Source organism: Phyllobacterium calauticae, from assembly GCF_019991125.1.
In the GTDB taxonomy this organism is placed as follows: Bacteria; Pseudomonadota; Alphaproteobacteria; order Rhizobiales; family Rhizobiaceae; genus Phyllobacterium; species Phyllobacterium calauticae.
Genome location: NZ_JAGENB010000002.1, coordinates 632,211 through 687,056 on the forward strand (window position 1 = coordinate 632,211; position 54,846 = coordinate 687,056).

The following is a 54,846-nucleotide window of genomic DNA, read 5'->3' on the forward strand; positions in this document are numbered from 1 at the left end:
ACGGGCGATGGTCGCCTTCATCGGCTGGTTGAAAATGCCGACACGGCAATTGCCGTCCAGCGTCATGCCTGCGGTCTCATCGGGCGTTGAACCGTCGAGCGTGCAGGTGAATTTCGTGCCTTTGTACTTGCCGGCAACGATCTCGCCGGGACCAACCCACTGGCCTTCGACGGTCTGAAAGAACTCGGCGTCCTTGTCTTTGTCCTTGGCTTGTGCGGAAAACGCGAAGAGCGCGCATGCGAACAAAGATATGGTAGCGGCAGCTGCGCGTGTTTTCATTCGGGTTACTCAACACAAATCATTGAAATGACGATGACCGATCATCGGTTGGAATGGTTAACGGATGGTTGCCATTCCTGCCGAAATTGCAACCCCGTCCACAGGATTATTGTTTTTTCCCGCCGCCGATACGGGCAAGATCCCCAATAAAATCGCCGATCCCCGGGCGTTTTTCCGCATTGAACGGAAAGGGCCGGACCAGATCCATTGCGGAAATGCCGATACGCGCGGTCATCAGGCCGTTGATGACGCCTTCGCCCAGCCGCGCCGAGAGCTTTGCCGCGAGCCCGTGGCCGACAAGCTGCTGGACGATGCTGTCGCCCATGGCCACGGTGCCGGTGACGGCGAGATGGGCGATCACGTTGCGGGTCAGCTTGAGGAAGCCCAGCGTGCCGGGGCGTCCGCCATAGAGTTCCGACAGGCGGCGGATCAGCCGGGCCGACTCGAAAATCACATAGCCGATATCAACAAGCGCGCGCGGACTGACGGCGGTGACAACCGAAACGCGCTTTGCAGCGGCAAGAATGAGTTCGCGCGCCTGCCGGTCGAGCGGGCGCAGCAATTCGGTTTCCGTCAGGCGGATGAGATCGCGTCCGTCGATGACGTCATCGCGCAGATCATGCAGCAGGGCACGGCCCTTGGCGGTCGCCGGCATGGTTTCAGCTATGGTGACGAGCCGCGCAACTGCCGTCTTGGCCTGCCGTGCGTCATTGTCGGCCGCCGCCTTGGCCGCTTCATCGCGCAGCGATTGTACGGACGCGAGGCGGCGCAGGGCAAGGGTTTCGCGGATGACGATGGCCAGAAGCGAGAGAGCGGCGACGATGCCGACGGCAAGCGCCGCCCAGCCAAGCCAGGGCGCACGCTCGAACAGGGTGCGAATGAGATTGTCGGCCCATAGCCCGACGGCGAGCGATACCAATACGCCGAGGGAGCCGGTCAGCACGGATGCAAAGGAGAAACGTTTCTTGCGCGGCAGGGCCGGTGGCGGGGTCAAGGCATCCAGTTCATCTGCCGTTGCGGCATCGAGGTCGAACACATCAACGGGTGCCGGTGTGATCACCGCGATATCCCTGATTGCGGTGGGCCTGCGGGCTTCGGCTGGTTTGTGCGTCGTTTCCGTCCCGGTGCGCGCGGTTGCCTCCGGCGGGGCCATGCGGAAGGCTGCAGGTTTGCGTGGGGTGCTGTCGGTCATGCGAGGCGATCTCCGATCAGGAACTGAAGCGCGCGATCAAGCCGGATATGTGGCAGCGACAGTGTAAACCCTTCTGCGGTCTTTTCGAGTACCGGCGGACGGAAACGGACGAAGCGAATGGCCGGATCTTCAGAAGCCGATTCCGGTCCTTCGAAAATTGAATCCGGTCTTTCCGGTAAGTCACCGGGAAATATGGCTGTTTCCGTCTTGCCGTCGAAGTGTTCGCCGTCGATCGTTTCGCCCTTCAGCGGTGTTCCGACGATGACGGGGAGGATTTCCTTGCCCTGGGTGACGGTTGCCTCGCGCGTGGTGCGCACCGCCGCCATGGCCAGCACGTCGACATTCGCGCCGGAAAAGTCGGCACGGCCGACGGCCCGGTCCACCAGGCGGCGGACGATGGCCTGCAGCCGGTCATGGCTTTCATGGTGCAGATGATCGGCCTTGGTTGCGGCAATGAGAATGCGGCCGATGCGCCGCTGGACAAGCCCGGTGAGGAAATTGGTGCTGCCGGGACGAAAGCAGGAGAGGATTTCCGTCAGGGCACGCTCGAGATCGGCAATAGCGGACGATCCCGCATTCATCGCCTGCATGGCATCGACCAGTACGATCTGCCGGTCGAGCCGGGCAATGTGCTCGCGGAAAAACGGTTTGACCACATGGGTCTTGTAGGCCTCGTAGCGGCGCTCCATCATGGCGGCCAGCGAGCCGGGGCGGAACTTGCCGGATTTGAGATTGGGCAGGGGTGCGAAGGTGAGGGCGGGTGAGCCGTCAAGATCGCCGGGCATCAGAAAACGGCCGGGCGGCAATGTCGAGAGCGCCCGTTCGTCGGCCTTTCCCGCTTTGAGGTAGCCGGTGAAACTGCGAGCAAGCCGCTGCGCCGTTACTTCGTCGGCCTGCGCATCGGCATCAATGGCATCTGCCACGGCAAGCCACTCGCTTGCCAGCTCGCGGCGGCTTTCAAGGCGCGCCAGATCGAAGGAGTCGCTGGAGAATTCGGCAAAGGACTTGTTGAGGAGCGGCAGGTCGAGCAGCCATTCGCCGGGATAGTCGACAATATCGAGGGAAAGCTTGCCGCCGGAAAACATGCGGTTCCACATCGACGCGGATTCGTATTCGATGGTCAGCCGCAGCTCCGAAATGGCTCGGGTGGAATCCGGCCAGATACGGTCCTCGATGAGCGCCTTGAGGTGGTCCTCATACTGGAAGCGCGGCACGGCGTCGTCCGGCTGCTCCTCCAGATAGGCCTTGGCGATCCGGCCGGATTTCTGCGCTTCGAACATCGGCAGCCTGCCGCCGTGGATGAGATTGTGCACCAGCGCAGTGATGAAAACGGTCTTGCCCGCCCGGGAAAGGCCGGTCACACCAAGCCGGAGCGAGGGCGAAACCAGCCCCGCGGTCCGATCCGCCAGGGTATCGAGGGCGATCTTTGCCTCGTCGGTCAGTGTTGTCAGTGTTCCCAAGTCAATCGTCCTGCACTTTCGCCCGTTCTCGGCCCGGATATAGGGGTGACACGTCTAATGACAAGACGTTGGCTTTTTTCAGAGGTGCTCGGAAGGCGACAGGAACGTGCTCAGCGTCCCGGTTCCATGGCGGATTTCCGCCAGGGGAACGGCAAAATCAATGACGGCGAGCCCCGCCGTGGGAAAACCGGCTGCGAAGGTGGGGTGAGCGGGCGGATCGCCGCGCCCGGCAAGGGCAATGGCCACATCCTCCATCATCGGATTATGGCCGACCAGCATGACGGAATGCGCATTTTCATGCTCAAGACCCGCCATGCGGATGGCTGTCAGATAGTTGTCGGCGCTGCCGGAATAGAGTTTTTCCAGGTCTTCCAGAATGAGGGGCGGTTGCAGGGCGATATGTTCGAGTGTCTGCCTCGCCCGAACGGCGGTCGAGCAGAGGACGATGTCCGGCCGCAGCCCGAACCGTTTCATCTCTTCGCCGAGAACGGTTGCCGATTGAATTCCGACAGAATCCAAAGTCCGGTCAAAGTCTTTTTGCCCGGGAGATGGCCAGACTGCTTTGGCATGGCGGAGTAAATAGACCTGGCTCATCTCTAAACTCCACAGTGTTTTGGTTCTTTTAGGACACAATGAATGGATAAACCTCTGCGGCAAATGACGCAATTCTCAAATAATTGTGCAAAACCGGCCTGTCCTATTTATGGGCGGCCTGCATTTCTGCGAGGCAATGGTTAAACGGCGCCAGCGGATACAGGCGGCCAAAACCGGGATTTTGCCGTATTTTCGGCTGGAATATCGCATTTTATGTCGAGATGGCCCGCATTTGGCGGATTGTTTGCCGATTATTTAAGCAAAACCGCCTTGTTCGAATCCCTCAACAGCCTGTCGTTTTGCAGTTGTGCGGCTTTGTGACACGACCTATATAGGCCTCCTCGCGTCTCATAGGTGCAGGGTGATTCAAAGATGAATAAACTTATCGATCTTGACTATAAGCCCACGGATGACGAGCCTTTCATGAGTGATCGGCAGAAATCCTATTTTCGTGAAAAACTAATCAACTGGAAGAACGACATTCTGCGGGAGGCGCGTGAAACGCTTGAGATCCTGCAGCAGGAAAATGCGAACCTGCCAGATATCGCTGATCGTGCATCGTCCGAAACGGACCGTGCGATCGAGTTGCGGGCGCGTGACCGGCAGCGCAAACTGATCTCAAAGATCGATGCAGCCTTGCAGCGCATTGATGATGGAACATACGGGTTTTGCGAGGAGACCGGTGATCCGATCAGCTTGAAGCGTCTGGATGCACGGCCGATAGCTACACTTTCCATCGAGGCGCAGGAACGTCACGAACGACGCGAGAAAGTCTACCGCGACGATTGATGCGACCTTGATGAAACCAATAGAAAAGCCCGGATCGTTCCGGGCTTTTTTATTGGAGAAGTCTCTCTGAAGGCTAACGCTTTTCCGGCCTGGACAGATCGCCGAGCAGGCGCTCCATTTCATCCTCGATACTGCCGGTCTCCTTGCGCACTTCTTCATCGGGCGTGATGTGGAGTTCGCCTTCGAGATCCGACTCGAACGCATCGCCGAAATCAAGGTCCGCCAGATTGATGTCCGGTTCCTTCGCCTTGGCCGGCCCGAGAATTTCCAGCGACGATTCTTCGTGGATGGACCTTACGCCTTCACTCTGCACGGCGAACGGGAACGCCGCCGCCGTGGTGGTTCTGGTTTCCAAAGGCGTCTTGGTTTCCGGATGTGTCTCATCAAAATGCGGCAGGGCATCGATGTGCGGTTCACTGCGCTGGCTTGCACCAAAGGACGGCGAGGCCGTCCGCTGCCAGCCATTGTCCCTATGCGGCGCCTCGATATGGGGTGTCCCGGCAGGCTGCTGCGCGGCGGCGGGTGGCGATACGGCATCGGGCGCACTGGCGATCGGAGGAATGGGCGCCATGGGTGGAACGGGCGGCAGCGGCGTTGCTGCCGTGATGGGGCGCTGTGGTTCGGGCTGCACCGTTTCGCGTTGCGGAGCCGCCGCTTGAACCGGAGCGGCCGGACGAACCGGCGCGGGCGGTGTTGCAGGTTGCACCGGCGCTGCGGGCCGGCTGACCGGAGTGACGGGCGGTGAAACGCGCGCCGGAGCCACGGGCTGCGGGCGGGGTGCCTCAACCGGCCGCGCCTCGGCTTTCGGCTCGGCATCCGCCGGAGCGATGGTGGCCGCGGGTTCGACGCGGGACTGCGGCTTGGCAAACTGACGGATATTCTGCTCGATCACCAAATCGCTGGGACCGCCGATCAGGATCAGGTGTTCTACGTCGTCGCGCCGCACCAGAACCAGGCGGCGGCGATTATCGACAGCGGCGGCATCGGTCACCGACAGGCGGACCTGACGGTTGCGCCCGCCGGCAACGAAGGTTCCGCCGGTGACGCGCCGCAGAACGGCAAAGACGAGCAGCAGAAGGACAATGACCAGTGCGAAAAGAAGGATGAACCCGACAATCGGGGCAGCGGTTTCGCCGACGACAGCGACCAGCCAATTATGCATGACGAACTCTCCTTTACATTCTCCGGGCCAAAAGGCACGTCCCCCGACATGGAACCCGGAGCAATAATCTGTGTGACACTAGTGCGAGCCTTTGCCTGCTGCAACCCTGACGCATCGTCTGGCCTGTGGCTATCGGCTGGTCCTGCCGATCTTGTGCCGCAATTGCCGTGCGAAACCGTGGAATAATGGCTGGTTCTGCACGCTTGGGGTTTATACGGCATCAAAGATATGATCCAAACGATTCGGAACCAGCATTGGTCATACGGACCTCAGCCGGTTCAAAATATTGTGGCCTGCCCGGGCAGCTTCCGCGATGAAAAGAAGGGGTTTGAGACGGATGTCTCAAGAGACGAACAACGATCTTTATCCAGAACCGATCATTGCCAACACAAAGTCGATCAAGGCGGCCTTGCGTCTTGTCATTCTCGGCATTGTGCTGGTCGGCGTTTCCATCCTTTATTTCATCTACCGCGACCAGCTGGGGCAGCAGTTTCTGCTGGGACTGCTCGGCACGCTGGCCATGACCGGCGTGTTCTATCTCTTCGGTTCGGCCATCAATGTCATCCAGTTTACACCGCGCGGCACCAGCGATGAACTGACGCGCGCCTTTGTCGATACGTTTCCCGAGGGCACGGTTGTCACCGATCAGAAGGGCCGTATCGTCTACGCCAACCGCGCCTATGCCCAGTTGACGGGCGTGACCAATTCCAGCGATGTCCGGGCGATAGAGCACATACTTTCCAGTGAAAGCGCCGCTTCCGATCCGATCTACCGGCTGGCCAATGCGGTGCGGGACGGTATTTCCGGCCAGGAGGAGCTGCGCCTGTCGCGGCCGCTCGACCCCGCCCGCGCGCCGATACCGACCTGGTATCGCGTCAAGGCCCGTGCCGTTGCGGGTATTCCCGGTCAGACAGCGCCGGTTTTTGCGTGGCAGATTGCCGATATCTCCGCCGAGCGCGCCGAGCAGGAGCGCTATTTCCAGGATATTCAGGAGGCCATCGATCACCTCGACCATGCCCCGGCGGGCTTTTTCTCCGCCGACCCTGACGGGCGCATCACCTATATCAATGCGACATTGGCCGAATGGCTCGGGATTGACCTGACCAAGTTCACGCCGGGTTCCATGACGGTCCGCGATGTCGTCGCGGGTAACGGCATGGCGCTGATCAATGCGGTGAAGACGGAACCGGGTACCAGCCGCAACACGGTGATCGATCTCGATCTGGCCAAGGCGAACGGCCAGAGCCTCGCCGTGCGCTTCTATCACCGTGTGCAGGCGCAGCGCGACGGCAAGCGCGGCCCGACCCGGACAATCGTGCTCAACCGCGCCGAGGGCGAGGACAATTCCGCCGCCCTGCGCGCCGCCGAAGTGCGGTTCACCCGCTTTTTCAACTCGGCGTCCATGGCGATTGCCGCCGTCGATGCTTCAGGCAAGATCCTGCGCACCAATGCGCGGTTCCTCGGCCTGTTCTCGCCCGTGGTGGACCGCGATGCCATCGACCGGCGCACGCCACTGGAAACCGTCGTGCATGAGCGCGATCGCGAGGCTTTCGACCGGGCGCTGGCCGCTGCCTTTGCCGGCAAGGCGGAGATTTCGCCGGTGGATACGGTCATTCCCGGGCATGAGGAGCGCCATCTGCGCTTCTATATCAGTCCGGTCTTCGATGCTGGCTCGGAAGAGGGGGCAGAGGAGGCTGCCATCGTTTCCGTCGTGGAAACCACGGAGCAGAAGGCGCTGGAAGCCACCATGGCCCAGAGCCAGAAGATGCAGGCCGTCGGCCAGCTCGCGGGCGGCATCGCCCACGACTTCAACAATGTGCTGACGGCAATCATCATGTCGTCCGACCTGCTGCTCACCAATCACCGGGCGTCCGACCCGTCCTTTGCCGACATCATGAACATCAAGCAGAACGCCAACCGCGCGGCATCGCTGGTGCGGCAGCTCCTGGCATTCTCGCGGCGCCAGACCCTGCGTCCGGAAGTGCTTGACCTCACCGATGTCATCGCCGATGTGCGCATGCTGCTGACACGGCTTGCGGGAACGCAGGTCAACCTCAAGATCGAGCATGGCCGCGACCTGTGGCCGGTGCGTGCCGATCTCGGCCAGTTCGAGCAGGTGGTGGTCAATCTGACCGTCAATGCACGCGATGCCATGCCGGAAGGCGGCGATCTGACCATCCGCACCCGCAATATCGGCGAAAGCGAAAGCGCGGCATTGAACTACCGCGATCTCCTGCCAGGCGACTACGTCCTGGTCGAGGTGCAGGACAGCGGCACCGGCATGCCGCCCGAGGTCATCGAAAAGATTTTCGAACCGTTCTTCACCACCAAGGAAGTCGGCAAGGGCACCGGTCTCGGGCTTTCCATGGTCTACGGTATCATCAAGCAGACCGGCGGTTCGATCCATTGCGAGTCCGAACTTGGCAAGGGCACCACATTCCGCATCTTCCTGCCGCGCCATGTGGAGGCTCCGGTCCTCAACGCGGCAGGTGAAGTGATTGCGGTTGAAGCGCCGAAGAAGGAAAAGAAGGTCGAGAAGGCCACCGATCTTTCCGGCTCCGCAACGGTTCTCCTCGTCGAGGACGAGGATGCGGTGCGCATGGGCGGTGTCCGGGCACTGCAATCGCGCGGCTATACGGTGCACGAGGCGTCCAGCGGTGTCGAAGCGCTTGAAGTGATGAAGGAACTGGGCGGCAAGGTCGATATCGTCGTGTCCGACGTGGTGATGCCGGAGATGGACGGCCCGACGCTGCTGCGCGAACTGCGCAAGGAATACGGGGATATCAAGTTCATCTTCGTTTCCGGTTATGCGGAAGACGCCTTTGCCCGCAACCTGCCGGAAGATGCCAAATTCGGCTTCCTGCCAAAACCCTTCTCGCTGAAGCAGCTGGCAACGTCGGTCAAGGAAATGCTGGAAAGCGAATAGAGGACACGCTTGATACTTCGAGCGTTTTCGAAGCATCCTTGCCGTGGATAGGCCAGTATCGGCCCGGAAGCAGCCACGGAAGAATGCCATGTCGAACACTGCCAGATTTGCCGAAATCGCCGCGCTGGCCGGAGATCCCGGCCGCGCCAGCATGCTCACGGGCCTGATGGATGGACGCGCGCTAACCGCGGGCGAACTGGCGCAGCTTGCCGGGATTACGGCCCAGACGGCCAGCAGCCATCTGATGCGCATGACGGAGGCCGGGCTTCTGCAGGTGGAAAAGCAGGGCAGGCACCGCTATCACCGGCTGGCATCACCAGCGGTTGCGCAAATGATCGAAAGCATCATGCAGATTGCAACACCCGGCACGCCCAGCAAGACCGTGCGCACCGGGCCGCGCGATGCCGCATTGCGGGCCGGGCGCACCTGCTACGACCATCTGGCGGGAAAGCTGGGTGTGTCGATCACCGATGCGCTCGTGGGGGCCGGACATCTGGAACTCGGGCTTGATGCGGGTGAACTGACGGATAGCGGCCTGTCGCTTTTCGACAGGCTGGGCATGGATATCGGTGCGATCCATCAGAAGAAGGGGCGCATCCTGTGCCGCCCCTGTCTGGACTGGAGCGAGCGACGCCCGCATCTGGCCGGTGCCATCGGTGCCGCATTGTGCAGCCACTGCTTCGACAAGGGGTGGATCCGGCGCGCCGACGGCACGCGCGCCGTATCCGTGACGCCGAACGGCCAGCGGCATCTGCGTGAAGCCCTCGGCGTCAGCCTGATGTAGATCGGGATTAAGAGGTGCGTGGTTCGACAAGCTCACCATGAGGGAAGTGGTTTGGCTGCAAGGCTACTAGGAAACATTGCAGGATTAGCTCCCTGCAACCTACTCCATCCCTCATGGTGAGCTTGTCGAACCACGCACCCATATGACAGGGCAGCCTTCGATGTGCTGCCCTTAACGCTGTCTAGACGTGTTTGGTGATCCCGCCATCCACGCGAATGTTCTGCCCCGTGATGTAGCCCGCATCGTCCGACAGCAGGAACGCGGTTGTCTTGGCGATCTCGTTCATGGTGCCGACGCGTTTCATCGGGATGCCGCTCTCGGTGCCCGGCTTGTGATCGAGGCTGTCGATAAAGCCGGGAAGCACCGCATTCATGCGGATATTGTCGGCGGCGTAGCGATCCGCGTAGAGTTTTGTATAGGCGCCGACGGCGGCGCGATAGGCGCAGGACACCGGGAAGACGAGGCTGGGCTCGAAAGCGGCGAAGGTGGTGATGTTCACCCAGGCGCCTTTGCCCTGCTTGAGCATATAGGGTGTGACGAGCCGCGCCATGCGCACGACGCTCAGCACCATCAGATCATTGCCAAGCGCCCATTTCTCGTCGGTGATGTCGATGAGGTCACCCTTCGGCGGATGGCCCGTATGGTTGACCACGGCGTCGATGCGCCCATAGGCTTCCGCTGTCTTGGCGACGAGCGTTTCCAGATCCTTGGCTTCTCCAGCCGAACCCTTGATGCCGATTGCACCCAATTCCGCTGCCAGCTCGATGGCGCTGCCGGATGGCGACATCAGGCCGAGCCGGTAGCCTCTGGCGTGCAGCTCGCGCGCTATGCCTGCGCCCATGCCGCGTCCGCCGCCGGTGATGATTGCTACGGGTGATTGTGAGGTCTCAGTCATGCGAAATCCTGTCGATGTCGTTTGGGTGCGGCGGAGCATGTTGGAATAAGACCGGCGGCGCAAACGAATTCCGCCCGGCATATTCGTCAAAATTTTTGAACCGGGATCAGGTTTTGAATCAGAAACTCTCTTGAAATCACTGATATTGTGGTGAAAGATGGCGGCATGATCCGTCGTTCGAATATCATGATGCTTGGTACCGCACTCCTTTTCAGGGGTGGTGGAGAGCTGTTGCGCTGACGTCGACGCGATCTTTCACCAGACCCTGCCACGAGGCGAGCAGGGTCTGACCTTCGCTCTTCTCGAACAAACGGAGAGCAAGATGCAAGACCAACCTTTATCACCACCCCACGATAGCGCATTCTCGATCCGGGCGGCGCGTGCCGCCGATTTTGAACAGATCAACACATTGACCAATTTACCCGGTTTTCGTGCCGGTACTTTACGCCTGCCCTTTCAAAGTGCGGAGCAGACCCGCAAATGGCTCGAAAGTCTGGGCGCGGGGACGACAAGCATCGTTGCCGAGATCGATCAGCAGATCGTTGGCCACGCGGGCCTGCATCGCTCCGATGGCAGGCGGGCCCATACGGCGCATCTCGGGCTCGGCGTGCACGACGATTTCACCGGGCGCGGCATCGGCAAGGCGCTGCTGCTTGCCCTGATCGATGCGGCGGACAACTGGCTCAACATCCGGCGCCTGGAATTGACGGTCCATGCCGACAATGTCAAAGCCATCGGTCTCTACGAAAAATGCGGCTTCGAGCGGGAAGGCGTGCACCGGGATTATGCCTTCAAGAACGGGCGATTTGTCGATGCCCTGGCCATGGCGCGGCTACGGCTGATTTAGCCGTTTGCTTTCCATATTTTGCCGTATTCGATGCTATATTTCGCAACATTTCCAACGGGGACCTGATTCCATGATCAAGAAGTTTGCCATCGGCTGTCTTGCCGCGACGTTTTTGGCCGGTTGCACCACCACCGATCCCTATACCGGCGAGCAAAAAATATCGAATACGGCCGGTGGCGCGGCAATCGGCGCAGCGGTTGGCGCGCTGGGTGGTCTCGCCGTTGGCGGCGGTGGCAAATCCGGCCGCAACGCGGCGCTGATCGGTGCCGGTATCGGCGCGCTGGCCGGCGGTGCCGTTGGCAACTACATGGACCGCCAGGAATCGGAACTTCGGGCCCAGCTGCAGGGCACGGGCGTATCGGTGACCCGTAACGGCGACCAGATCATCCTGAACATGCCGTCGAACATCACGTTTGCTACCGACCAGGATGCGGTGAAGCCGCAGTTCTTTGCAACGCTGAATTCGGTTGCAGTGGTGCTGCGCAAGTTCGACCGGAGCATCATCGATGTCTATGGCCATACGGACAATGTCGGCGGCCAGCAGTACAATCAGCTTCTGTCCGAGCGCCGCGCGCTGTCCGTTTCGAACTACCTGACCCAGCAGGGCATCGACAACCGGCGTTTCTCCGTTCGCGGCTTCGGCATGGACCGGCCGATTGCTTCCAACAATTCGGAAGCCGGCCGGTCGCAGAATCGCCGCGTCGAACTGCAGATTTCGCCGCTTACCTGACCAGTGTCAGGGCGACAGCAATGCGCGCTGCAAGGCGTGCATTGTTTTCCACCAGGGCGATATTCGCCTTCAGGCTTTCGCCCTTGGTGATGTCGAGAATTTCCGAAAGAAGATATGGCGTTACGGCCTTGCCTGTGATGCCATTTTTTGTGGCGCGCGACAGGGCTTCACGGATGTATCCGCCCATGATGTCGGCCGGAATTTCGCTTTCCAGCGGAATCGGGTTGGCGATCAGCATGCCGCCGTTGACGCCGATGGCGCTGCGCGTTGCCTGGAACCTGGCGATGGCTTCCGGCGTGTCGAGACGCAAGGGGGCCTTGAGATGTGACTGGCGCGACCAGAAGGCCGGCAGAACATCCGCTCCATGCACCACAACGGGTACGCCTTTGGTTTCAAGCACTTCCAGCGTCTTTTCAATATCCAGAATCGCCTTGGCGCCCGCCGAGACGACGATCACCGGGGTGCGGCCCAATTCTTCCAGATCGGCCGATATGTCGAAACTGGTCTCCGCGCCCATATGCACGCCGCCGATGCCGCCCGTGGCAAACACCTTGATGCCGGCCATGTGTGCGGCCAGCATGGTGGCGGCAACGGTGGTGCCGCCGGTGCGGCCTTCCGACAGCGCAAACGCCAGATCGGCGCGCGACAGCTTCATGGCGCCCTTGACCTGCGCCAATGCCTCGCGTTCCTCGGCCGAAATGCCGATCTTCAGGCGGCCATCGATGATGGCGATGGTCGCCGGGACTGCGCCACCATCGCGGATGATCGTCTCGACATCGGCGGCCATGCGGCTGTTGTCCGGGTAGGGCATGCCGTGGGTGATGATCGTGCTTTCCAGCGCCACCACCGGCTGCCCGGCGGCAAGTGCTTTCTGCACCTCCGGTGCAATGTCGGTGAACGGGTTGAGGGCTGTTGTGGTCATGGTTCTTTCCTTTGTCGTATCAGGCCGTTCGCTCATGCGAGCGGGATGGCCTCCGGTATGGTCGCGAGGGCCGCGTCGAAAATCCTGGATGTGAAGATCGGCGTTGCCGAATGGGTTTGCAGTGTCAGCGCCGAGGCGGCAAAGCCTTCGCGCACGGCTTCCGCGAGGGGAAGGCCGCGCATCAGCGCCGATATGGTGCCGCCGGCCAGCGCATCACCCGCGCCGGTCACGTCGGCAATACCGGTCAGCGCGGGCGGGAGAAGGGAGAATGCACCGCCGCTGGAATAGACCAGCGCAGCCTGCCCGCCATTGCTGACAACGGCAGTGTGCAGACCCTCTGCCGTCAGGGCGCGGTGCAGATCGGGCAGGCTGGCATCGGTGCCCAGTCCCGTCAGCGCAAAGGCTTCACGCCGGTTGAGGAACAGGCAGGCGAGATCGCCGAGAACCGGCCGCAACCGCACCGCCTTGGCCGGGGAAATCGCCAGCGCATAGAGCGGTTTGCCGCCGGCAAGCTCGGCCAGTTTCTGCAACGCTTCCGACGGCAGATTGGCATCGCCGAAAACCGCATCGGCAGCATCGATGGAATCGCGCACCTTGCGCCGCCGCAACTGCCGGGGCAGGGCAAGTTCATACAGCGCCATGTCGGCAATGGCCGCAACCACATCGCCCTGTTCATCGAGGATCGCCGTATAGCTCGGGGTTGCCCGATCGATGAACACGGCGGAACTGTCCTTGATTCCGGCGGCCTCAAAGGCGGCGCCGATGACATCGCCAACCCGGTCGCCGCCGCGCACCGACAGCATTTCAGCCCGCACACCGCGCCGCACGGCAAGGCGCAAAGCATTGAACACGCCGCCGCCAGGCTCTTCGCGCATGATGCCGGGGTTGGACGCGCCGGGAATGAAGGGAACGCTGCTCTGGCCGCGCCGGTCCATATGGGCGCCGCCGACAGCAAACAGCAGCGGTGTGTAATCCTGAGTCATGGTTGGTGGCTTTTGCTGAACAAAATGATCGGTTGCAAGACACTTGGTCCTTTCCTTCTCTAGATGGCCTGCTGCCCTGACGCAATCGCCGCAACGATTCGAATTTGCTGGCCGCGGTTTTCCCGTTCATGCTGCCCGAACACGAGGAACATGTGGACAAGCGCAGGCAGAGAACTTTCGGAACATTTTAAGAACATTTTTGTGTTATTATTGTTTTTCAATGGCTTGTGCATATTGCCAAATGAGAACAAAACAGATACAAATATCTTCAAAGGCCGGAGCATCCGGGCTTCATGGATAGCACAGGGGTAGTGTAACATGGCTCAAAATTCTTTGCGGTTAGTTGAGGGTAATTCGGTGGATAAAACGAAAGCGCTGGATGCGGCATTGTCACAGATCGAGAGAGCCTTTGGTAAGGGTTCGATCATGCGGCTTGGACGCAATGAGCAGGTTGTGGAAATTGAGACGGTTTCGACCGGGTCGCTTTCCCTGGATATAGCCCTTGGCGTCGGCGGTCTGCCGAAAGGCCGCATTGTCGAAATTTATGGGCCGGAAAGCTCGGGTAAGACAACCTTGGCGCTGCATACGATTGCGGAAGCCCAGAAGAAGGGCGGCATCTGCGCCTTTGTCGACGCGGAACATGCGCTGGACCCGGTCTATGCCCGCAAGCTGGGCGTGGATCTGGAGAATCTTCTGATCTCGCAGCCCGATACCGGCGAGCAGGCGCTGGAGATCACCGATACGCTGGTGCGTTCCGGTGCGATCGATGTTCTGGTGGTCGATTCCGTTGCCGCCTTGACCCCACGTGCGGAAATCGAAGGCGAGATGGGCGATTCTCTTCCCGGCCTGCAGGCCCGCCTGATGAGCCAGGCGCTGCGCAAGCTGACCGCATCCATTTCCCGCTCCAATTGCATGGTCATCTTCATCAACCAGATCCGCATGAAGATCGGCGTGATGTTCGGTTCGCCTGAAACCACGACGGGCGGCAATGCGCTGAAATTCTATGCTTCGGTGCGTCTCGATATCCGCCGCATCGGTGCGCTGAAGGAACGTGATGAGGTGGTCGGCAACCAGACCCGCGTCAAGGTGGTCAAGAACAAGCTTGCGCCCCCCTTCAAGCAGGTCGAATTCGACATTATGTATGGCGAAGGCGTATCCAAGACGGGCGAACTGGTCGATCTCGGCGTCAAGGCGGGTATCGTTGAAAAATCCGGTTCGTGGTTCTCCTACAATTCCCAGCGTCTGGGGCAGGGCCGCGACAACGCAAAGCTCTTCCTCAAGGACAATCCCGAAGTGGCCAATGAGATCGAGCTGGTCCTGCGCCAGAATGCCGGTCTGATTGCCGAGCAGATGCTGGACAAGGGCCCGGACGATGTCGAGGACAATGACGGACCCGAGGCCGCCGAAGGCTGATCTCCCAGGACGGACCGTTCCGGTCTGCAATTCAAACCCGCATCCGGCCGCCGGATGCGGGTTTTTCTTTTAAAATGCTCTCACGCTGTAAGAACGTCCCTCGGGCCGAGGCTGTGCTTCACCGCACGCAGCGCTACCTTCCCACATATTGAGCAGACCTCCCTCATGCTGAGCTTGTCGAAGCACGCACAACCGCTCTGCGTGCTTCGACAAGCTCAGCATGAGGAAGAGTGCACGTATTCGAAGACTGTGCTGTTCATAAGCAAGGCCCATTATCACAGGGATTTTCTGGACAGGCCGCGGTCGCATCGCTACAAGCGTTGCGTTCCGCCCTTTTGTTGCAGAAAGGGGCTATTTCGCTTTGGTTAGAGACAAGTCAGAAGGCAATGCACATGAGTGGCGTCAACGAAATCCGGTCGACATTTCTGAACTATTTCAAGAAGAACGGCCATGAGATCGTGGCGTCGAGCCCGCTTGTGCCGCGCAACGACCCGACGCTGATGTTCACCAATGCCGGCATGGTGCAGTTCAAGAATGTTTTCACCGGTCTGGAGCAGCGGCCTTACAGCCGGGCCACGACATCGCAGAAATGCGTGCGCGCCGGCGGCAAGCACAATGACCTGGACAATGTCGGCTATACCGCACGCCATCACACGTTCTTTGAAATGCTCGGCAATTTCTCCTTCGGCGATTACTTCAAGGAAGAGGCGATCAGCCTAGCCTGGAACCTGATCACCAAGGAATATGGTCTCGACAGGAACAAGCTGCTCGTCACCGTCTATCATACGGACGATGCGGCTGCCGGATTCTGGAAGAAGATTGCCGGTCTGTCCGATGACCGCATCATCCGCATCGCCACCAGCGACAATTTCTGGGCGATGGGCGATACCGGCCCATGCGGCCCTTGTTCGGAAATTTTCTACGACCATGGCGAAGACATCTGGGGCGGCCCTCCCGGCAGCGCCAACGAGGATGGCGACCGCTTCATCGAGATCTGGAACCTCGTCTTCATGCAGTTCGAGCAGATCACCAAGGAGCAGCGCATCGAATTGCCGCGCCCGTCCATCGATACCGGCATGGGGCTGGAACGGTTGGCGGCGGTGCTGCAGGGCGAGCACGACAATTATGATATCGACCTGTTCCGGGCGCTTATCCGCGCGTCGGAAGATGCGACCGGCATCAAGGCGGAAGGAAAATTCCGCGCCAGCCACCGGGTGATCGCCGATCATCTGCGCTCATCGAGCTTCCTCATTGCCGATGGCGTGCTGCCGTCGAATGAAGGCCGCGGCTATGTGCTGCGCCGCATCATGCGCCGCGCCATGCGCCATGCGCAGCTGCTGGGTGCCAAGGAGCCGCTGATGTGGCGCCTGCTGCCGGCACTGATCCGCGAGATGGGGCAGGCCTATCCGGAACTGATCCGCGCTGAATCGCTGATTTCGGAAACGCTGAAGCTTGAGGAAACCCGTTTCCGCAAAACGCTGGACCGCGGCCTTGGCCTGCTGAGCGATGCCACGGAAGGTCTTGGCGAAGGCGATCGGCTCGATGGCGAAACCGCGTTCAAGCTCTATGACACCTTCGGTTTCCCGCTGGATCTCACCCAGGATGCGCTGCGCCAGCGCGGTATCGCTGTCGATACCGATGCTTTTGCGGCGGCCATGGAGCGGCAGAAGGCGGAAGCCCGCGCCCATTGGTCCGGTTCCGGCGACGCAGCGACAGAAACGGTCTGGTTTGCGGTGCGCGACAAGGTCGGCGCCACCGAATTCCTCGGCTACGAGACGGAAAAGGCCGAAGGCGTCATCACCGCGCTGGTGCGGGACGGTGCGCAGGTGGACAGCGCCGGGGAAGGCGAGGCCATTGCCCTCGTGGTCAACCAGACGCCGTTCTATGCCGAGTCCGGCGGCCAGCAGGGCGATACCGGCATCATCTCCGGTGACGGCTTCACCGTTGTTGTCACCGACACGCAGAAGAAGAATGACGGCGTGTTCGTGCATCTGGGCAAGGTGCTCAAGGGCACGGTGAAGCTCGACGTGCCGGTGGAGCTGACGGTCGACAGCAGGCGCCGGACGCGTATCCGCTCCAACCACTCGGCGACGCACCTGCTGCATGAGGCGCTGCGCGAAACCCTTGGCACCCATGTCGCGCAGAAGGGCTCGCTCGTTGCGCCGGATCGCCTGCGTTTCGATTTTTCCCATCCGAAGCCGATTTCGGACAAGGAACTGGCCGTCATCGAAGACCTCGCCAACGAAATCGTCCTGCAGAACGCACCGGTCAGTACCCGCCTGATGGCGGTTGACGATGCCATCGCGGAAGGCGCCATGGCGCTGTTCGGTGAGAAGTATGGCGATGAAGTGCGCGTGGTTTCCATGGGAACGGCGCTGCATGGCGAGAAATCGGGCAAGAGCTATTCGACGGAACTGTGCGGTGGCACGCATGTGCGCGCCACCGGCGATATCGGCCTGATCCGCATTGTCTCGGAAAGCGCCGTGGCGGCGGGCGTGCGCCGCATGGAGGCGCTGACCGGCGAAGCCGCGCGCCGCTACCTCGAAGAACAGGACGACCGGGTCAAGGCGATTGCCGGTGCGTTGAAGTCCACGCCTGCCGACGCGCTGGCGCGCGTGACGGCGCTGTTGGATGAGCGCCGCAAGCTGGAACGCGAGCTTACCGAGGCGCGCAAGCAATTGGCGCTTGGCGGCTCCGGCAATGGCGCCGCGCAGTCCGAAACGGTCAATGGTGTCGGCTTCATCGGCAAGGTGGTCACCGGCGTCAATCCGCGTGACCTGAAGCCGCTGGCCGACGATGCCAAGAAGACCGTCGGCTCCGGCATCGTGACGTTCATTGGCGTGTCGGAAGATGGCAAGGCCAGCGCGGTTGTCGGTGTCACCGACGATCTCGTCGGCACGTTCAGCGCCGTCGACCTGGTCAAGATCGCGTCCGCCGCGCTCGGCGGTGCGGGCGGCGGCGGCCGTCCCGACATGGCGCAGGCCGGCGGTCCCGACGGTTCCAAGGCCGAGGCTGCCGTGGCTGCCGTGCGCGACGCGCTCGCCGGCTGACGCCAAGCATTGTATTTCCGGCCGCAGCGTGATGCGGCCGGAAATGCCCCGCTCATACTAATTGCTAAGTGGGCAAGAGATCGATTTTCCGGTATTTTTACCTGATATTTTACGTGCGCAGGCTGATTGGTTTGCGGTGTTTTTTCTGCATCGCAATTTTGTTTCGCATTTTCAAAAACTGTTTTTAGCTATCCATTTCGAGAACTGACGTGAAGACAATACTGGCTCTTCTGCTCGCCGCGATGCTGCTTGTTTCCTGCCAGACCTCGACGGTCGTCAAGGATGTTCATATGCGCAGCGATACGGCCTTTGGGCCGGATGTCCTGGCTTATTTGGATCTGTTCATGTCGCTGAACGCGCAGCCCTACTATTCGACAACTGTGGGATACGGTTTCAAGACGCTTTATACCGGCCAGGGCAAAAGCCACCTCTCCGAGGCCTGGAGCTATGGCCGGCAGATGCGGTTCGAAAAGGGAGTGAGCAGACGGGCGGCCTGTTTCTTTCGGCCTTGCCTGCCCACACGCGAGGAAACCGGCGTGGTGGCCATGGATGAGGCTGATTTTGTTGCCGCCGCCACGAAGGGGCTCGACTTCGAACTGGCGGGCAAGGCCGGGAAAATTGTCGGCAGGATTCCGGCCCATGCCTTCCGCCGGGTATTGGATCTCAAATCGGGCATGAAACTGCCGCCCGCGGCCGCAAACAGGGCGCCACCGGCAAAAGCGCAGGCGCCTGCCGAAGAGGACGCGAATATTGACGACGACTAGTGCCCCGTAAACCTGCGCTTGCGGCATCGCTTGGCGGCAACAAACAGGAGGCGATTTCGGCGGATGGGCGGCGAGGGACGGGGGAATAAGGAGACCGGTTGATCAGGATACCGGCGAAAGAAACTGCGGGATAGCCGGATGATCGGATGAGGAATCCGGCAAACCGGAGGGCCTGTGAAAAGGGCTGCCGCATAGGGAAACCGCAGGGAGAGGGACCTGCCGGGAAAGCTGCGGAGAAAGGGACCGCCCGGAAAGCCTGGCGATCAAAGAAAAGCCCCGGCGAACCGGGGCTTGTGTTGTTCGATGGCGATGCCGGATCAGGCGGCCCCAGATCAGGCGGCCATGGCCTTGCGCAGGTTCTCGTCGATCTTGTCGAGGAAACCCGTGGTGGACAGCCAAGGCTGGTCCGGACCGATCAGCAGCGCCAGATCCTTGGTCATGTAACCGGATTCAACCGTATCGACGCAGACTTTTTCCAGCGTGTTGGCAAAGCGGTCGAGTTCGGTATTGCCGTCGAGCTTGGCGCGGTGAGCAAGGCCGCGCGTCCAGGCGAAGATCGAGGCGATGGAGTTGGTCGAAGTTTCTTCGCCCTTCTGGTGCTGGCGGTAGTGGCGTGTCACGGTGCCGTGGGCGGCTTCCGCTTCCACCGTCTGGCCATCCGGCGTCATCAGCACGGAGGTCATCAGGCCGAGCGAGCCAAAGCCCTGTGCCACGATGTCGGACTGCACGTCGCCGTCATAGTTCTTGCAGGCCCAGACATAGCCGCCGGACCACTTCAGCGCCGAGGCAACCATGTCATCGATCAGGCGATGCTCATAGGTGATCTTCTTCTCGGCGAACTTGTCCTTGAACTCGGCGTCGAACACGTCCTGGAAAATGTCCTTGAAGCGGCCGTCATAGGCCTTGAGGATGGTGTTCTTGGTCGACAGATAGCAGGGGACGCCGCGGTTATAGGCATAGTTGAGCGAGGCGCGGGCAAAGTCGCGGATGGAATCATCCAGATTGTACATGGCCATGGCAACGCCGGCGCTTGGCGCATCATAGACGTCGTGTTCGATGGTCTTGCCGTCTTCGCCGACAAACTTGATCGACAGCTTGCCCTTGCCGGGGAACCGGAAATCGGTGGCGCGGTACTGATCGCCGAAGGCATGGCGGCCAACGATGATCGGCTGGGTCCAGCCGGGAACCAGACGGGGAACGTTCTTGGCAATGATCGGTTCGCGGAAGATAACGCCGCCGAGAATGTTGCGGATCGTGCCGTTGGGCGACTTCCACATCTTCTTCAGGCCGAATTCCTCAACGCGCTGCTCGTCCGGGGTGATGGTGGCGCACTTGACGCCGACGCCATACTGCTTGATTGCATTGGCCGCATCGATGGTCACCTGATCGTCGGTCGCATCGCGATGTTCGATGCCCAGATCGTAATATTTCAGGTCGATGTCGAGATAGGGATGGATCAGCTTGTCTTTGATGTACTGCCAGATGATGCGGGTCATCTCGTCGCCGTCAAGTTCGACGACCGGGTTTGCAACCTTGATCTTTGCCATGAATAATCAGCCTCTTTATTACTGGTCTGGGAATGCCAGCATCGGTTTTCATTGAGGGTTCGCGCCCCTATAGCACTCGCAAACCAGAACGCAAAGACTGGCTTTAAGTGTTTAATCGCAATCTTGGCGGAATATGAGCCGGGCATAGGCCCGATGCACGATTGCCCGTTGAAAAAACGCGTTGTATGAGGGCGGCATTCACAATGGATTGATCATGGCAGGTACAGACAGACAGCGCACACTCATTGCCGAAGGGCCGGCGATCATCCTGGTCGAGCCGCAATTGCCGGAGAATATCGGCATGGTGGCGCGGGCCATGGCCAATTTCGGGCTGGCGGAACTGCGCCTCGTCAAGCCGCGCGAGGAATTTCCCAACGACAAGGCCCGCTCCGCCGCAAGCCGTGCCGACCACATCATCGATGGGGCGAAGGTCTATGACGATCTGCCGTCGGCTATCGAGGATCTGCATTTCGTCTACGCGACGACGGCGCGGGAACGCGATGCCTTCAAGCAGGTGCGCGGACCCGTCGAGGCGGGCCAGACGCTGCGCCAGCGCTTCAACCGGGGCGAGAAAACCGGGATTCTTTTCGGGCGCGAGCGCTTCGGCCTCAATAATGACGAAGTCAGCCTCGCCGATGAGCTGGTGACATTTCCGGTCAACCCGGCATTTTCGTCGCTGAACATCGCACAGGCGGTTTTGCTCATGTCCTATGAGTGGATGAAGTCAGGGTTGGAGAAGGAAACGGACACGGCCTTCCGCGGTCCCGAACTCGAACCCGCGCCGAAGGAACAGCTGCAGGGCTTTTTCAACCATCTGGAAGACGCCTTGCAGGCGCGCGGCTATTTCCGGCCCATGGCCCGCAAGGAAATCATGGTCAACAATCTGCGCGGTGTGCTGACCCGTGCCGGTTTTTCCGACTCGGAACTGAAGCTGTTGCGCGGTGTCGTTGTCTCGCTGGATTATTTCAGCCCGAAGACGCCGCGCGGCTCGGGCGCGCCCGAAGGGCGCAAGCGGGAAAAGCCGGCGGCCAGGAAAACGGCCGTCAAGCCAGCGGGACGCGAGGATATACCCGGCGATGAATGACACAGCGGACCGGCCGATCATTGCGTTTGACAGCGGCATTGGCGGCTTGACCGTCCTGCGCGAGGCGCGGGTGCTCATCCCGGATCGGCGTTTTGTCTATATTGCCGACGATGCCGGTTTCCCCTATGGCGACTGGGACGAAGAGCCGCTGCGCGCCCGCATTCTCGGCCTGTTCGAGGGTTTCATTGCCAGGTACGATCCGGAGATCGTCATCATTCCCTGCAATACGGCGTCGACGCTGGTGCTGGACGATCTGCGCCGGGCCTTTCCGGCGGTGCCTTTTGTCGGCACTGTTCCCGCCATCAAACCGGCGGCAGAGCGCACCTCGTCCGGCCTCATCACCGTTCTGGCAACGCCGGGCACGGTCAAGCGCGCCTATACGCGCGATCTCATTCAGTCGTTTGCCACGAAATGCCATGTGCGGCTGGTCGGCAGCCAGAACCTGGCGCGCATGGCGGAAGCGCATATACGCGGGGATCATCTTGATGATGCGGCGATAGAGGCGGAAATCGCGCCGTGCTTTGTCGAAATGGATGGCAAGCGTACCGATATCGTCGTTCTGGCCTGCACGCATTATCCGTTTCTGGCCAATGTGTTCCGCCGCCTTGCCCCGTGGCCGGTGGATTGGCTGGATCCGGCCGAAGCAATTGCGCGCCGCGCCTTGTCGCTGCTCAAGCCGAACGGTGCCGGCAGCGAACCGGAGCATGGCGACGACATCGCCGTGTTCACCTCGGGCAATCCCGACTTTTCAACCCGGCGCCTGATGCAGGGTTTCGGGCTCGCCATGGCCTGATCACGGCATTGGACGGCGGGACTGAAATCCCGCCGTCACTGGTTCTAAGCCAATGCTGCTTCTTCGGTTTTCACGGTCTGGCCAAGCTCCTTGCGGATAACGGGGGCAACTTCCGTCCCGTACAGCTCGATAGCCCTCAGCGTGTTCCTGTGCGGCAGGCTGCCGAGATCGATCTGCAGCAGGAAACGGTCATGCTTGAAGTAGCTGTGCTGCAGCATGATCTTGTCGATGACCTCCTGCGGTGAGCCGACCAGGAGCGCACCGCGCGGCGTGCGGCCTGCTTCGAACTGCGCCCGGTTGCTTGGCGGCCAGCCGCGTTCGCGGCCGATCTTGTTCATCACCACCTCATAGGACGGCCAGTAGCCGTCCGCTGCGACCTGCGATGTCTCGGCGACATAACCATGCGAGTTGATGCTGACCTTCAGCGTCTCCGGCGCATGACCGGCCTTTGCCCCGGCTTCACGGTAGAGATCGACCAGTGGTGCAAAGCGATGCGGTTCGCCGCCGATGATGGCTACAGCGAGCGGCAGGCCGAGTGTACCCGCCCGGATGACCGAAGCAGGGGTACCGCCGACGGCAATCCATACGGGCAGCGGGTCCTGCAGCGGGCGCGGATAAACGCCGAGATTGCTGATCGGCGCACGCAGATTGCCTTTCCAGGTCACACGTTCGCTGGCACGCAGTTTCAACAGCAGGTCGAGCTTTTCCGTGAACAGCTCGTCGTAGTCGTTGAGGTCATAGCCGAACAGGGGGAAGGACTCGATGAACGAGCCGCGCCCCGCCATGATTTCCGCACGGCCCGAGGAGATCAGGTCGAGAGTCGCATATTCCTGGAACACGCGAACCGGGTCTTCCGAGCTCAAGACGGTCACGGCGCTGGTCAGCCGGATATTCTTGGTGCGTGCAGCACCCGCCGCCAGAACCACGGCGGGCGTGGAAATGACGAAATCCGGGCGGTGATGCTCGCCGATCCCGAACACATCGAGGCCAACCTGATCCGCCAGTTCCATCTCTTCCAGCAGGTTCTGCATGCGCTGGTGCGCATCGATGGCAACGCCGCTCGTCGGGTCAGGGCTCATGCCCGCAAATGTATAGATGCCGAGTTCCATGATCTTCACCTTCATGTCTTGTGTTGCTGCTTAGGTAAGCACGGCCCGGTTGCTTGTGAAGAACGCACATTGGGGTTGCCGAGGCACCAAAAGGAAACCGCCCCGGATGGGGGCGGTCTGCATAATGTTACGGTGCGTGGTTCGTGCAATCGATATCAGTATCCGACGGTGAAACGCTGCCTGACGTGTTTTGGCGTCCCGGCTTCATCGAGAATGGCGACGGCAAGGTCAGCCACGCTGACGGTGCTGTGGCCTTCGGCGTTGACCACGGGATTGTCCTTGCCAAGCCGGTAGGTGCCGGTGCGTGGGCCAGGCACGAGGGCGAATGGCGGAGAGACAAAGCTCCAGTCCAGACCGTTTTCCGTCTTCAGGTCGTTCAGGGCCTGACGGGCACCGAGGGCGCCTTCACGATATTCGGCAGGAAAATCAGGGCCATCGACAAATTGCTTGCCTTCCTGATTCAACAGGCTGCCAGCGCCGCCGACAACGATCAGGCGCTTGACGCCCGCCTGCTTGGCGGCCTCGGTGATTGCCTTGCTCGCCTTGATATGAATGGCCTGAATATCAGGCTCGCCCCAGCCCGGATTGTAGGCCGAGAGTACGATGTCGTGGCCCTTCAGCTTTTCAGTGAGGTCGGCGACATCGAGCACATCCGCCTTGACGGCCTTGACGCCATCGCGCTTTTCAACCTTGTCGGCATTGCGAACGAGCGCTGTCACGCTATGGCCGCGCGAGACAGCTTCCGGCAGAAGTTCTTTGCCAATGAAGCCGGTGGCGCCGATCAGTGCGATTTTCATTTTGATCTCCTGGGTGCTTGGGTACGGTTTGTTTTCTGGTTACTATTGATAACCATCTATGCTAGAAGCTGCTTCCTGTGAAGAACGCACTTTTTCCGTTTCAGGGAACACGGAAGTAACCGGCCTGGAAACACTGGAGATTTTATCCGATGAGTATACATGCGAAACCCGATGGTGATGTGCCTCTGCTGTCAACCTCGGCTGCGATGGTCGCCGACAGTGCAGGCAGATGCCCGATGCGGGAAGTGCTCGACATTGTCGGCGACAGCTGGAGCCTTCTGGTGATCATCAATCTTCAGGACGGTCCGCGCCGCTTCAACGTGCTGCGCCGCATGGTGGAGGGGATTTCGCAGCGCATGCTGACGGTCACGCTGCGTTCGCTGGAGCGTGACGGTCTGGTATCGCGCACCGTCAAGCCGACATCGCCGCCGGAGGTCACCTATGCGCTGACCCCGATCGGCCATTCGATTGCCGTTCCCATCGGTGCCCTGGGCGACTGGGCGGTGAAGAATCGTGATCATTTGCGGCAAGCCCGCACGGTTTTCGACGAGGCGCAGCAGGGATAGGGGTTTCGTGGTTATGTATGCTTTGACTGCTGCAGAGTCAGTGATGCGTGGTTCGACAAGCTCACCATGAGGGAGAGTGAGGATTGCAGGGAGTCAAGTTCTGCAAAGTTGATGAATAGTGTCTGCAATGTTTCCGGTTAGCCTTGCAGCCACCCATCTCCCTCATGGTGAGCTTGTCGAACCACGCACGATGGTTTTGCAGGTTGCTGTCTCGGAACCCTCCCGCAGCATGAGCGTTGTTTCCCCGTACGAAACTGACAGGGAGACAGACAATGCCTGCAAAATCCCAGGCGCAGCAGAAAGCTGCGGGCGCGGCCTTGTCCGCCAAGCGCGGTGAGACCAAGAAAAGCGACCTCAAGGGTGCATCGAAAAGCATGTATAAGTCGATGAGCGAAAAACAGCTGGAAGAATTTGCCGAGACGGCGCGTAAAGGTCTGCCCGAGAAGGTCAAGCCCAAGAAATAAGAGCGAGGGTGCGCGTTGCCATCACTGGCAGATGCGCGCCTTGCATGCCTTGCCGTGGCAGCCGAGATCAAGATGCAGATTGTCCTGATGCGCGGCGTCACCCTCCGGTCCGATCACCGTCATGAACCGCTCGCAACTCGTCTTGTGGATCGAGCGCCAGAAGTCCTGCTCTTCCGGCGTGCCTTTCCAGCCGGAGCCGAGTTCCGTGGTTTTGCCGTTGGTGAACTTGAATGAAACGATATCGAGCGCATTGGCAAAAGCGTGTTCCGATATGCGGCCCTTATTGCCGTTGTTGACCTTGCGGCACTGGTAGTCGGAACCGGTTGCAATGCTTGCGATCCCGGCGCCGAAGGATGCCTGCGCGGCTTTCTCCACATCGCCGATCCAACCGGCGAGCGTTCCGGCCATGGTGCAGTTGGTGGTGATGGGCGCGGCAAACTTTACCGGATTCTCCTTGCCGATGGCGGTGATCCTGAGCGGCGAGCGTTCGCCGCACGTGCCTTCGGCAAGCGGCGGGACAATTTCACCCTGGACATCGCCGTTCATCAGTGCGGGACAGGCATTCTGGTATATCCGGTCGGGCGATGTTGCGGGATCGGCTTTCTCCGCCGTGTCCTCGTCATCCGGCTTTGAATCAGCTTTGGCATCCGCCGGACGATCCGGGCCGAACTGTTCCGCCGGTCTTACCTCGGGCTTTTCTTCCGGTTTGGGCGTTTCTTGTGCAGGCTCGCTGCCCGGTTTGCTTTGCGGGACCGGTGGTACAACGGGTAGCGCGGGCCGGCTGGCTGCATTGTGATGCCGCCGCTGGCGCGCATCGGCAATGTCAGCCGTGCCGAGCAAAGCCGTTGTTGCAAAACATGCGGTGAGGGATAAAAGGATCAATGTCGAGCAGTGCGACTGCTGTAAGGATAGGGTCATTTCCGGCTCTACTCCTGTTAAGCGTCTAGCCTAACGTCTGATGCGCCGGATCGGTTTCAAACTTTATAAACCCGTGAAATGCGCCGTCTCGCTTGACATCGCGAAACCTTCACACTAGAAGCCACCCCAGCGCAGGGCTTAACAGCTCTGCGTTTCATTTGACGTGTCCCGTGAGTGATTTCGCAAAGCGTGCGTGAATCATTCTGTCAGTCTTCAAAAACAGGAGGCAGAGGAGGGCGCGTTTCCTTGAATCGGGGCGCAAGCTTCGATTTGTGTTTGGTTGAAAGGAAATGCGATGAGCAAGCGCGAATCGTCCAAGTATAAAATTGATCGCCGTATGGGCGAAAACATCTGGGGCCGTCCGAAGTCCCCGGTTAACCGTCGTGAATATGGTCCCGGCCAGCACGGTCAGCGCCGCAAGAGCAAGCTTTCCGATTTCGGCGTACAGCTGCGCGCCAAGCAGAAGCTCAAGGGCTTCTACGGCGACATCTCGGAAAAGCAGTTCCGCAAGACCTACGAAGAAGCCGCCCGCCGCAAGGGCGATACCGGCGAACAGCTGATCGGCCTGCTCGAGTCGCGCCTGGATGCAGTGGTGTACCGCGCCAAGTTCGTTCCGACGATCTTCGCTGCGCGCCAGTTCGTTAATCACGGCCACGTCAACGTCAACGGCCGCCGCGTCAACATCCAGTCCTACATCTGCAAGGCAGGTGACGTGATTGAAGTGCGCGAAAAGTCGAAGCAGCTCGTGATCGTTCTGGAAGCCGTTCAGCTTGCTGAGCGTGACGTTCCTGAATATCTCGAAGTTGATCACAACAAGATGGTTGCCAAGTACACCCGCGTTCCGGCCTTCTCCGATGTGCCATACGCCGTACAGATGGAACCGAACCTGGTTGTCGAATTCTATTCGCGGTAACGCATAACCCCAAAAATCTTCTTGAATTTTTGGAAAGGATTATGCGTCACTCATGTTGGTACTGCGTCCTTTATGCGTCCAATAGGACGCATGGCGCAGTACGCAGTTCTGAGTTTAAGAAAAGCCGCCCCGAGAAATCCGGGCGGCTTTTTTTGTCTTATCCCTTGCCGGAGCGCGCATGACCGATCTTCAGGATGTCGTCGACAGTGTCTATCAGGATCTTGCCAGCCGCATCGGCGAAGGCAAGCTGGCGGATTATATTCCGGAACTGGCCACGGTCGATCCGAAACAGTTCGGGCTGGCCCTGTGCACCGTCGATGGTCAGGTGCATACAGCCGGCGATGCCGACACGTCCTTTTCCATCCAGAGTATTTCCAAGGTGTTCACGCTGACACTGGCGCTCGGCAAGATCGGCGACGGATTGTGGAAGCGCGTTGGCCGCGAGCCCTCGGGCAATGCCTTCAATTCCATCGTCCAGCTGGAGCAGGAGAAGGGCAAGCCGCGCAATCCGTTCATCAACGCCGGAGCGATCGCCGTGGCCGATGTCGTTCTGGCCGGGCACCTGCCGAAGGAGGCAATCGGCGAAATCGTCCAGTTCATCCGCTATCTCGCCGATGATGAGACCATCGCCATCGACCACGATGTGGCGCGGTCGGAGACCAATACGGGTTATCGCAACGTGGCGCTGGCCAATTTCATGCGCTCCTTCGGCAATCTGAACCATCCGGCCGAACACGTGCTTGGCGTCTACTTCCATCACTGCGCCATCGCCATGTCCTGCCGGCAACTGGCCCATGCGGGGCTGTATCTGGCCTCGGCGGGCCGCAATCCGCTGAGCGGCGGCAGTGTCGTGTCATCCGGCCGGGCACGCCGCATCAATGCGCTGATGCTGATGTGCGGGCACTATGACGGCTCGGGCGATTTCGCCTATCGCGTCGGCCTGCCCGGCAAGAGCGGCGTTGGCGGCGGTATTCTCGCCATTGCGCCCGGCAAGGCATCGATTGCCGCCTGGTCGCCGGGGCTGAACGAAAACGGCAATTCGCTGCTTGGTTCGGCTGCACTGGAACTGCTGGCGCAAAGGACCGGCTGGTCGGTGTTCGGGCAGTAATTTCATAAATTTGCACGACCAACGTGCGTGGTTCGACAAGCTCACCATGAGGAAGATGGAGGACTGCAGGGAGTCAAGCTCTGCAGCGTTGGTGATTATCTTTGCAATCCTCACTCTCCCTCATGGTGAGCTTGTCGAACCACGCACAAGGGTGATGCAACAACAGGCTTCACCTTAACTTCAGGCTTGGCATGCGGCGAAACATTGCTTGCGTTCGGACTTTGGCCAAGGCAATGAAGGCGCCAGAGGTGTTACGATGACCATTCACGATCAGGAATTGACCGATGCCGCCGGTTGCCACCCGATGTTTCTCGGGGTGCCGTCCAATGTCGAGTTCAACAAGCTGCGCAAGCGCCTGTTGCGCAATACGCGGCAGGCCATCGACGATTTCGCCATGGTCAAGCCGGGCGAGCGCTGGCTGATCGGGCTTTCCGGCGGCAAGGATTCCTACGGGCTCCTGGCATTGCTGCTCGACCTGAAATGGCGGGGCCTGCTGCCAGTCGAACTGCTCGCCTGCAATCTCGATCAGGGACAGCCGAATTTCCCCAAGCACATCCTGCCGGATTTCCTTGCGAAGAACGGCATCGAGCACCGCATCGAATACAAGGACACCTATTCCATCGTCACGGACAAGGTGCAGGAAAACCAGACCTATTGCTCGCTTTGTTCGCGTCTGCGGCGCGGCCATCTCTACCGTGTGGCGCGGGAAGAGGGCTGTTCGGCGCTGGTACTCGGCCATCACCGCGAGGACATTCTCGAAACCTTCTTCATGAACCTCTTCCATGGCGGCAGGCTGGCAGCGATGCCGCCGAAGCTGCTCAATGATGAGGGCGATGTCATGGTGCTGCGGCCGCTGAGCTACTGCGCCGAGGACGACCTGGCAAAATTTGCCGCCGCGATGCAGTTTCCGATCATCCCCTGCGATCTCTGCGGCAGTCAGGACGGCCTGCAGCGCAACATGATGAAGGCAATGCTGACCGATATTGAAAAGCGCATGCCGGGCCGCAAGGAAATCATGATCCGCGCGCTTGCCAATACGCGACCGAGCCATCTTCTCGACCGGAGCATCTTTGACTTTGCCGGTCTTGCCACACACGGAGCCGAAGCCAGTGCAGTTTAATGACAATGACATCGATTGGTTGAGTGATCTGCTTGCCGCCGTTGCGATTCAGGAAATCATGCCGCGCTTTCGCCAGCTCGGCACCGGCGATATCAAGCAGAAGACCTCGGCGCTCGATCTGGTGACGGAAGCCGACACCAGCGCCGAACGGGTGATCACGGCGCGGCTGCGCGAGCGTTATCCCGATGCCTTCGTGCTGGGGGAGGAAGCCTGCGAACTCGATGCATCGCTGCTCGGCAAGCTGAAGGATGCGCCGCTGGCTTTCATCATCGACCCGGTCGACGGCACCTATAATTTTGCCACCGGCGTGCCACTGTTCGGCGTGATGCTTGCGGTCGTGGTCAATGGCGAGACGGTGGCCGGGATCATTCATGATCCTGTCGGCAAGGACTGGATCATCGGTGTCAAAGGGGCGGGGAGCCACATCCGCTCGGCCTTCAATGTCAGGCAGAAAGTGTCTGTCGCGCCGCCAGCAGCGATCAGCGAGATGCTGGGTGCCATTTCATGGCAGTTCCTGGCTGATCCTCTGCGGTCGACGCTGGCGCGCAACCATGCCAAGTGCAAGGCATCGTTCGGTTTCCGCTGTGCGGCGCATGAATACCGGCTGATTGCCTCGGGCAATGCGCATTTCGCCATCTTCAACAAGCTGATGCCCTGGGATCATCTTGCCGGTGTGCTCATCCATCAGGAAGCGGGCGGCCATGCGGCCCGCTTCGATGGAACAGCCTATCTCCCGAGGCATCTGGACGGTGGCCTGCTGATTGCGCCCGACAAGGCGAACTGGCAGGATTTGCGCCGGACTCTTTGGTCTGAATAATCCGCGGATCTAAACCCGCGGATTATGGGGATGGAAGAGCTTGCCCTTCTCGGCAATCAGCACGAACATCAGACCGATCACCGAAACAACGAAGAAGCCCAGGACGAGCGGCAGGGTTGTCCCGTCATAGGACTGTCCGATGATGGCGCCGATGGCGCCGCCGCCCGCCGTTCCCATAAACCCAAGCACTGACGACGCCGTGCCGGCGACATGGCCGAGCGGCTCCATGGCGAGTGCATTGAAGTTGGAGCCGATCCAGCCGAACTGGAACATCGCCATGGCGAAGAGCAGGAGGTAGATCGGGAACGGTGTCGGATGCGGACCGAATATGGTCAAGAGCAGCCAGACCGTGTTGATCGTCAGGAAGCCCATCAGCGCACCATGCGACAGGCGGCGCATGCCGAACCGGCCGACAAAGCGCGAGTTCACGAAGGACGAAAACGCCATCATGATCGCGATGGATGAAAACGCCACCGGGAACCAGATGCCGAGATCATAGATGCCGATATAGATCTGCTGGGCCGAGTTGATGAAACCGAACAGCGAGCCGAACAGGAAGGCGCTGGCCAGCGTATAGCAAAGCGCCACCCGGTTGGTCAGAACGATCTTGAAGCCCTGCGCAACCGATGCCAGCGTAAACGGACGCCGGTCGGCGGGATCAAAGGTTTCCGGCAGGCGGAAATACATCCAGACGGTCACAGCGGCCGCCACGACAGCCATGAACATGAAGATCAGGTGCCAGTCGCCGAACAGCATGACGGCCTGACCCGTGCCCGGTGCGATAACCGGTACGATCATGAACACCATCATGATCAGCGACATGACTTCGGCCATCTGCCGCCCGCCATAGACGTCACGGACGATGGAAATGGTGATGACGCGGGTGGCGGCCGAACCGATACCCTGGATCAGGCGGAAGAGGAGCAGGGAGGCAAAGCTTGGCACGAAGGCCGCGCTGGCTGCGGCGATGACGTAGACAACCAGACCGAACAGAAGCGGCTTGCGGCGGCCGAAACGATCGGACAGCGGGCCATAGAACAGCTGCGATACCGAGAAACCGAGCAGATAGGCTGAAATCACGTATTGCCGGTGGTTTTCATTCGTTACGCCAAGGCTCGCGCCGATCTGCTGCAAGCCGGGCAGCATGATGTCGATGGCAAGCGCGTTGATCGCCATGAGCATGGCCATCATTCCGATGAATTCGACCTTGCCCATGCCCATCAGGCGCGGCGCTGTCGTTTGTGTGGTGGTATCCATTATGAGACCTGCAAAACAAAGACAAAGGCGCTGGAACAGCCAGCGCCTTGAGAAAAAGATTCCGGATTTCCCCGGAACCGATTGAAACTGTTGCGTAGTCAGGCCGCCTTGGTGGCGATGCCTTTTTCGCTGAGCAGGGTTTGTAGCTCGCCTGCCTGGAACATTTCACGGATGATATCACAACCGCCGACGAATTCGCCCTTCACATAAAGCTGCGGGATGGTCGGCCAGTTGGAATAATCCTTGATACCCTGACGCAGTTCATTGGATGTCAGAATATTCACGCCTTTGTAATCGACGCCGATGTAGTCAAGAATTTGCACGACCTGGCCCGAAAAGCCGCATTGCGGAAAGCCCGGCGTTCCCTTCATGAAAAGGACGACGTCGTTGCTCTTGACCTCATTGTCGATAAATTCATTGATACCGCTCATTTCGGCAACCTTTCATACCAAATGACAACGAATCGTCATCAATGGTCCAAATTGATCTCGTTTAAACAAATAGCGCTTCAAATCTGGCAAAACAAGGCTGGTCACTGTGTCATCTCGTATCATTATAGCGGTCAGCTTCGTCGTTCTGGCAATTTTGGGAGGAATTTTCTGGTTCATGCGCCCGGTATCGCCGCCCAAGCCTGCCCCCAACCCGCCAATCAATATCTCCGATGGCGATCTGCCCGACATTTGCCGGAAGATGACCTTCGAGGATGTCGATTCCATCGTCTGTGAGATCGACCTGCGCTCGCATCGCATCGATCTGGTGCGCACGGGTGCCGACGGCGAACCCTACGGATCGCTGAAGACATTCATGGAATCCCGTCTGCTGGACACACGCCCGATCCTGGCGATGAATGCAGGCATGTATGAAAAGGACCTTTCTCCGGTCGGCCTCTATGTTGAGGACGGCAAGGAGACATCGGAACTGCAGACCGATGACGGCGACGGCAATTTCTACATGAAGCCGAACGGGGTTTTCTTCATCGGGAAGGACGGTTCCGCCGGCATTCTGGAAACAGCGGCGTTTGATGCCGCAAAGCCCGATGTCCGCATAGCCACCCAGTCGGGGCCAATGCTGGTCATCAACGGGCAGGTGCATCCGCGGTTCGAGCCGAACGGAACATCACGCCTGATCCGCAACGCCGTCGGCGTTCGCGACGCCAACACGGTTATTCTGGCAATATCCATCGAGCCGGTGAGTCTGGGAAGTTTCGCCCGTCTGTTCAGGGACGGGCTGAATTGCGCCAACGCGCTCTTTCTCGACGGTACGATCTCGGCAGTCGCCAATAACCGCAAAACCCTGATTGGCGGGATCGACCCCGTGGGGCCGATTCTCGCCGTATTCGCAAAGAAGTGATTATTCGAAGTGATTATTCCGGGGCGCTGGTCTGCAGGGCGAGGGCGTGCAGGACGCCCCCCATATTGCCCTTGAGCGCATCATAGACCATCTGGTGCTGCTGAACGCGCGACTTGCCGCGAAAACTCTCGGCGACGACTTCCGCGGCATAGTGATCACCATCGCCTGCCAGATCGCGAATGGTCACCTGCGCGTCAGGAATCGCGTCCTTGATCATTTTCTCGATGTCGCGCGCGTCCATAGCCATGTTCTGTCTCCCAAACTTTCGCCTGTCCTTTACCGGGACAGGATCATGCAGCCTGTGTTTCTTCGCCGTCCTGACCGCTCATGTAGTCAGGGAACCACGATTCGTGTGCTTTTGTCAGGTCTGCTACTGATATGGAGGCGAGGCCCTCGATCGTCAATGTGCTGCCGCCGACAGTGCCCAGCTTGCGGAACGGAACGCCCGACCCCTCGGCATTGAGCGTGATGAAATTGGCCATGTCAGGCGCAACGGCAATGAGATAACGCGCCTGATCTTCACCAAAAAGCAGGGCATGTGCCGGGCCTTCACCGACGGTGACCTTGGCGCCCTTGGTGGAAGCCATGCACATCTCGGCGAGCGCGATGCCAAGCCCGCCATCGGACAGATCATGGCAAGCGGTGATCTGGCCGTTGCGGATGGCGGAGCGGACAAAATTGCCGTTGCGCTTTTCGATGTTGAGGTCGACCGGCGGGGGCGGGCCGTCGGCACGGCCATGCAGGTCGCGCAGGTAGACCGACTGGCCGAGATGCGTGCCGTCACCGCCGATAAGGATCAGCACGTCACTCTCGTGCATGCCGCCGATCTTGGCTGTCTTCGACCAGTCGGGGATGAGGCCCACACCGGCAATGGTGGGCGTCGGCAGGATCGCCTGGCCGTTGGTTTCGTTGTAGAGCGACACGTTGCCGGAGACGATGGGGAAGGCGAGCGCGCGGCAGGCATCGCCGATGCCGCCAATGGCCTTGACCAGCTGTCCCATGATTTCAGGACGTTCCGGATTGCCGAAATTGAGATTGTCGGTGGCAGCGAGCGGTTCAGCGCCGACAGCCGTCAGGTTGCGCCAGCATTCGGCGACAGCCTGCTTGCCGCCCTCATAGGGGTCGGCTTCGCAGTAGCGCGGGGTGACGTCGGAGGAGAAGGCAAGCGCCTTGCTGCGGTGACCCTCGACGCGCACAACGCCGGCATCGCCGCCGGGTACCTGCAGCGAGTTGCCCTGAATCAGTGTGTCATATTGTTCGTAAACCCAGCGGCGCGACGACAGATCGGGCGAACCGATCAGCTTCAGCAGTGCGGCGCCGTAATCGTCGACATCGGGAACGCTGGCAGCGGGCAGCGGTGCGTGCTTGCCGGGTTCCATCCATGGACGGTCATATTCGGGCGCCTGATCGCCAAGATCCTTGATCGGCAGATTAGCGACTTCCTCACCCTGATGGATGACGCGGAAGCGCAGATCGTCAGTCGTGTAACCAACGATGGCGAAGTCCAGACCCCATTTCTTGAAGATCGCCTGGGCTTCCGCTTCCTTTTCCGGACGCAGAACCATGAGCATGCGCTCCTGGCTTTCCGACAGCATCATTTCATAGGCGGTCATGCGCTCTTCGCGCACCGGCACGTCATCGAGGTTCAAGCGGATGCCGAGATTGCCCTTGGCACCCATTTCCACGGCGGAGCAGGTGAGACCCGCGGCGCCCATGTCCTGAATGGCGATGACGGCACCCGATGCCATCAGTTCCAGCGAGGCTTCGAGCAGGCATTTTTCCGTGAAGGGATCGCCGACCTGAACGGTCGGGCGCTTCTCTTCGATCGATTCATCGAATTCCGCCGATGCCATTGTGGCACCGCCGACGCCATCGCGGCCGGTCTTGGCACCGAGATAGACAACGGGAAGGCCGACGCCCTTGGCTTCGGACAGGAAGATCGCATTGGTCTTGGCAAGGCCGGCGGCAAAAGCGTTGACGAGGATGTTGCCGTTGTAGCGGGCATCGAAATTGACTTCACCACCGACAGTGGGAACGCCGAAGGAATTGCCGTAACCGCCGACACCTTCGACGACACCTGAGACGAGGTGACGTGTCTTGGGGTGTGACGGTGCGCCGAAGCGCAGCGCATTCATGGCTGCAATCGGCCGTGCGCCCATGGTGAACACATCGCGCAGGATACCGCCGACACCGGTCGCCGCACCCTGATAGGGCTCGATATAGGACGGGTGGTTGTGGCTCTCCATCTTGAAGACAACGCAGTCGCCATCACCGATATCGACAACACCGGCGTTTTCGCCGGGACCCTGAATGACCTGCGGTCCGGTTGTCGGCAGGGTACGCAGCCATTTCTTCGAGGATTTGTAGGAGCAATGCTCGTTCCACATGGCCGAGAAGATGCCGAGCTCGGTAAAGCTGGGTTCACGTCCGATCAGGTCGAGAATGCGTTGATATTCGTCCGGCTTGAGCCCGTGCGAAGCAACGAGTTCCGGCGTGATCTGGATTGTGTTGGAGAGAACCATCGGTAATACCAATTCCATTGCGCTTTTCTTGGGTTCTCTTAGAGCAATTTGCGCGGGGAATACACCGTCTAAGGCGGAAAAATTGTCGCTTGCCGCGTTTCGTCAACAGGTGGTGTCGGATGGCAAATCGTATCAGCCTTGCTTGGCGCTTGGTACGTGGTTCGACAAGCTCACCATGAGGGACGTGGCTTGGCTGCAATGCCAATCGCAAAGGGTGCAGAATATAACTCCTTGCAATCCTGACCCACCCTCATGGTGAGCTTGTCGAACCACGCACAATGCTTATCCAATAGCCTTCACAGCACTCACGAATAGCTGTCATAGCTCGCATTGTCGGTTTCCATCAGACGGCGCAGGATGGACAGGCCGTTTTCCACTTCACCGCGCGTTGCGGGTACCGAATAGCCAAACCGCACCCGGTGGAAGGTCTTTTCCGTCCGGCCCGGCTTGAATTCGTCCTCGTCGTCAATGAGGACGCCCTCATTGAGCGCCGCGCTCTTGAAGGTCGCCGACAGCCATGGCTCCGGCAGTTTCACCCAGATAAACGGCGAATAGGGATGCGAGTTGATATCGAAACCGGCAAAGATCGATCGCGCCAGTGCTTCCCGCTCGGTGGTTTCTTCCCGGACCTTGACCCGGATGGCGTCGGCCTCGCCGGAATTGACCAGTTGCGCCCCGAGTTCCGCCATGAGGAACGGCAAGCCGCCGGTGACCATCTTGTGGGCCGTCAGCACGCGCGATGCCAGATGTGGCGGGCAGGCAACCCAGCCGCCGCGCACACCGGCGGCAACGGATTTCGACAGGCCGCCAATGTGGAAGGTCCGTTCCGGCGCCAGTTCGGCAAGCTTGACGTGATCAAGGCAGAGCAGCGATCCGTAAATCTCGTCCTCGATGATCCAGACATTGTAACGCCGGGCAATCTCGACAATGGCGCGGCGATGTTCCTCGGAGAGGGTTGTGGCCGTCGGATTCTGCAGCGACGGCATCAGAAACACCAGCTTCGGGTGCTGCTGGGCGCAGAGCCGTTCAAAGTCATCCGGTGTGGCGCTGCCGTTCTCGGTGTTCATGATGATGCTGCGCCGCCCCATCAGATTGACGCTGCGCGCGGCGGAACAATAGGTCAAATCCTCGAAGGCGATCCGGTCGCCCGGTGTGGTAACCGCGGCAATGATCGCCAGAATGGCTGAATGCGCGCCGAGCGTCGGTACAATCGAAGCGGCATCGGGCCGCCATTCCGCCGACCCGAGCCAGCGGCTTCCCGCCAATTGCCATGACGGGGGCAGGGTGCGGGAATAGCTAGCGATTTCGCCGGGATAGGACCGGGTGATATCCCGCAGAAAGCGATCCATCGCAACCGATTGCCCGACATCGATTGCCGCCGTGCTGTCGAGCCGGATATTGCCGGGCGCAATGACGGCGCTGCGCGTGCCGCCGAAGGGTTCGGAGTGCTGGGCGGGTGGAAGCTGGATCAGCTTCGTCTCCTTGTGGTCAATGACATAGGTGCCCCGACCCACTTCGCCGCTGACAAGACCGCGCTCACGGATGAGATTGTACGCCCGACCGACCGTGCCGATTGTCACCCCGATATCGAAGGCAAGATTGCGCTGCGGAGGCAATTTCGTGCCCGGTGCAAGCACGCCGCCGGCAATGTCCGATTCAATCCGCTCCGCAAGCTGTAGATAGAGCGGGCCTTTGCCGTGTTTCAGTTCCGGAAGCCAATTTGTCATGGTGACAATTATGTATATTGCGATTCCAATTGAGTCAATCCATTACAATCAGCGATACAATTCGAGTCAATTCGGCTTGATAGGATGGATATGATGAGTACAATTGGTGCAATCAGAAGAAGATCCGCCGGTGTAAGCGATGCACGTGGCATTGCTTTGCCTAAATTGTCCCGGAGCAGGACGACAGTCCTGCATCAAATTCTGGGCTGGATGTTGCATGCTGTCGCCAAACGGCGCAGCCGCGTGCATTTGAGCGAACTCAGCGACGAGCAATTGCTGGATATCGGCGTATCGCCAGCGCAGGCACGGCAGGAATCCAAGCGGTTTTTCTGGGATTGAACGTCCGGTATGGCTGGCTGCCTCCTGAGTTGAGCAACCGCCGTCGCTGCCAATGAGAATTACTGATACCCGCCCTCAGTAATATTGAATGAATCTTTTGTGATTTACCTATATATTACATATTCAATCGTTTCAGGGAGGCGCATATGGGTACGACTTTTGTAGAACCTAACCGTCCCGCTATCCGGGGGCTGACCTATGCTTCACAGCCGGACTTCCTGTCACAGTTTGCCGGCTGGGTGGAAAGCGCCCTGATGAAACGGCGCACGCGGCTTCAGCTCGGCAAGCTGAGCGACGAAGGGCTCAAGGATCTTGCCTTGACCCGCGATCATGTCGAAGCCGATCTCGACCGTTATCTGTCGATGTGATGCCTCAAGCCGGTGCATAACCGCACCGGCTTGCGTTTCCATTTATCAGCCGCGCGCGGTGCAGGACGGTTGTCCTGCTGCCCAACGGCGTATGTCGGATTCAATGCGATTTCCCATGGAATGTCCCATCAGCGGGCCGAAGGCCTCAACCTTGGCCGGGTTGCCTTCCGCGTGGACGACCAGCAGCGGACGGCCGCCGGGATTGCCCGCCGGGACGACCAGGATGCGCGGGCGGCCGGAATAGGAATTCAGCTCCGGCGCGAGATGGTAGGGCTTGAACGCCGAATCCTTCGACTTGAACCAGCAATTATTGGCAGCAAGGGCCACCCTCTCCATGGTGGCGAGGGCGGCCTTGTCCGAACCGAAGGCCAGAGAGCCAGGCCCCGGCTTGCTGGGTGATTGGCATCCGGCGAGCGCCACGAGCGAAATCATCATGGCAACGCCAATCGTCTGCATTTTCATCCAGCTATCTCCAATGATACAAGGGCGGTTGATCAGCTTGCCTCAAGTTCCCCGAGGAACACTTTCAAGGCATCCGTCATCTCGAACCAGACCAGCGATAGCACCGGATCCTGAATAATCAGTTGCTCATAGGCATCGAATTTCGGGAATGGTTCCAGCAGGCGCGAGCGGCGCGTCATCACCCGGAAATGGTTGAACAGGAAGCGGATCGGCGTCAGCCAGGCATCCGCCATGGTCATCTGCTTGCCCAGCGCATAGGGGCCATCTCCCATGCGGTGTTCGATTTCACGCAAACCGGCTTCCAGCTGGGCAAAAAGCTTGGTGATCCGCGCATCGTCCTTGGATTTGGTGTGAACGAGCTCAAAAAGCTCCATGACCGGAACGAGGATTTCGAGCTCGGCGATACGGGCAGCCATGCGCACCACGGCGCGGTCACGCGAGTCCGCCGGCAACAGAACCGGTTCAGGAAAATGTTCTTCGAGATATTCGGAGATAACCGTGGCTTCGATGATGGTCAGGCCCGAGCCTGTAATCAGCACCGGAATACGGTTGAATGGGGAAATGCTGCGGAACTCTTCGGGTATCGGAAAACCCGGCGGCGGCGCTACGACCTTGATGGGTGCCTTTTTGTAATAGGCAATGCAACGAACAATCGAGGAGTAGGGGGAGAGCGGCCGCGAATACAGTTTCATTCTCAATTCCTCCGTTTGAGTGCCGTTCCGGCCCATGGCGGGCCGGAACGGCATTGCTCAAGCGTATAGAATTTTACTCAGGCGGCAATCCCAAGAATGCCCGCAAACAGGGCGCGGCCATCGGAGCCGCCATGGGCCGCTTCAATCAGGTTCTCCGGATGCGGCATCATACCGAGAACATTGCCTTTTTCGCTGATGATACCGGCGATGTCATTCATGGCGCCGTTCGGGTTTGTACCCTCCGCATAGCGGAAAACCACCTGGCCTTCGCCCTCGATGCGGGCCAAAGTCGTTTCGTCAGCGAAGAAATTGCCGTCATGATGGGCAACCGGGCAGCGAACGATCTGGCCATGCGAATAACCGCGGGTGAAGGCGGTGTTGGCATTGGTCACTTCCAGCTTCACTTCGCGGCAGACGAATTTCAGCGATGCGTTGCGCATCAGGGCGCCGGGCAGGAGGCCTGCTTCCTGCAAAATCTGGAAGCCGTTGCACACGCCCATGACCATGACGCCCTTGTCGGCCTTCTCGCGGATCGCCTGCATGACGGGCATGCGCGCGGCAATGGCGCCGCAGCGCAGATAGTCGCCATAGGAGAACCCGCCGGGAATGACGATCAGATCGACATCGGGAATTTCGGTGTCCGTCTGCCAGACCGTCTGCGGTGCCTGGCCGGAGATTTTCGTCAGCGCCGCAATCATGTCACGGTCGCGATTGAGGCCCGGGAGAAGAACGACAGCTGATTTCATTTTTTAAACAAGCTCCACCGCATAATCTTCGATGACCGTATTGGCGAGCAGCTTTTCGCACATCGCCTTGACGTTGGCTTCGGCAACGGCGCGGTCCTTGGTGTCGATCTCCACATCAAAGATCTTGCCCTGGCGTACGGATGCAACGCCATCGAAACCAAGACTGCCCAGCGCGCCGACAATTGCCTTGCCCTGCGGGTCAAGAACGCCATTCTTCAAGGTTACAGTGACACGTGCCTTCATCGATCGTCTTCTCCGAGATTGTTCAATCAGCGATTATTTAACGAGAACCGGCCCGGTTGGCCGCAACTGTTCATTTTCATTCATGATGCCCAGACGGCGGGCGACTTCCTGATAGGCCTCGATCAGACCGCCCATATCACGACGGAACCGGTCCTTGTCCAGCTTTTCGCTGGTCTGGCTGTCCCACAGGCGGGCGGAATCGGGGGAAAACTCGTCGGCGACGACAATACGCATCATATCGCCTTCCCACAAACGGCCGCATTCGATCTTGAAATCGACGAGCTGGATACCGACGCCGAGGAACAGGCCGCTGAGGAAGTCGTTGACGCGAATGGCCAGTGCCATGATGTCATCGATTTCCTGGGGTGCAGCCCAGCCAAAGGCCGTGATGTGCTCTTCGGAGACCATAGGATCGTCCAGAACGTCGTTTTTGTAGTAAAATTCGATGATCGAGCGCGGCAGGACCGTGCCCTCTTCGATTCCAAGACGTTTTGCCAGCGAACCCGCCGCAATGTTGCGGACGACCACCTGCAGGGGAATGATTTCGACTTCCTTGATCAGCTGCTCACGCATGTTGAGGCGGCGGATGAAGTGCGTCGGAATACCCATGCGGTTGAGCTGGGTGAAAATGTATTCGGAAATCCGGTTGTTCAAAACACCTTTGCCATCAATGACTTCGTGCTTCTTTGGATGCAGCACGGTGGTGTCGTCTTTGAAATGTTGGACAAGCGTTCCTGGCTCGGGTCCTTCGTAAAGGATTTTGGCTTTGCCTTCGTAGACACGGCGGCGACGGTTCATTGCAGGTCTCTGGTATTGGAGTTATCGGTCGGCCTTGGTCACAGCCGTCATGTTGGCGCGCTAACTATCGTAAAAGCAAGCATTCTACAATGATACTTTAGGGATCGGCACCATTTTGATCATATTAATGCGGCCGATCCTTTGGTCTGTCCCCGGATTTATGGGTTATATGGGCTTTTTACGACAATGTGACCCATGTTTGCCTGAAGAGGTTCATTTCAGACTTCCGATTTCGTGCAGAATGGTTATATGAACCTAGGGTCAGGACTCGTTAATATGATCGAAATGGCGCCTGAAACGGCAAGAAGATGCGAGGAGAGGCGTGAAGGGCGGGGCTTTTCCCCCGGCCGAGCGGTTCGACACTGCAGCTTGCAGCCGTTTCGGCGTCCGAAGGATATGGTCTTTTCGCCCGGCTACTTCGTTGCAAAGGCTCGAGAATGGATAAACATTCCCATCGCCTTTGCTCCTCGTATCCGAACGAAAAGCCACATACCATTTCGACCAGATTAACAAGTCCTGACCCTGAAAACCATGCCTATCAGGGACTTGCCCTAAAAACGCCAAGACCGGGGAGGCATCTTTCACCGGAATGACCAATTCATTTTGCGGGAGCAAGAGAGGATGACAATGGAAGATCGCGAAAATGCCTTTGAAAGCAAATATGCGCATGACGCGGAGGTTCGCTTTCGGGCAGAAGCACGGCGCAACAAGCTGATTGGCCTTTGGGCAGCGGAAAAGCTGGGCAAGACCGGCGAAGAAGCGGAAGCCTATGCGCTTGAAGTCATCAAGGCGGATTTCCAGGAAGCCGGTGATGACGACGTTTTCCGCAAGATCCGCGCCGATTTCGATGCGGCAGGTGTCGACAAATCCGACCACCGCATCCGCCGTACAATGGATGAAATGCTGGAAGAAGCCATCCGCCAGATCCAGGGATCCTGATCTGTCCTGATCGGTCTTCGTAAAAACCGCCCTTTCAGGGCGGTTTTTTGTTGGTGCTATTCCGTTGTTTTTGCTTCGCTCCCAATGGTCCTTTGATTCTGACATTTGCCTGAGTGGCTTGTATCAAAGGGGGGCAAATGTCAGAATCGGACCACAAGCCGAGTCGGCCATCAGCAACAATTTCCGGGAGAGATCATGTCGCTAGCATCACGTCTGAGGGCGGGAGAAACGGTTTTTTCCGCCTGGTGCAACCTGCCTCATCCGCTGGTCATGGAAACCCTGTGCCGGACGGATTTCACCGCCTTCATGCTCGACATGCAGCACGGCCCGTTCGATACGGAATCGGTTCTGCAAAGCATCGGTATCATCCAGGGCGCAGGCAAGCATACGGTGGTACGCATTCCCGTCGACCGGTTCGACATGGCAAGCCGGGCACTGGACTTCGGCGCCGAGGGCATTATCGCCCCGATGATCAATTCGGTTGAAGATGCGCGGCGTTTTGCTGCTTCCATGAAATACCCGCCGGTCGGCGAGCGGTCGTGGGGGCAGTTGCGCGGGCGTCCGGCAAGCTATGGCGCCAGCGGTTCCGGCGGCTATCTGACTGAGGTCAATGCCAAGACGCTGGCTTTCGCAATGATCGAGACACGCGCCGCCTTTGCCGCGCTGGACGGTATTCTGGCCATCGATGGTATCGACGGTGTTTTTGTCGGCCCAGCGGATTTCTCCATCGGCTGGAGCAACGGGGCCGAGGTGGATGCCGGGTCGCAGGCGATCATCGAGCCGCTGCGGGAAATCGCCGCCAAGGCACGCGCCGCAGGCAAGCTCTGCGGCATCTACGCGCCCAATGCCGAACTGGCAAAGCGTTTCACCGGTCTCGGTTTCACCTATGTGCCGATCTCCGTCGACACGGCCTATCTGCAATTGGGTGTGCAGACATTGCTGGCAGCCGTTAGAGCATCGGGCGATAAATAAGACGTGTTCTGCCCGATGGAATTGGGCCAAATTCACCCGGCCCTTCGGGTTTCCGGCTGGCGGACACCCACTTTGTCAGGCAGCTTCGTCCGATGGATGAACATCGGCCTCGCTACCTTCCGCGTGGATTGTCTCGCCATCCGCGAAACAGAACTACGTCCTATTTAACGCCCGATGTTCTAAATCATAATTGCGAAATAAATTTCGCAAAGACCATCGTGCCTTCCGGCCAGGGTCCATGGCCGGATTCGGCGTTGAGGTGGCCTGATTCACCGGCATCGATGAACAGGGATCCCCAGGCCGCCGCCAGGTCTTCTGCAACGGCATATTCGCAATAGTGATCATTGCGGCTGGCAACGACGATGGATGGAAATGTGAACGGCTCGCGCGGGTAGGGGCCGAATGTCATCAGGTGCTTCGGCCGGATTTTCGGGTTTGACACGTCGGGCGGCGTCACCAGGAAAGCGCCTTTGATCTTGCTGCCGATCTGCGGCAATGCGTGCACAAAGGTCGGCACCCCCAGGGAATGCGCGACAACGACAACGGGCAGGGTCGCTTCGTTGACGGACTTGACCACTTCCGCCACCCAGTCCGCAAGGACAGGCTTCGACCATTCCTTCTGCTCGACGCGCCGTGCCGTGGAAAGCTTGGCCTCCCAGCGTGTCTGCCAGTGATCGGGACCGGAATTGGTGTAACCGGGAATGATGAGGATATCAGCGTCTTTGACTTTCATGCTCCCCATTTAGGAAAAATATCGGGGAACCGCAACGCCACAAGATTGTAAACAATCCGGATTTTATGGTTCGCGAATGGTGAACATGCTGTTCGCCGCGGCATGGCTTGTATCCGTTGATGGAACATCCGACTTTAAACGCAACGTAACAGGTGGATCGCCGGGAGTGCACATGAAGGTCACACGCAGAGATGTCGTCGGCGGTGCCGGAATGCTGGCTTTCCAGGCGATTGCGGGATCAGCCCGCGCGGAGACAGATATGAACAGTGTTCCCTTTGCAGCAACGGCCCCGACCCATGTGTCAAAAGTTGGCATCAAGGCGAGGGATGCCGATCAGCTGGCGAAATATTATCGCGAGGTTGTCGGCTTGCGGGAACTCTCCCGCAAGGGGCAGACGGTCATCCTTGGAGCAGGTGAGACGCCTTTGCTCGAAATCGAGCAGGCGGCGGCGATCCGCGCCGACGATCCGCATAGCGCCGGCCTTTATCACACCGCTTTCCTGCTGCCGCGCCGGGTCGATCTTGCCCGGTGGGCGCGGCGCGCCATCGACCAGCGCACGCCGATTGTCGGCGCATCGGACCATATTGTCAGCGAGGCCATCTATCTGACGGACCCGGAAGGCAATGGCATCGAGATTTATGCGGATCGCCCGCATGAGAACTGGAAATGGAACGGTTCATCCGTCGAGATGGGCACCGCTGCGCTGGATGTCGGTAATCTGCTTGGCGAGCTGAAGCCGGATACCGCGGAATGGAATGGCGCGCCCGATGGCGCCATGGTTGGGCATCTGCATCTGCGGGTCGGCAATGCCGGGGACGCGGAGGCATGGTGGCATCGTGAGCTCGGCATGCAGACTGTTGCCGGTTTCGGCGGCAGCGCCGTGTTCCTGTCCACCGGCGGCTACCATCACCATGTTGCGGCCAATTCCTGGCAGAGCAAGGGTGCGGGCAAGCGGGACAATGACCGTTCCGGTCTCGCCTGGGCCGAATTCGTGTCGAGCGATGCCCGGGGCGAGCGGGAAATCGTCGATCCCTGGGGCAATGTCATGCGCATCGTACCGGCAAAGGCCTGACCGCTTTCTGCCAATAAAAAGCCCGCGAAACCGCGGGCTTTTCTTTTGATCAATGGGACGTGTTCAAGCTTCGCCGAACACGCGCCTGAAAATCGTGTCGACATGCTTGGTATGATAGCCAAGGTCGAATTTCTCGCGGATGGTCTGTTCCGGCAGCGCGGCGCGGACGTCCGCGTCGGCCAGCAGCTCCTCGAGGAAATCTTTGCCCTGTTCCCAGACCTTCATCGCGTTGCGCTGAACGAGGCGATACGAATCCTCGCGGGACACACCGGCCTGCGTGAGGGCAAGCAGAACGCGCTGGGAGTGGATCAAACCACGGAACTTGTTCATGTTTTTCAGCATGTTGTCCGGATAGACCAGCAGCTTGTCGATGACGCCGGTCATGCGGGCAAGGGCGAAATCAAGCGTGATCGTCGCGTCCGGGCCGATCATGCGCTCGACGGACGAATGCGAAATGTCGCGTTCGTGCCAGAGCGCCACATTTTCCATGGCGGGCAGGGCAAAGGCGCGCACCATGCGGGCGAGGCCGGTCATGTTTTCCGTCAGCACCGGATTGCGCTTGTGCGGCATGGCGGAGGAACCCTTCTGGCCGGGGGAGAAATATTCCTCCGCTTCCAGAACTTCCGTGCGCTGCAGGTGGCGAATTTCCACCGAAAGGCGCTCGATGGACGAGGCGATGACGCCGAGCGTGGCGAAATACATGGCATGGCGGTCACGCGGGATGACCTGCGTGGAGACCGGTTCCGGCTCCATGCCCAGCGATTTGGCCACGTGTTCTTCGACATAGGGATCGATATTGGCGAACGTGCCGACAGCGCCGGAAATGGCGCAGGTGGCGATCTCGGCGCGTGCGGCCACGAGACGGGTGCGGCAGCGCTCGAATTCGGCATAGGCCTGTGCCAGCTTGACGCCGAACGTGGTCGGCTCGGCATGGATACCGTGGCTGCGGCCGATGGTGACCGTGTCCTTGTGCTCGAAGGCACGCTTCTTCAGGGCTGCCAGCAGCTTGTCGAGGTCGGCCAGCAGAATGTCGCTGGCGCGCATCAGCTGGACGTTGAAACAGGTATCGAGCACATCGGACGAGGTCATGCCCTGATGCACGAAGCGCGCGTCGGGACCGACGATCTCAGCCAGATGCGTCAGAAAGGCGATGACGTCATGCTTGGTTTCACGCTCGATCTCGTCGATGCGGTCGATATCGAATGTCGCGGCGCCGCCCTTTTCCCAGATCGTCGCAGCAGCTTCCTTCGGGATGACGCCGAGTTCCGCCAACGCGTCGCAGGCATAGGCCTCGATTTCGAACCAGATGCGGAATTTCGTTTCCGGGGACCAGATGGCGACCATTTCGGGCCGCGAATAACGCGGGATCATTGTGTGTTCCTATAGGCAATCGGTGGGCGGATGAGTGTGAAACCTGCTCTAACAGACCAAGCCGCCGTACTCAACGTGGCTTTTCAGCCTGCACAGCTATATGGCCTTGGAATCACTGTTGCGTGGTGACCGCCAGCCAGCGGTAATCGGGGCCTTCAAAGCCGATTGAACGGACTGCGATCAGAATGGCGAGGGCAGGTTTGCCATCCGAGAGATAGAAGGTCTGGACGGCGCCGATGCTGTAGCCTTGCGGGCAATTGCGGCTCGACGGGATGGATTTGTCTTCGTGCAGCGTCCTGATATCGGCGGATGTGCCCTGCTGGATCGTCAGGCGAAACCCTTTGTACATCTCCGGTTCCGGGCATTTGTCCGGGCGCGGGACATCGATTTCTTGCAGTTGCACCGTCAGCGGCTCGTCCATGGGAGGGAAAACCGGGCGCGGATTGAACGTCGTCTTGAACTTGTCGGCCGACAGTTCGGTGATCGGGTTGGCTGCGACCGTATCGCCTGCATTGGCGCGCAGTTCCGTGTCGGAAAGCCCGGTCAGCCCCTGTGCATCCCGGCCAGCCTTTTCGCGGGCATCGGCGAGAGAGGCCTTTTCATCGTCGAGGCGCACCCGCACCGGTGTCTTGGGAAGAAAGGCGTCGGTTGCCGTGTCGATATAATAGCGGTTGGCGTAGGGAAAGCCGGAACCATCCTGGACGCCGTATTCCTCGAAGGCAAAAACCTTGCCGTCTTTGGAAAAGCCAAGAATGTCAAGTTTTGCAACATCTCCTGCCCGTGCCGCCACTGGCGAAAAACCCGCGACCAGAACGGCGAGGGCGGCGCGAAGCAGGAGGGAAAGGCGCATCACGAGCCCTTGATGGTTGCGTTGCGGATCAGCTCGATATTGGCGCGGTAGCTTGCTTCCGATCCGCCCTTGAACACGGCAGAACCGGCAACCAGTGCATTGGCGCCCGCCTGTGTTGCCAATCCGGCGGTGTCGGCGGTAATCCCGCCATCCACTTCCAGATCGATGGGGCGGTCGCCGATCATCGCCTTGACCTTGCGGATCTTGCCCAGGGTCTCGGAAATGAATTTCTGGCCGCCAAAGCCGGGATTGACGGTCATGACCAGCACCAGATCCACGTCGTTCAGGACATATTCGATGGCAGATTCCGGCGTTCCCGGATTGATGGCGATGCCGGCCTTCTTGCCAAGGGCGCGAATGGCCTGCAGCGAGCGGTGGACGTGCGGTCCGGCCTCGGCATGAATAGTGATGATGTCCGATCCGGCCTTGGCAAAGGCCTCGATATAGGGATCGCACGGCGCAATCATCAGATGGGTGTCGAAAACCGCGGAGGTCAGCGGGCGGATTGCCTTGACCACTTCGGGGCCGAAGGTGATGTTCGGCACGAAATGGCCGTCCATGACGTCGATATGCACCCAGTCAGCACCCGCTTTGAGCACGGTGGTGACTTCCGAACCGAGCTTTGAAAAGTCGGAAGCGAGAATGGACGGGGCGATGACAAGCGGGCGGCTCATGGCGTTCTCCGGTAGAAATGTTGTGCGCGCCCGTTACCACGCGCGTCCGGACCGCACAATGAAAACCGTCAGGGCCGGGCGTTCCACACAGGAAACAGGTCGTTTGGAGCCGCTGTTGCCGCAAACACGCCGCGCGCGACGGCCCGTGCCATGGTGGACGCCGCTGCTGCGCACAATTCGATGAATTCGTCGATCTCGGGCGCGCGGCCGGCGGTGCCGGTTGCAAGGGCAAACACCAGATCGCCGTCGAATGGCGTATGCGAGGGCCATATCGCGCGGGCAAACCCGTCATGCGCCGCGATGGCGAGACGTTTGGCCTGTGCCTTGGTCAATTGCAGGTCCGTGGCGATGACACCGATGGTCGTGTTGGTATCTGTTGCCGCTTCCTTGAATTTTGTCTTGATATCCGCCGCGTCGGCGGGAAGCGGATGCGGCAGGCCAAGTCCGCCGAACTCGTCGCCAATCTCGAAGGGAGCGGCCCAGAAGTGGCGGCTGCGCCCGACGGTCACCGATCCCAGGGCATTGACGGCCACCAGCGCACCCATTGTCGCGCCGTTCGGCAGGACGGATGAGGCCGAGCCGAGCCCGCCTTTCAGGCCGGTCACCAGCGCGCCCGTACCGGCGCCGGTGCTGCCGAGGGCAAAATCGCGCGATGCGGATTGCACGGCCTGATAGCCAAGCTCGCGATAGGGCGGATAAAGGCCCCAATCCTTGTCGCCGCCGTTGATCAGGTCAAACAGGATGGCGGCAGGGACGATCGGAATGCGCTGGCCGCCAACCTTGAAGCCGATGCGCTTTTCGCGCAGGGCCGCCTGCACGCCCGATGCGGCATCGAGGCCAAAGGCGGAACCGCCTGAGAGAACCAGTGCATTGATGGTTTCAACCGTGTTGTGCGGCTCAAGCAGATCGGTTTCCCGGGTGCCGGGCGCGCCGCCAAGAACCTGTACGGCGGCCGTCGCGGGTTCATCGCAGAGGATGACGGTGGTTCCCGATTTGATGGTTGCATCCGCGGCATTGCCGATGCTCAGACCAGCGACATCGGTGATGAGGTTGCGCGGCCCTGTCTTCAGCGGCATCAGTTGGTCTCCTGCACGAACTGTTTTCCATCATAGCGCTGCAGGCGAAACGTATCGGCAATGCGCTCGCCGCGGGCGTCGAACTGCACGGGGCCGATGGCGGTTTCAAAGACGTTTTTCCTGAGAAGATCGGACAGGGAGGCGGCCTGGGCCTGCGCGGTTGTCAGCAGCTGGACGGCAACTTCCGCTGCGGCGTAGGCGGGAATGGCATAACCTTCGGGCACTTTGCCGGCAAGTTCCATGGCATTGCTGGCATTGCGGGCGCTCTCGAGGGTCTCCGGATCGCGCGGTGCGATCATCAGCGTTCCCACGGACAGATCGCTGCCGCTGGCGGTTGCCTTGAGCGATTCACCGCCGATGATCGTCAGGGGATAGTTGAGCGCCACGGCGCTGCGACCGATGGCAGCGACGTCATCCCGTTCGCCGCCGACGAAAACCTGTGTCGCTCCGGCCCGCTTCAGGCGCCCGACCAGCGCATTCTGATTGTCGAGGCCGGGGCGATAGGTATCGGCAAACACAGGCTTCAGGCCCTTTTCCTCGAGCCGCCCCCGCACCGTGGCGGCGATCTCGCGGCCGAAAATCGTGCCGTCGTCGATTATGGCGAAGGGCGAGGTCCGCCAGAGGTTCACCAGTATGTCGCCGGTCTCACGGGCGGCATTGCGCTCGGAGGAGGCAATGCGGAACACCGGATAAGGCGTATCCGCGCGCATTTCCGTCAGGGTCAAATCCCGAACCCCGGGTGTAATGACGGCAATGCCCTTCTGCCCGAGGATGGGCAGGGCGGCTTCAAGCGATTCCGTGCAGAGAAAGCCGACCACAATCGTCGCATTGGCCAGCACCATTTCCCGGGCGGCGGCGGCCCCGCCTGCCGCATCGCATTTGTCGTCGGCGGTCACAACGCTGATGTCTTGTCCCTGCTTGGTGCCGGCAACCGCGGCATTGGCACCGTCGACCAACTGATTGCCAAGCCGCGCAAAGGAACCGGAGAGCGGTGCAATGACGCCGATCTTGTCCTGTGCATAGGCGACGCTGCCGAACAACAGGCACAGACCAAGCGTCGCGGCTCGTATCATGGGATTCATTGCGATATTGCCGTACCTTCGAGATGGCGGATGACGAAACGTTCGATTTGGGTAACTGTTTCCTTCACTCTGTGCAATCCGGCTCTATATAAAAGGGTAAGCATAGCGCGATAATATTGGCTCGTTCCGCCGGAAAGAGTCCAAGCCGCAGAAAAAATATTCTACAGCTATAGTTCGGGCGCGTGTTGCGTTAGTGATGATTTGGACAACGGAAATAAAACTGTGCTCATCGCCAAGGACCAGAAAATAGAACCTCTCGCATTCCGCAATGCCATGAGTCATTTTGCGGAAGCGGTTCACGTCATTACCACCGATGGACCGGCGGGCAGACGTGGCGTGACCATTTCTGCCGCATGTTCCGTATCCGACAATCCGGCCACCATTCTGGTCTGTTTGAACCGGCAGCATGAATTCAATCATCTTTTCATCGAAAACCAGGTTTTCGCGCTGAACGTGCTTTCGGCGGACCAGCGGGCGATTTCCGAGGCCTTTTCCGGCAAGGGAGATTTGCCGCAGGAAGACCGGTTTGCCCTCGGGCAGTGGCAAACGCTGCAAACCGGTGCGCCGGTGCTGATGAACGCACTTGCCAGTTTTGATTGCCGCATCATTGCCACCCATGAGGTTGCCACGCATTATGTCATCTATGGCAAGGTCACCGCGCTCAACACCGGGGAGCGCGGCCAATCGCTTGTCTATCTCAACCGCTCCTATCATGGCGTAGGGGAATAGGTCCAAAACGGAGATTTCATGGCCGACCAGACTGTTTCATCATTGCCGCAATCGATCGACGCGACGCTGGCACTGCTTGAAACCGGCGGCTATGTGGCGGACCGGGCGCTGGCGACGGTGCTGTTTCTCAGCCTGCGGATGAAACGGCCGCTGTTTCTCGAGGGGGAAGCGGGTGTCGGCAAGACCGAGATCGCCAAGGTTCTTGCGTCGACGCTGGATCGGCCGCTGATCCGCCTGCAATGCTATGAAGGCCTCGATATCTCCTCCGCAGTGTATGAATGGAATTACGCCGCGCAGATGATCGAGATCAGGCTGGATGAGGCGACCGGCATAGCCGATAAGACAGCCATCGAACGCAATGTCTTTTCTGAAAAATTCCTGATCCGGCGGCCGGTTCTGCAGGCGCTTTCGGGCGAACCTGGCCGGGCGCCGGTGTTTCTGATCGATGAGCTGGACCGGACCGATGAGGCCTTCGAGGCTTTTCTGCTGGAGGTTCTGTCGGACTATCAGGTGACGGTGCCCGAACTCGGCACCATTGTCGCCGCTGAGCCGCCGATTGTCATCATCACCACCAACCGCACGCGGGAAATCCACGACGCCCTGAAGCGCCGCTGTCTCTATCACTGGGTGGACTATCCCTCGGCGGAACGGGAGCTGGAAATCGTCCGGCGCAAGGTGCCTGCCGCCAATGAGCGGCTGTCGACGGAAATTGTCCGCTACGTGCAGAAATTGCGCGACATGGACCTTTTCAAGCTGCCCGGCGTCGCCGAAACCATCGACTGGGCGGGTGCCTTGACCGAGATGGACAAGCTGGCGCTCGATCCGGAAACCATCTCCGACACCATCGGTGTGCTGCTCAAATATCAGGACGATATTGCGCGCATCGCAACGGGCGAAGGACGGCGCATTCTCGATGAGGTCAAGGCAGAATTGAACGCGGCTTGACATGGAGACATTCGCTTCTTCCCCGCAAACTCCCCGGCAGGACAGCCGGCTGGCGGACAATATCGTCTATTTTGCCAGGACCCTGCGCAAGGCAGGTTTGCGGGTCGGCCCGGCGGCGGTCAAGGACGCCATCGAGGCGGTGCTTGCCGGCGGCATCGGTTCGCGCGACGATTTTTACTGGACGCTGCACAGCGTGCTTGTCACCAGGCGCGAGGATCACGCCACCTTTGACGAGGCATTCCGGCTGTACTGGCGCTCGCGCGAGCTGATCGAGAAAATGCTGGCGATGTTCTCGCCGGTTGCCGTGGCACGGGAACGGCCGAAGCCGAAGGCGGCGGAAGCGCGTGTTGCCGAAGCGCTGTTCAAGGGTAAGGCCCGCAATGCGCCGCAAGAGCGGCCGCCGGACATCGATATCGATGCGCGTTTCACCTTTTCCGGCAGGGAAGTGCTGCGGTCGAAGGATTTCGCCCAGATGACCGCCGATGAACTGGCGCAGGCGCGGCGTGCCATGGATCAGCTCCGCCTGCCGGTCGATGAAGTGGCGACACGCCGTTTCCGGGCCGATCCGAAGGGCCCACGCATCGATCCCAGGGCGATGATGCGGTCGAGCCTGAAAACCGGCGGCGACCTCATCCTGCCGAAATTCCGGTCGCGGCGGGAAATTCACCCGCCCTTGGTGGTTCTTGCGGATATTTCCGGCTCGATGAGCCAGTATACCCGCATTTTCCTGCATTTCATGCATGCGATGATGGCCAAGCGCCGCCGCGTGCATTGTTTTGTCTTCGGAACGCGCCTCAGCAACATCACCCGCCCGCTGCGTTACCGCGACCCGGACGATGCGATTGCGCACTGCACCGGCGCCGTGCACGACTGGTCGGGCGGAACGCGCATCGGCGAGACGCTGCGTGTGTTCAATCGTCAGTGGTCGCGCCGGGTGCTCGGGCAGGGGGCGGTGGTGCTGCTGATTACCGATGGCCTTGAGCGTGAGGAAACCAGCGGGCTTGAAGCGGAGATGGAACGGCTGGCAAAATCCTGCCGCCGCCTGATCTGGCTGAACCCGCTGCTGCGCTTTGAAGGTTTCGAGCCGCGCGCCCGCGGCGTCAGGGCCATGCTGCCCTATGTCGATGATTTTCGCGCCGTGCACAATCTCGATGCGCTGGAGGATTTGTGCCAGGCGTTGAGCCGCCCATCGGAAAAGCGTGATGATCCCAAGCGCTGGTTGCAAAGTTCTTCCCAGCAACCCAGCTTATACGCATAATGGTGCGGGAGGCATGGCCATGACACAGCAAAGCACAAGTGAACACGATCCGCTGCTCGTCGCCGAGCGCTGGATGTCCGGCGGCCGTGACGTTGCTATTGCCACGGTCATCGAAACATGGGGATCGGCGCCGCGTCCGGTCGGCAGTCACCTTGTCATTGATGAAAAGGGCAATTTTGAAGGCTCGGTTTCCGGCGGCTGTGTCGAGGGTTCGGTGATCGCCGAGGCCATGGACGTGATCACCACCGGCGAACCCCGGCTGCTGGAGTTTGGTGTTGCCGACGAAACGGCCTGGCAGGTCGGGCTTTCCTGCGGCGGCCGCATCAAAGTCTATGTTGAACGGCTTGGCTGAGATTGCATCATGGATCCCTATTGCCTCAAGAAACTGAACATCGAACGCCAGGCCCGCAGGGCGGCGCTGCTGCTGACCGACCTCGGCGACGGCCGCGACCGGGTCATCAGGGAGGGCGATCCCGTCGCCGGACAACTCGGCGAAGTGATCGCGAAGGCATTCCTGTCCGGACAGTCCGGTGTCGCCGCGGTGGACGGCCGGTCGTTCTTTCTCAACGTTCACCTGCCGCCGCCGCGTCTCGTGGTGATCGGTGCCGTGCATATCAGCCAGGCGCTGGCGCCGATGGCACGGCTGGCGGGCTATGACATGGAGATCATCGATCCGCGCACGGCCTTCGCCACGCCGGACCGTTTTCCCGATGTGCGGCTTCTGGCTGAATGGCCGCAGGATGCGCTGAAAGCCCGCCCGCTCGATGCCTACACGGCTGTTGCCGTGGTGACTCACGACCCGAAGATTGACGATTATGCGCTGGAACAGGCCCTGAGGGCCGGATGCTTCTATATCGGTGCGCTCGGCAGCCGCAAAACCCATGCCAAGCGGGTGGAGCGGTTGCAGGCACTCGGCCTGGACGAGCAAAGCATTGCCGCCATCCATGCGCCGATCGGCCTCGACATCGGTGCGGCAAGTCCGGCGGAAATTGCCGTCGCCGTGCTGGCTGAAGTCATCAAGGCCTTCCGGGCACGCCGGTTGCGTACGGCCCAAACACTGGAAAAGACCGCATGATTTTCGGCGATACTCCCCTCGATCAGGCCATCGGCGCCATTCTTGCCCATTCCACCCATGCGGGCGCGGTCAAGCTGAAAAAGGGACATGTCCTGACCGGGGACGATATCGCGCAATTGCGCAGTGCCGGTGTTACCCATGTCACGGCAGCGCGCCTTGATGCCGGTGACGTCGAGGAAAATGCCGCTGCCCGGCAGATAACCGCTGCCCTGCAGTGCTTCGGCATTCAGGCCGGCCCTGCCTCTACCGGACGGGTGAACTGCTACGCGCAGACCGCCGGGCTTTTTACGGTGGACGCCGACCTGATCAATGCGATCAATTCGGTGGATGCATCGGTCACGATAGCCACGCTCAAACCATTCGAGCGGGTAGAGCCGGGGCAGATGGTTGTCACCATCAAGATCATCCCGTTTGCCGTATCGAAGGCCGTTCTCGATGAAATCGCCACGCTTGCACACCAGCGTGATGCTTTTGGTGTTCATGCCTTTTCCGGTGCCCGGGTCGGCCTGATCCAGACGACGCTTGCGTCGGTGAAACCCTCCGTGCTCGACAAGACCATGCGGGTTGTCGATGCGCGCGTGAGCGCCAGCGGCGGGAGCCTGATCGGAGAATTGCGCCCGGTCCACGAGACAGCTGCGCTGGCGGCATCCATCCGGCAGATGCACCGCAACAGCGATATGGTGATCATTTTCGGCGCGTCCGCCGTGGTCGACAGGGATGACGTGGTTCCCGCAGCCATCCGGGATGTGGGGGGCATTGTTCATCATGTCGGCATGCCCGTCGATCCCGGCAACCTGCTGGTGCTGGGCGAACTCGGCGGCAAGCCGGTCATCGGCGCGCCCGGCTGCGCCCGAAGCCCGAAGGAAAATGGATTTGACTGGGTGATCGACCGGCTCCTGGCCGATATTCCGGTCACCAAGGCAGATATTGTCGGCATGGGCGTTGGCGGCCTGCTGATGGAAATTCCGACCCGGCCACAGCCAAGAGACCCCAGGCCGCCGCTGCCAAGGCCGGCGGTCGCCATAGCTGTTCTTGCCGCCGGGCGGTCGAGCCGCATGGGCGGCGCCAACAAATTATTGGCCACGTTCGATGGCGTGCCGCTGATCCGCCGGTCAGCGGAACTGGCAGTCCAGGCCGGAGGCGAGCCGGTGATTGCCGTACTCGGCTACATGGCGCAGGAATGCAGCGCCGCGCTGGACGGGCTGCCCGTGAACATTGTGCTCAACACAGATCATGCCAGCGGGCTTGCCTCGTCATTGCACGCGGCCATCCGTCACGTTCCGGCATCCTCGGACGGCGTCATGATCATGCTCGCGGATATGCCTGCCTTGTCCGCAACCGATCTGCAAACCATGATCCGGCAATTCCAGGGTGTTGGCGGGCAAACGGTCGTCCGCGCAACCTTCAAGGGCAAACGTGGCAATCCCGTCATCCTGCCGCGCTTCCTCTTCGACGAGGTTTTTACGCTGGCCGGCGATGTCGGCGCACGGCATCTGGTGGAGCGTGGCGATATTCCGGTCATTGATGTAGAGCTTGGCGA

At 59.9% G+C, this 54,846-nt stretch carries 56 protein-coding genes (2 of these 56 running past the window's edge); 28 read left to right on the top strand and 28 right to left on the bottom strand.

All coding sequences use genetic code 11. The features are described 5' to 3' along the window. The 4 genes from J1W56_RS08960 to J1W56_RS08975 all read right to left on the bottom strand — a co-directional run. Positions 1-279, bottom strand: partial view of a hypothetical protein gene (locus J1W56_RS08960; RefSeq protein WP_223612944.1) — the 5' portion only. It extends 264 nt beyond the left edge of the window; 279 of the gene's 543 nt are visible here — the first part of the coding sequence; its start codon is at positions 277-279; its stop codon lies off the left edge, out of view. Positions 280-385: 106 nt separating this feature from the next. Then, the gene (locus J1W56_RS08965) at positions 386-1,471 is read right to left on the bottom strand and encodes a YcjF family protein (RefSeq protein WP_223612945.1); all 1,086 of its coding nucleotides are present in this window, start codon (positions 1,469-1,471) and stop codon (positions 386-388) included. Further along, the gene (locus tag J1W56_RS08970) at positions 1,468-2,931 is read right to left on the bottom strand and encodes a YcjX family GTP-binding protein (protein WP_223612946.1); all 1,464 of its coding nucleotides are present in this window, start codon (positions 2,929-2,931) and stop codon (positions 1,468-1,470) included. The genes J1W56_RS08965 and J1W56_RS08970 overlap by 4 nt, the downstream gene beginning before the upstream one ends. A 78-nt stretch (positions 2,932-3,009) precedes the next feature. Continuing rightward, positions 3,010-3,525 carry a SixA phosphatase family protein gene (locus J1W56_RS08975; protein WP_223612947.1) on the bottom strand — a complete coding sequence of 172 codons (516 nt, stop codon included), beginning with the start codon at positions 3,523-3,525 and terminating at the stop codon, positions 3,010-3,012. A 372-nt stretch (positions 3,526-3,897) separates the two neighbouring features. Here J1W56_RS08975 and dksA point away from each other — a divergent pair, with 372 nt between their 5' ends. Further along, positions 3,898-4,314: an RNA polymerase-binding protein DksA gene (dksA, locus tag J1W56_RS08980; RefSeq protein WP_091877580.1), complete on the top strand. Its 417-nt coding sequence runs from the start codon at positions 3,898-3,900 to the stop codon at positions 4,312-4,314. A gap of 73 nt (positions 4,315-4,387) precedes the next feature. Here dksA and J1W56_RS08985 read toward each other — a convergent pair whose 3' ends face one another. Next, positions 4,388-5,476 (bottom strand): flagellar biosynthetic protein FliO, encoded by a 1,089-nt coding sequence (locus tag J1W56_RS08985; RefSeq protein WP_223612948.1) that lies wholly within the window; start codon positions 5,474-5,476, stop codon positions 4,388-4,390. 337 nt (positions 5,477-5,813) lie between these two features. Between J1W56_RS08985 and cckA the strand changes: the two genes are divergently transcribed. Together cckA and J1W56_RS08995 are read left to right on the top strand one after the other, a co-directional pair. Then, on the top strand, positions 5,814-8,402 hold the full coding sequence (gene cckA, locus J1W56_RS08990; protein WP_223612949.1) for a cell cycle histidine kinase CckA: 2,589 nt from the start codon (positions 5,814-5,816) through the stop codon (positions 8,400-8,402). 88 nt (positions 8,403-8,490) lie between these two features. Further along, complete coding sequence (locus tag J1W56_RS08995; protein ID WP_223612950.1) at positions 8,491-9,186, top strand: ArsR/SmtB family transcription factor; 696 nt, start codon at positions 8,491-8,493, stop codon at positions 9,184-9,186. A 181-nt stretch (positions 9,187-9,367) separates the two neighbouring features. Here the strand turns inward: J1W56_RS08995 and J1W56_RS09000 are convergent, their stop codons facing one another. Next, positions 9,368-10,081, bottom strand: coding sequence for an SDR family oxidoreductase (locus J1W56_RS09000; RefSeq protein ID WP_223612951.1), 714 nt, complete (start codon positions 10,079-10,081; stop codon positions 9,368-9,370). Between the two features lie 322 nt (positions 10,082-10,403). Here J1W56_RS09000 and J1W56_RS09005 point away from each other — a divergent pair, with 322 nt between their 5' ends. Both J1W56_RS09005 and J1W56_RS09010 read left to right on the top strand, forming a co-directional pair. Next, the gene (locus tag J1W56_RS09005; RefSeq protein ID WP_223612952.1) at positions 10,404-10,928 is read left to right on the top strand and encodes a GNAT family N-acetyltransferase; all 525 of its coding nucleotides are present in this window, start codon (positions 10,404-10,406) and stop codon (positions 10,926-10,928) included. A gap of 70 nt (positions 10,929-10,998) precedes the next feature. After that, positions 10,999-11,658 (top strand): OmpA family protein, encoded by a 660-nt coding sequence (locus J1W56_RS09010; RefSeq protein WP_223612953.1) that lies wholly within the window; start codon positions 10,999-11,001, stop codon positions 11,656-11,658. Here J1W56_RS09010 and J1W56_RS09015 read toward each other — a convergent pair. Continuing rightward, entirely contained in the window at positions 11,651-12,580 is a 930-nt protein-coding gene (locus tag J1W56_RS09015; RefSeq protein ID WP_223612954.1) for a pseudouridine-5'-phosphate glycosidase, read from the bottom strand. The two genes, J1W56_RS09010 and J1W56_RS09015, sit on opposite strands and share 8 nt — an antisense overlap. A 32-nt stretch (positions 12,581-12,612) precedes the next feature. Continuing rightward, the gene (locus J1W56_RS09020) at positions 12,613-13,563 is read right to left on the bottom strand and encodes a carbohydrate kinase family protein (RefSeq protein ID WP_223612955.1); all 951 of its coding nucleotides are present in this window, start codon (positions 13,561-13,563) and stop codon (positions 12,613-12,615) included. Between the two features lie 318 nt (positions 13,564-13,881). On the opposite strand from J1W56_RS09020, the gene recA reads away from it, so the two are divergent. The 3 genes from recA to J1W56_RS09035 all read left to right on the top strand — a co-directional run bounded on the left by recA (position 13,882) and on the right by J1W56_RS09035 (position 18,790). Next, positions 13,882-14,976, top strand: coding sequence for a recombinase RecA (gene recA, locus J1W56_RS09025; RefSeq protein WP_182549139.1), 1,095 nt, complete (start codon positions 13,882-13,884; stop codon positions 14,974-14,976). A 392-nt stretch (positions 14,977-15,368) separates the two neighbouring features. After that, positions 15,369-18,026: an alanine--tRNA ligase gene (alaS, locus tag J1W56_RS09030; protein WP_223612956.1), complete on the top strand. Its 2,658-nt coding sequence runs from the start codon at positions 15,369-15,371 to the stop codon at positions 18,024-18,026. A gap of 290 nt (positions 18,027-18,316) precedes the next feature. Beyond that, entirely contained in the window at positions 18,317-18,790 is a 474-nt protein-coding gene (locus J1W56_RS09035; RefSeq protein ID WP_223612957.1) for a hypothetical protein, read from the top strand. 332 nt (positions 18,791-19,122) lie between these two features. Here the strand turns inward: J1W56_RS09035 and J1W56_RS09040 are convergent, their stop codons facing one another. After that, entirely contained in the window at positions 19,123-20,337 is a 1,215-nt protein-coding gene (locus J1W56_RS09040; RefSeq protein ID WP_223612958.1) for an NADP-dependent isocitrate dehydrogenase, read from the bottom strand. 214 nt (positions 20,338-20,551) lie between these two features. Here J1W56_RS09040 and J1W56_RS09045 point away from each other — a divergent pair, with 214 nt between their 5' ends. Continuing rightward, entirely contained in the window at positions 20,552-21,421 is an 870-nt protein-coding gene (locus tag J1W56_RS09045) for an RNA methyltransferase (protein WP_223612959.1), read from the top strand. Continuing rightward, complete coding sequence (gene murI, locus J1W56_RS09050) at positions 21,414-22,214, top strand: glutamate racemase (protein ID WP_223612960.1); 801 nt, start codon at positions 21,414-21,416, stop codon at positions 22,212-22,214. Before J1W56_RS09045 ends, murI begins: the two co-directional genes overlap by 8 nt. Positions 22,215-22,258: 44 nt before the next feature. Here the strand turns inward: murI and J1W56_RS09055 are convergent, their stop codons facing one another. Beyond that, positions 22,259-23,323: an LLM class flavin-dependent oxidoreductase gene (locus tag J1W56_RS09055; protein ID WP_223613478.1), complete on the bottom strand. Its 1,065-nt coding sequence runs from the start codon at positions 23,321-23,323 to the stop codon at positions 22,259-22,261. Between the two features lie 155 nt (positions 23,324-23,478). After that, positions 23,479-24,120: an NAD(P)-dependent oxidoreductase gene (locus J1W56_RS09060; RefSeq protein ID WP_223612961.1), complete on the bottom strand. Its 642-nt coding sequence runs from the start codon at positions 24,118-24,120 to the stop codon at positions 23,479-23,481. Between the two features lie 149 nt (positions 24,121-24,269). On the opposite strand from J1W56_RS09060, the gene J1W56_RS09065 reads away from it, so the two are divergent. After that, on the top strand, positions 24,270-24,686 hold the full coding sequence (locus tag J1W56_RS09065) for a winged helix-turn-helix transcriptional regulator (RefSeq protein ID WP_223612962.1): 417 nt from the start codon (positions 24,270-24,272) through the stop codon (positions 24,684-24,686). Positions 24,687-24,958: 272 nt separating this feature from the next. Next, positions 24,959-25,150 carry a DUF3008 family protein gene (locus tag J1W56_RS09070; protein WP_223612963.1) on the top strand — a complete coding sequence of 64 codons (192 nt, stop codon included), beginning with the start codon at positions 24,959-24,961 and terminating at the stop codon, positions 25,148-25,150. Between the two features lie 21 nt (positions 25,151-25,171). On the opposite strand, the gene J1W56_RS09075 is transcribed toward J1W56_RS09070, so the two are convergent. Then, the gene (locus J1W56_RS09075) at positions 25,172-26,068 is read right to left on the bottom strand and encodes an extensin-like domain-containing protein (RefSeq protein WP_223612964.1); all 897 of its coding nucleotides are present in this window, start codon (positions 26,066-26,068) and stop codon (positions 25,172-25,174) included. Positions 26,069-26,363: 295 nt separating this feature from the next. Here J1W56_RS09075 and rpsD point away from each other — a divergent pair, with 295 nt between their 5' ends. The 4 genes from rpsD (at position 26,364) to J1W56_RS09095 (ending at position 30,026) form a co-directional block, all read left to right on the top strand. Beyond that, on the top strand, positions 26,364-26,981 hold the full coding sequence (rpsD, locus tag J1W56_RS09080) for a 30S ribosomal protein S4 (RefSeq protein WP_105732437.1): 618 nt from the start codon (positions 26,364-26,366) through the stop codon (positions 26,979-26,981). 178 nt (positions 26,982-27,159) lie between these two features. Continuing rightward, positions 27,160-28,089, top strand: coding sequence for a glutaminase (locus tag J1W56_RS09085; RefSeq protein ID WP_223612965.1), 930 nt, complete (start codon positions 27,160-27,162; stop codon positions 28,087-28,089). 256 nt (positions 28,090-28,345) lie between these two features. Then, the gene (gene ttcA, locus J1W56_RS09090) at positions 28,346-29,209 is read left to right on the top strand and encodes a tRNA 2-thiocytidine(32) synthetase TtcA (RefSeq protein WP_223612966.1); all 864 of its coding nucleotides are present in this window, start codon (positions 28,346-28,348) and stop codon (positions 29,207-29,209) included. Continuing rightward, the gene (locus tag J1W56_RS09095; protein WP_223612967.1) at positions 29,199-30,026 is read left to right on the top strand and encodes an inositol monophosphatase family protein; all 828 of its coding nucleotides are present in this window, start codon (positions 29,199-29,201) and stop codon (positions 30,024-30,026) included. Before ttcA ends, J1W56_RS09095 begins: the two co-directional genes overlap by 11 nt. Positions 30,027-30,035: 9 nt before the next feature. Here J1W56_RS09095 and J1W56_RS09100 read toward each other — a convergent pair whose 3' ends face one another. Together J1W56_RS09100 and grxD are read right to left on the bottom strand one after the other, a co-directional pair. Beyond that, positions 30,036-31,241, bottom strand: coding sequence for a multidrug effflux MFS transporter (locus J1W56_RS09100; protein ID WP_223613479.1), 1,206 nt, complete (start codon positions 31,239-31,241; stop codon positions 30,036-30,038). Positions 31,242-31,381: 140 nt separating this feature from the next. Beyond that, positions 31,382-31,714, bottom strand: coding sequence for a Grx4 family monothiol glutaredoxin (gene grxD / locus J1W56_RS09105; protein WP_105732441.1), 333 nt, complete (start codon positions 31,712-31,714; stop codon positions 31,382-31,384). Between the two features lie 175 nt (positions 31,715-31,889). Between grxD and J1W56_RS09110 the strand changes: the two genes are divergently transcribed. Then, the gene (locus J1W56_RS09110; RefSeq protein WP_223612968.1) at positions 31,890-32,633 is read left to right on the top strand and encodes a phosphodiester glycosidase family protein; all 744 of its coding nucleotides are present in this window, start codon (positions 31,890-31,892) and stop codon (positions 32,631-32,633) included. A 13-nt stretch (positions 32,634-32,646) separates the two neighbouring features. Here J1W56_RS09110 and J1W56_RS09115 read toward each other — a convergent pair whose 3' ends face one another. From J1W56_RS09115 to J1W56_RS09125, 3 genes are all read right to left on the bottom strand, one after another. Further along, on the bottom strand, positions 32,647-32,880 hold the full coding sequence (locus J1W56_RS09115) for a BolA/IbaG family iron-sulfur metabolism protein (RefSeq protein ID WP_223612969.1): 234 nt from the start codon (positions 32,878-32,880) through the stop codon (positions 32,647-32,649). A 43-nt stretch (positions 32,881-32,923) separates the two neighbouring features. Then, positions 32,924-35,155 carry a phosphoribosylformylglycinamidine synthase subunit PurL gene (gene purL, locus J1W56_RS09120; protein ID WP_223613480.1) on the bottom strand — a complete coding sequence of 744 codons (2,232 nt, stop codon included), beginning with the start codon at positions 35,153-35,155 and terminating at the stop codon, positions 32,924-32,926. A 305-nt stretch (positions 35,156-35,460) separates the two neighbouring features. Then, the gene (locus J1W56_RS09125; protein WP_223612970.1) at positions 35,461-36,882 is read right to left on the bottom strand and encodes an aminotransferase-like domain-containing protein; all 1,422 of its coding nucleotides are present in this window, start codon (positions 36,880-36,882) and stop codon (positions 35,461-35,463) included. A gap of 210 nt (positions 36,883-37,092) precedes the next feature. Here J1W56_RS09125 and J1W56_RS09130 point away from each other — a divergent pair, with 210 nt between their 5' ends. Both J1W56_RS09130 and J1W56_RS09135 read left to right on the top strand, forming a co-directional pair. Beyond that, positions 37,093-37,221 (top strand): DUF1127 domain-containing protein, encoded by a 129-nt coding sequence (locus tag J1W56_RS09130; protein WP_223612971.1) that lies wholly within the window; start codon positions 37,093-37,095, stop codon positions 37,219-37,221. Between the two features lie 146 nt (positions 37,222-37,367). Then, positions 37,368-37,589, top strand: coding sequence for a DUF1127 domain-containing protein (locus tag J1W56_RS09135; protein ID WP_223612972.1), 222 nt, complete (start codon positions 37,368-37,370; stop codon positions 37,587-37,589). A gap of 45 nt (positions 37,590-37,634) precedes the next feature. Here the strand turns inward: J1W56_RS09135 and J1W56_RS09140 are convergent, their stop codons facing one another. The 5 genes from J1W56_RS09140 to purC all read right to left on the bottom strand — a co-directional run bounded on the left by J1W56_RS09140 (position 37,635) and on the right by purC (position 40,530). Continuing rightward, on the bottom strand, positions 37,635-38,051 hold the full coding sequence (locus J1W56_RS09140) for a hypothetical protein (RefSeq protein WP_223612973.1): 417 nt from the start codon (positions 38,049-38,051) through the stop codon (positions 37,635-37,637). 32 nt (positions 38,052-38,083) lie between these two features. Then, positions 38,084-38,743: a glutathione S-transferase family protein gene (locus J1W56_RS09145; protein WP_223612974.1), complete on the bottom strand. Its 660-nt coding sequence runs from the start codon at positions 38,741-38,743 to the stop codon at positions 38,084-38,086. Positions 38,744-38,820: 77 nt separating this feature from the next. Then, positions 38,821-39,489 carry a phosphoribosylformylglycinamidine synthase subunit PurQ gene (gene purQ / locus J1W56_RS09150; RefSeq protein WP_130270331.1) on the bottom strand — a complete coding sequence of 223 codons (669 nt, stop codon included), beginning with the start codon at positions 39,487-39,489 and terminating at the stop codon, positions 38,821-38,823. A 3-nt stretch (positions 39,490-39,492) separates the two neighbouring features. Beyond that, on the bottom strand, positions 39,493-39,732 hold the full coding sequence (gene purS / locus J1W56_RS09155; RefSeq protein WP_105732450.1) for a phosphoribosylformylglycinamidine synthase subunit PurS: 240 nt from the start codon (positions 39,730-39,732) through the stop codon (positions 39,493-39,495). 33 nt (positions 39,733-39,765) lie between these two features. Beyond that, positions 39,766-40,530 (bottom strand): phosphoribosylaminoimidazolesuccinocarboxamide synthase, encoded by a 765-nt coding sequence (gene purC, locus J1W56_RS09160; protein ID WP_105732451.1) that lies wholly within the window; start codon positions 40,528-40,530, stop codon positions 39,766-39,768. 621 nt (positions 40,531-41,151) lie between these two features. Between purC and J1W56_RS09165 the strand changes: the two genes are divergently transcribed. Both J1W56_RS09165 and J1W56_RS09170 read left to right on the top strand, forming a co-directional pair. After that, positions 41,152-41,469: a DUF1476 domain-containing protein gene (locus J1W56_RS09165; protein ID WP_223612975.1), complete on the top strand. Its 318-nt coding sequence runs from the start codon at positions 41,152-41,154 to the stop codon at positions 41,467-41,469. A 195-nt stretch (positions 41,470-41,664) separates the two neighbouring features. Next, positions 41,665-42,441 carry an HpcH/HpaI aldolase family protein gene (locus J1W56_RS09170; RefSeq protein WP_223612976.1) on the top strand — a complete coding sequence of 259 codons (777 nt, stop codon included), beginning with the start codon at positions 41,665-41,667 and terminating at the stop codon, positions 42,439-42,441. Between the two features lie 184 nt (positions 42,442-42,625). On the opposite strand, the gene J1W56_RS09175 is transcribed toward J1W56_RS09170, so the two are convergent. Continuing rightward, complete coding sequence (locus tag J1W56_RS09175) at positions 42,626-43,174, bottom strand: RBBP9/YdeN family alpha/beta hydrolase (RefSeq protein ID WP_223612977.1); 549 nt, start codon at positions 43,172-43,174, stop codon at positions 42,626-42,628. Positions 43,175-43,346: 172 nt separating this feature from the next. Here J1W56_RS09175 and J1W56_RS09180 point away from each other — a divergent pair, with 172 nt between their 5' ends. Further along, positions 43,347-44,246 carry a VOC family protein gene (locus J1W56_RS09180; RefSeq protein WP_223612978.1) on the top strand — a complete coding sequence of 300 codons (900 nt, stop codon included), beginning with the start codon at positions 43,347-43,349 and terminating at the stop codon, positions 44,244-44,246. A gap of 63 nt (positions 44,247-44,309) precedes the next feature. Here the strand turns inward: J1W56_RS09180 and purB are convergent, their stop codons facing one another. The 5 genes from purB to J1W56_RS09205 all read right to left on the bottom strand — a co-directional run bounded on the left by purB (position 44,310) and on the right by J1W56_RS09205 (position 49,290). Then, positions 44,310-45,617, bottom strand: a complete 1,308-nt coding sequence (gene purB / locus J1W56_RS09185; protein WP_223612979.1) for an adenylosuccinate lyase — start codon at positions 45,615-45,617, stop codon at positions 44,310-44,312. A gap of 112 nt (positions 45,618-45,729) precedes the next feature. Next, the gene (locus tag J1W56_RS09190; RefSeq protein WP_223612980.1) at positions 45,730-46,467 is read right to left on the bottom strand and encodes a DUF2259 domain-containing protein; all 738 of its coding nucleotides are present in this window, start codon (positions 46,465-46,467) and stop codon (positions 45,730-45,732) included. Next, entirely contained in the window at positions 46,467-47,141 is a 675-nt protein-coding gene (rpe, locus tag J1W56_RS09195) for a ribulose-phosphate 3-epimerase (RefSeq protein ID WP_223612981.1), read from the bottom strand. The genes J1W56_RS09190 and rpe overlap by 1 nt, the downstream gene beginning before the upstream one ends. A gap of 68 nt (positions 47,142-47,209) precedes the next feature. Further along, complete coding sequence (locus J1W56_RS09200) at positions 47,210-48,217, bottom strand: P1 family peptidase (protein WP_223612982.1); 1,008 nt, start codon at positions 48,215-48,217, stop codon at positions 47,210-47,212. Next, positions 48,217-49,290 (bottom strand): branched-chain amino acid ABC transporter substrate-binding protein, encoded by a 1,074-nt coding sequence (locus J1W56_RS09205; RefSeq protein ID WP_223612983.1) that lies wholly within the window; start codon positions 49,288-49,290, stop codon positions 48,217-48,219. Before J1W56_RS09205 ends, J1W56_RS09200 begins: the two co-directional genes overlap by 1 nt. A gap of 237 nt (positions 49,291-49,527) precedes the next feature. Between J1W56_RS09205 and J1W56_RS09210 the strand changes: the two genes are divergently transcribed. The 6 genes in view from J1W56_RS09210 to J1W56_RS09235 are tightly spaced (at most 19 nt apart) and all read left to right on the top strand, a layout consistent with a single transcriptional unit that may run on beyond the window. Then, positions 49,528-50,028 carry a flavin reductase gene (locus J1W56_RS09210; RefSeq protein ID WP_374042771.1) on the top strand — a complete coding sequence of 167 codons (501 nt, stop codon included), beginning with the start codon at positions 49,528-49,530 and terminating at the stop codon, positions 50,026-50,028. 18 nt (positions 50,029-50,046) lie between these two features. After that, positions 50,047-50,973, top strand: a complete 927-nt coding sequence (locus tag J1W56_RS09215) for an AAA family ATPase (protein ID WP_223612984.1) — start codon at positions 50,047-50,049, stop codon at positions 50,971-50,973. Between the two features lies 1 nt (position 50,974). After that, positions 50,975-52,231, top strand: a complete 1,257-nt coding sequence (locus tag J1W56_RS09220; RefSeq protein ID WP_223612985.1) for a vWA domain-containing protein — start codon at positions 50,975-50,977, stop codon at positions 52,229-52,231. Between the two features lie 19 nt (positions 52,232-52,250). Then, positions 52,251-52,583, top strand: coding sequence for an XdhC family protein (locus tag J1W56_RS09225; protein WP_223612986.1), 333 nt, complete (start codon positions 52,251-52,253; stop codon positions 52,581-52,583). A gap of 9 nt (positions 52,584-52,592) precedes the next feature. Further along, on the top strand, positions 52,593-53,306 hold the full coding sequence (locus J1W56_RS09230) for an XdhC family protein (protein WP_223612987.1): 714 nt from the start codon (positions 52,593-52,595) through the stop codon (positions 53,304-53,306). After that, positions 53,303-54,846, top strand: partial view of an NTP transferase domain-containing protein gene (locus tag J1W56_RS09235; protein WP_223612988.1) — the 5' portion only. The gene runs 76 nt beyond the window's last position; only the first 1,544 of its 1,620 coding nucleotides appear in the window; it begins with the start codon at positions 53,303-53,305; its stop codon lies beyond the right edge, outside the window. Before J1W56_RS09230 ends, J1W56_RS09235 begins: the two co-directional genes overlap by 4 nt.

What these genes read in the sequence shown, in the direction of transcription:
- J1W56_RS09115 (WP_223612969.1), bottom strand. Translation starts at nt 32,880, where the DNA reads ATGGCTATGGACGCGCGCGACATCGAGAAAATGATCAAGGACGCGATT.
- J1W56_RS09040 (WP_223612958.1), bottom strand. Translation starts at nt 20,337, where the DNA reads ATGGCAAAGATCAAGGTTGCAAACCCGGTCGTCGAACTTGACGGCGAC.
- J1W56_RS09215 (WP_223612984.1), top strand. Translation starts at nt 50,047, where the DNA reads ATGGCCGACCAGACTGTTTCATCATTGCCGCAATCGATCGACGCGACG.
- J1W56_RS09035 (WP_223612957.1), top strand. Translation starts at nt 18,317, where the DNA reads ATGCGCAGCGATACGGCCTTTGGGCCGGATGTCCTGGCTTATTTGGAT.
- grxD (WP_105732441.1), bottom strand. Translation starts at nt 31,714, where the DNA reads ATGAGCGGTATCAATGAATTTATCGACAATGAGGTCAAGAGCAACGAC.
- dksA (WP_091877580.1), top strand. Translation starts at nt 3,898, where the DNA reads ATGAATAAACTTATCGATCTTGACTATAAGCCCACGGATGACGAGCCT.
- J1W56_RS08995 (WP_223612950.1), top strand. Translation starts at nt 8,491, where the DNA reads ATGTCGAACACTGCCAGATTTGCCGAAATCGCCGCGCTGGCCGGAGAT.
- J1W56_RS09075 (WP_223612964.1), bottom strand. Translation starts at nt 26,068, where the DNA reads ATGACCCTATCCTTACAGCAGTCGCACTGCTCGACATTGATCCTTTTA.
- J1W56_RS09010 (WP_223612953.1), top strand. Translation starts at nt 10,999, where the DNA reads ATGATCAAGAAGTTTGCCATCGGCTGTCTTGCCGCGACGTTTTTGGCC.
- recA (WP_182549139.1), top strand. Translation starts at nt 13,882, where the DNA reads ATGGCTCAAAATTCTTTGCGGTTAGTTGAGGGTAATTCGGTGGATAAA.
- J1W56_RS09005 (WP_223612952.1), top strand. Translation starts at nt 10,404, where the DNA reads ATGCAAGACCAACCTTTATCACCACCCCACGATAGCGCATTCTCGATC.
- J1W56_RS09045 (WP_223612959.1), top strand. Translation starts at nt 20,552, where the DNA reads ATGGCAGGTACAGACAGACAGCGCACACTCATTGCCGAAGGGCCGGCG.
- J1W56_RS09140 (WP_223612973.1), bottom strand. Translation starts at nt 38,051, where the DNA reads ATGAAAATGCAGACGATTGGCGTTGCCATGATGATTTCGCTCGTGGCG.
- J1W56_RS09145 (WP_223612974.1), bottom strand. Translation starts at nt 38,743, where the DNA reads ATGAAACTGTATTCGCGGCCGCTCTCCCCCTACTCCTCGATTGTTCGT.
- J1W56_RS09055 (WP_223613478.1), bottom strand. Translation starts at nt 23,323, where the DNA reads ATGGAACTCGGCATCTATACATTTGCGGGCATGAGCCCTGACCCGACG.
- purC (WP_105732451.1), bottom strand. Translation starts at nt 40,530, where the DNA reads ATGAACCGTCGCCGCCGTGTCTACGAAGGCAAAGCCAAAATCCTTTAC.
- J1W56_RS09165 (WP_223612975.1), top strand. Translation starts at nt 41,152, where the DNA reads ATGACAATGGAAGATCGCGAAAATGCCTTTGAAAGCAAATATGCGCAT.
- J1W56_RS09000 (WP_223612951.1), bottom strand. Translation starts at nt 10,081, where the DNA reads ATGACTGAGACCTCACAATCACCCGTAGCAATCATCACCGGCGGCGGA.
- J1W56_RS09130 (WP_223612971.1), top strand. Translation starts at nt 37,093, where the DNA reads ATGTTGCATGCTGTCGCCAAACGGCGCAGCCGCGTGCATTTGAGCGAA.
- J1W56_RS09100 (WP_223613479.1), bottom strand. Translation starts at nt 31,241, where the DNA reads ATGGGCAAGGTCGAATTCATCGGAATGATGGCCATGCTCATGGCGATC.
- J1W56_RS09170 (WP_223612976.1), top strand. Translation starts at nt 41,665, where the DNA reads ATGTCGCTAGCATCACGTCTGAGGGCGGGAGAAACGGTTTTTTCCGCC.
- J1W56_RS08985 (WP_223612948.1), bottom strand. Translation starts at nt 5,476, where the DNA reads ATGCATAATTGGCTGGTCGCTGTCGTCGGCGAAACCGCTGCCCCGATT.
- J1W56_RS08975 (WP_223612947.1), bottom strand. Translation starts at nt 3,525, where the DNA reads ATGAGCCAGGTCTATTTACTCCGCCATGCCAAAGCAGTCTGGCCATCT.
- J1W56_RS09085 (WP_223612965.1), top strand. Translation starts at nt 27,160, where the DNA reads ATGACCGATCTTCAGGATGTCGTCGACAGTGTCTATCAGGATCTTGCC.
- J1W56_RS09020 (WP_223612955.1), bottom strand. Translation starts at nt 13,563, where the DNA reads ATGACTCAGGATTACACACCGCTGCTGTTTGCTGTCGGCGGCGCCCAT.
- purQ (WP_130270331.1), bottom strand. Translation starts at nt 39,489, where the DNA reads ATGAAATCAGCTGTCGTTCTTCTCCCGGGCCTCAATCGCGACCGTGAC.
- J1W56_RS09065 (WP_223612962.1), top strand. Translation starts at nt 24,270, where the DNA reads ATGAGTATACATGCGAAACCCGATGGTGATGTGCCTCTGCTGTCAACC.
- rpsD (WP_105732437.1), top strand. Translation starts at nt 26,364, where the DNA reads ATGAGCAAGCGCGAATCGTCCAAGTATAAAATTGATCGCCGTATGGGC.
- alaS (WP_223612956.1), top strand. Translation starts at nt 15,369, where the DNA reads ATGAGTGGCGTCAACGAAATCCGGTCGACATTTCTGAACTATTTCAAG.
- J1W56_RS09225 (WP_223612986.1), top strand. Translation starts at nt 52,251, where the DNA reads ATGACACAGCAAAGCACAAGTGAACACGATCCGCTGCTCGTCGCCGAG.
- J1W56_RS09180 (WP_223612978.1), top strand. Translation starts at nt 43,347, where the DNA reads ATGAAGGTCACACGCAGAGATGTCGTCGGCGGTGCCGGAATGCTGGCT.
- ttcA (WP_223612966.1), top strand. Translation starts at nt 28,346, where the DNA reads ATGACCATTCACGATCAGGAATTGACCGATGCCGCCGGTTGCCACCCG.
- J1W56_RS09175 (WP_223612977.1), bottom strand. Translation starts at nt 43,174, where the DNA reads ATGAAAGTCAAAGACGCTGATATCCTCATCATTCCCGGTTACACCAAT.
- J1W56_RS09230 (WP_223612987.1), top strand. Translation starts at nt 52,593, where the DNA reads ATGGATCCCTATTGCCTCAAGAAACTGAACATCGAACGCCAGGCCCGC.
- J1W56_RS09200 (WP_223612982.1), bottom strand. Translation starts at nt 48,217, where the DNA reads ATGCCGCTGAAGACAGGGCCGCGCAACCTCATCACCGATGTCGCTGGT.
- rpe (WP_223612981.1), bottom strand. Translation starts at nt 47,141, where the DNA reads ATGAGCCGCCCGCTTGTCATCGCCCCGTCCATTCTCGCTTCCGACTTT.
- J1W56_RS09220 (WP_223612985.1), top strand. Translation starts at nt 50,975, where the DNA reads ATGGAGACATTCGCTTCTTCCCCGCAAACTCCCCGGCAGGACAGCCGG.
- J1W56_RS09135 (WP_223612972.1), top strand. Translation starts at nt 37,368, where the DNA reads ATGGGTACGACTTTTGTAGAACCTAACCGTCCCGCTATCCGGGGGCTG.
- J1W56_RS09205 (WP_223612983.1), bottom strand. Translation starts at nt 49,290, where the DNA reads ATGATACGAGCCGCGACGCTTGGTCTGTGCCTGTTGTTCGGCAGCGTC.
- J1W56_RS09190 (WP_223612980.1), bottom strand. Translation starts at nt 46,467, where the DNA reads ATGCGCCTTTCCCTCCTGCTTCGCGCCGCCCTCGCCGTTCTGGTCGCG.
- J1W56_RS09110 (WP_223612968.1), top strand. Translation starts at nt 31,890, where the DNA reads ATGCGCCCGGTATCGCCGCCCAAGCCTGCCCCCAACCCGCCAATCAAT.
- J1W56_RS09070 (WP_223612963.1), top strand. Translation starts at nt 24,959, where the DNA reads ATGCCTGCAAAATCCCAGGCGCAGCAGAAAGCTGCGGGCGCGGCCTTG.
- J1W56_RS09015 (WP_223612954.1), bottom strand. Translation starts at nt 12,580, where the DNA reads ATGACCACAACAGCCCTCAACCCGTTCACCGACATTGCACCGGAGGTG.
- purS (WP_105732450.1), bottom strand. Translation starts at nt 39,732, where the DNA reads ATGAAGGCACGTGTCACTGTAACCTTGAAGAATGGCGTTCTTGACCCG.
- J1W56_RS09125 (WP_223612970.1), bottom strand. Translation starts at nt 36,882, where the DNA reads ATGACAAATTGGCTTCCGGAACTGAAACACGGCAAAGGCCCGCTCTAT.
- purL (WP_223613480.1), bottom strand. Translation starts at nt 35,155, where the DNA reads ATGGTTCTCTCCAACACAATCCAGATCACGCCGGAACTCGTTGCTTCG.
- J1W56_RS08965 (WP_223612945.1), bottom strand. Translation starts at nt 1,471, where the DNA reads ATGACCGACAGCACCCCACGCAAACCTGCAGCCTTCCGCATGGCCCCG.
- purB (WP_223612979.1), bottom strand. Translation starts at nt 45,617, where the DNA reads ATGATCCCGCGTTATTCGCGGCCCGAAATGGTCGCCATCTGGTCCCCG.
- murI (WP_223612960.1), top strand. Translation starts at nt 21,414, where the DNA reads ATGAATGACACAGCGGACCGGCCGATCATTGCGTTTGACAGCGGCATT.
- cckA (WP_223612949.1), top strand. Translation starts at nt 5,814, where the DNA reads ATGTCTCAAGAGACGAACAACGATCTTTATCCAGAACCGATCATTGCC.
- J1W56_RS09060 (WP_223612961.1), bottom strand. Translation starts at nt 24,120, where the DNA reads ATGAAAATCGCACTGATCGGCGCCACCGGCTTCATTGGCAAAGAACTT.